53 protein-coding genes and 1 pseudogene (2 of these 54 running past the window's edge) are annotated in these 57106 nt (G+C 72.1%); 34 read left to right on the top strand and 20 right to left on the bottom strand.

Going from position 1 to position 57106, the window contains the following annotated elements; translation table 11 throughout:
• The 8 genes from OHS82_RS12975 to OHS82_RS12940 all read left to right on the top strand — a co-directional run.
• Positions 1-297 carry the 3' portion of a DNA translocase FtsK gene (locus tag OHS82_RS12975; RefSeq protein WP_199863690.1) on the top strand. 2463 nt of this gene lie to the left of the window's left edge, so 297 of the gene's 2760 nt are visible here — the last part of the coding sequence; the start codon falls outside the window, past its left edge; its stop codon occupies positions 295-297.
• 258 nt (positions 298-555) lie between these two features.
• A complete protein-coding gene (locus tag OHS82_RS12970; protein ID WP_057575287.1) occupies positions 556-1395 on the top strand; it encodes a helix-turn-helix domain-containing protein in 840 nt (279 codons plus the stop codon).
• Positions 1396-1495: 100 nt separating this feature from the next.
• Entirely contained in the window at positions 1496-2965 is a 1470-nt protein-coding gene (gene rimO / locus OHS82_RS12965; protein WP_079041004.1) for a 30S ribosomal protein S12 methylthiotransferase RimO, read from the top strand.
• Positions 2962-3765, top strand: a complete 804-nt coding sequence (gene pgsA / locus OHS82_RS12960; protein ID WP_328433895.1) for a CDP-diacylglycerol--glycerol-3-phosphate 3-phosphatidyltransferase — start codon at positions 2962-2964, stop codon at positions 3763-3765. The genes rimO and pgsA overlap by 4 nt, the downstream gene beginning before the upstream one ends.
• The gene (locus OHS82_RS12955) at positions 3762-4307 is read left to right on the top strand and encodes a CinA family protein (RefSeq protein ID WP_328433894.1); all 546 of its coding nucleotides are present in this window, start codon (positions 3762-3764) and stop codon (positions 4305-4307) included. The genes pgsA and OHS82_RS12955 overlap by 4 nt, the downstream gene beginning before the upstream one ends.
• A gap of 109 nt (positions 4308-4416) precedes the next feature.
• Positions 4417-4797 carry a helix-turn-helix domain-containing protein gene (locus OHS82_RS12950; protein ID WP_057575292.1) on the top strand — a complete coding sequence of 127 codons (381 nt, stop codon included), beginning with the start codon at positions 4417-4419 and terminating at the stop codon, positions 4795-4797.
• A 204-nt stretch (positions 4798-5001) separates the two neighbouring features.
• Positions 5002-5472, top strand: coding sequence for a Dps family protein (locus tag OHS82_RS12945; protein ID WP_057575294.1), 471 nt, complete (start codon positions 5002-5004; stop codon positions 5470-5472).
• 538 nt (positions 5473-6010) lie between these two features.
• A complete protein-coding gene (locus OHS82_RS12940) occupies positions 6011-6337 on the top strand; it encodes a hypothetical protein (RefSeq protein ID WP_443061779.1) in 327 nt (108 codons plus the stop codon).
• A gap of 70 nt (positions 6338-6407) precedes the next feature.
• Here OHS82_RS12940 and OHS82_RS12935 read toward each other — a convergent pair whose 3' ends face one another.
• The 3 genes from OHS82_RS12935 to OHS82_RS12925 are packed head-to-tail and all read right to left on the bottom strand — an operon-like array spanning position 6408 to position 13063.
• A complete protein-coding gene (locus tag OHS82_RS12935) occupies positions 6408-7172 on the bottom strand; it encodes an SDR family NAD(P)-dependent oxidoreductase (RefSeq protein ID WP_328433893.1) in 765 nt (254 codons plus the stop codon).
• A gap of 47 nt (positions 7173-7219) precedes the next feature.
• The gene (locus OHS82_RS12930) at positions 7220-8086 is read right to left on the bottom strand and encodes an Fpg/Nei family DNA glycosylase (RefSeq protein ID WP_057575300.1); all 867 of its coding nucleotides are present in this window, start codon (positions 8084-8086) and stop codon (positions 7220-7222) included.
• A 57-nt stretch (positions 8087-8143) separates the two neighbouring features.
• The gene (locus tag OHS82_RS12925) at positions 8144-13063 is read right to left on the bottom strand and encodes an ATP-dependent helicase (protein ID WP_328433892.1); all 4920 of its coding nucleotides are present in this window, start codon (positions 13061-13063) and stop codon (positions 8144-8146) included.
• A 137-nt stretch (positions 13064-13200) separates the two neighbouring features.
• Between OHS82_RS12925 and OHS82_RS12920 the strand changes: the two genes are divergently transcribed.
• From OHS82_RS12920 to OHS82_RS12910, 3 genes are read left to right on the top strand one after another with little or no spacing between them, the layout of a single operon-like run.
• Positions 13201-14169, top strand: coding sequence for an AraC family transcriptional regulator (locus OHS82_RS12920; protein WP_057575304.1), 969 nt, complete (start codon positions 13201-13203; stop codon positions 14167-14169).
• Positions 14070-14813, top strand: a complete 744-nt coding sequence (locus OHS82_RS12915) for an AzlC family ABC transporter permease (protein ID WP_063894208.1) — start codon at positions 14070-14072, stop codon at positions 14811-14813. Before OHS82_RS12920 ends, OHS82_RS12915 begins: the two co-directional genes overlap by 100 nt.
• Positions 14810-15118, top strand: coding sequence for an AzlD domain-containing protein (locus OHS82_RS12910; RefSeq protein WP_057575308.1), 309 nt, complete (start codon positions 14810-14812; stop codon positions 15116-15118). Before OHS82_RS12915 ends, OHS82_RS12910 begins: the two co-directional genes overlap by 4 nt.
• A gap of 186 nt (positions 15119-15304) precedes the next feature.
• Here the strand turns inward: OHS82_RS12910 and OHS82_RS12905 are convergent, their stop codons facing one another.
• The gene (locus OHS82_RS12905) at positions 15305-16249 is read right to left on the bottom strand and encodes a hypothetical protein (RefSeq protein WP_057575311.1); all 945 of its coding nucleotides are present in this window, start codon (positions 16247-16249) and stop codon (positions 15305-15307) included.
• A 79-nt stretch (positions 16250-16328) separates the two neighbouring features.
• Between OHS82_RS12905 and OHS82_RS12900 the strand changes: the two genes are divergently transcribed.
• Together OHS82_RS12900 and OHS82_RS12895 are read left to right on the top strand one after the other, a co-directional pair.
• Positions 16329-16523, top strand: coding sequence for a DUF3046 domain-containing protein (locus OHS82_RS12900; protein ID WP_057575312.1), 195 nt, complete (start codon positions 16329-16331; stop codon positions 16521-16523).
• A gap of 60 nt (positions 16524-16583) precedes the next feature.
• Positions 16584-17843 (top strand): AI-2E family transporter, encoded by a 1260-nt coding sequence (locus OHS82_RS12895; RefSeq protein ID WP_079041006.1) that lies wholly within the window; start codon positions 16584-16586, stop codon positions 17841-17843.
• 60 nt (positions 17844-17903) lie between these two features.
• Here OHS82_RS12895 and OHS82_RS12890 read toward each other — a convergent pair whose 3' ends face one another.
• The gene (locus OHS82_RS12890; RefSeq protein WP_242433001.1) at positions 17904-18794 is read right to left on the bottom strand and encodes a hypothetical protein; all 891 of its coding nucleotides are present in this window, start codon (positions 18792-18794) and stop codon (positions 17904-17906) included.
• A gap of 462 nt (positions 18795-19256) precedes the next feature.
• Between OHS82_RS12890 and recA the strand changes: the two genes are divergently transcribed.
• On the top strand, positions 19257-20384 hold the full coding sequence (gene recA / locus OHS82_RS12885) for a recombinase RecA (protein WP_057575315.1): 1128 nt from the start codon (positions 19257-19259) through the stop codon (positions 20382-20384).
• Positions 20385-20387: 3 nt separating this feature from the next.
• Positions 20388-21131 carry a recombination regulator RecX gene (gene recX / locus OHS82_RS12880; protein WP_057575317.1) on the top strand — a complete coding sequence of 248 codons (744 nt, stop codon included), beginning with the start codon at positions 20388-20390 and terminating at the stop codon, positions 21129-21131.
• Positions 21132-21374: 243 nt separating this feature from the next.
• Here the strand turns inward: recX and OHS82_RS12875 are convergent, their stop codons facing one another.
• From OHS82_RS12875 to OHS82_RS12840, 8 genes are all read right to left on the bottom strand, one after another.
• Complete coding sequence (locus OHS82_RS12875) at positions 21375-21800, bottom strand: rhodanese-like domain-containing protein (RefSeq protein ID WP_328433891.1); 426 nt, start codon at positions 21798-21800, stop codon at positions 21375-21377.
• Positions 21797-22369: a cysteine dioxygenase gene (locus tag OHS82_RS12870; RefSeq protein ID WP_057575319.1), complete on the bottom strand. Its 573-nt coding sequence runs from the start codon at positions 22367-22369 to the stop codon at positions 21797-21799. The genes OHS82_RS12875 and OHS82_RS12870 overlap by 4 nt, the downstream gene beginning before the upstream one ends.
• A 91-nt stretch (positions 22370-22460) precedes the next feature.
• Positions 22461-22532, bottom strand: coding sequence for a putative leader peptide (locus OHS82_RS12865; protein ID WP_309544753.1), 72 nt, complete (start codon positions 22530-22532; stop codon positions 22461-22463).
• A 459-nt stretch (positions 22533-22991) separates the two neighbouring features.
• Entirely contained in the window at positions 22992-24617 is a 1626-nt protein-coding gene (locus OHS82_RS12860; RefSeq protein ID WP_057575321.1) for an FAD-dependent monooxygenase, read from the bottom strand.
• 177 nt (positions 24618-24794) lie between these two features.
• Positions 24795-25727, bottom strand: a complete 933-nt coding sequence (locus OHS82_RS12855) for an amino acid ABC transporter permease (RefSeq protein ID WP_057575323.1) — start codon at positions 25725-25727, stop codon at positions 24795-24797.
• On the bottom strand, positions 25724-26389 hold the full coding sequence (locus OHS82_RS12850) for an amino acid ABC transporter permease (RefSeq protein WP_057575325.1): 666 nt from the start codon (positions 26387-26389) through the stop codon (positions 25724-25726). Before OHS82_RS12850 ends, OHS82_RS12855 begins: the two co-directional genes overlap by 4 nt.
• A gap of 111 nt (positions 26390-26500) precedes the next feature.
• Entirely contained in the window at positions 26501-27367 is an 867-nt protein-coding gene (locus OHS82_RS12845; RefSeq protein ID WP_057575327.1) for a glutamate ABC transporter substrate-binding protein, read from the bottom strand.
• 76 nt (positions 27368-27443) lie between these two features.
• Positions 27444-28220, bottom strand: a complete 777-nt coding sequence (locus OHS82_RS12840; RefSeq protein ID WP_057575329.1) for an amino acid ABC transporter ATP-binding protein — start codon at positions 28218-28220, stop codon at positions 27444-27446.
• A 314-nt stretch (positions 28221-28534) separates the two neighbouring features.
• Here OHS82_RS12840 and OHS82_RS12835 point away from each other — a divergent pair, with 314 nt between their 5' ends.
• Positions 28535-29221 carry a response regulator transcription factor gene (locus tag OHS82_RS12835; protein ID WP_057575331.1) on the top strand — a complete coding sequence of 229 codons (687 nt, stop codon included), beginning with the start codon at positions 28535-28537 and terminating at the stop codon, positions 29219-29221.
• 12 nt (positions 29222-29233) lie between these two features.
• Positions 29234-30643 (top strand): sensor histidine kinase, encoded by a 1410-nt coding sequence (locus OHS82_RS12830; protein ID WP_057575334.1) that lies wholly within the window; start codon positions 29234-29236, stop codon positions 30641-30643.
• Between the two features lie 10 nt (positions 30644-30653).
• On the opposite strand, the gene OHS82_RS12825 is transcribed toward OHS82_RS12830, so the two are convergent.
• Positions 30654-31652, bottom strand: coding sequence for a TAXI family TRAP transporter solute-binding subunit (locus OHS82_RS12825; RefSeq protein WP_057575336.1), 999 nt, complete (start codon positions 31650-31652; stop codon positions 30654-30656).
• 187 nt (positions 31653-31839) lie between these two features.
• Here OHS82_RS12825 and OHS82_RS12820 point away from each other — a divergent pair, with 187 nt between their 5' ends.
• The gene (locus tag OHS82_RS12820; protein WP_057575338.1) at positions 31840-32244 is read left to right on the top strand and encodes a MazG nucleotide pyrophosphohydrolase domain-containing protein; all 405 of its coding nucleotides are present in this window, start codon (positions 31840-31842) and stop codon (positions 32242-32244) included.
• A 127-nt stretch (positions 32245-32371) separates the two neighbouring features.
• Here the strand turns inward: OHS82_RS12820 and OHS82_RS12815 are convergent, their stop codons facing one another.
• Positions 32372-33595 (bottom strand): cation:proton antiporter, encoded by a 1224-nt coding sequence (locus tag OHS82_RS12815; protein WP_057575340.1) that lies wholly within the window; start codon positions 33593-33595, stop codon positions 32372-32374.
• Between the two features lie 4 nt (positions 33596-33599).
• The gene (locus OHS82_RS12810; protein WP_057575342.1) at positions 33600-34085 is read right to left on the bottom strand and encodes a cation:proton antiporter regulatory subunit; all 486 of its coding nucleotides are present in this window, start codon (positions 34083-34085) and stop codon (positions 33600-33602) included.
• 246 nt (positions 34086-34331) lie between these two features.
• On the opposite strand from OHS82_RS12810, the gene OHS82_RS12805 reads away from it, so the two are divergent.
• The 5 genes from OHS82_RS12805 (at position 34332) to OHS82_RS12785 (ending at position 38795) form a co-directional block, all read left to right on the top strand.
• The gene (locus tag OHS82_RS12805; protein WP_277922372.1) at positions 34332-34454 is read left to right on the top strand and encodes a hypothetical protein; all 123 of its coding nucleotides are present in this window, start codon (positions 34332-34334) and stop codon (positions 34452-34454) included.
• 47 nt (positions 34455-34501) lie between these two features.
• Positions 34502-35629: a HAMP domain-containing sensor histidine kinase gene (locus OHS82_RS12800; RefSeq protein ID WP_079041007.1), complete on the top strand. Its 1128-nt coding sequence runs from the start codon at positions 34502-34504 to the stop codon at positions 35627-35629.
• Positions 35626-36336: a response regulator gene (locus OHS82_RS12795; RefSeq protein ID WP_057575345.1), complete on the top strand. Its 711-nt coding sequence runs from the start codon at positions 35626-35628 to the stop codon at positions 36334-36336. Before OHS82_RS12800 ends, OHS82_RS12795 begins: the two co-directional genes overlap by 4 nt.
• A gap of 67 nt (positions 36337-36403) precedes the next feature.
• Positions 36404-37933: a tRNA (N6-isopentenyl adenosine(37)-C2)-methylthiotransferase MiaB gene (gene miaB, locus OHS82_RS12790; RefSeq protein ID WP_328433890.1), complete on the top strand. Its 1530-nt coding sequence runs from the start codon at positions 36404-36406 to the stop codon at positions 37931-37933.
• Positions 37934-38078: 145 nt separating this feature from the next.
• Positions 38079-38795 (top strand): class III extradiol dioxygenase subunit B-like domain-containing protein, encoded by a 717-nt coding sequence (locus OHS82_RS12785; protein WP_328433889.1) that lies wholly within the window; start codon positions 38079-38081, stop codon positions 38793-38795.
• A 96-nt stretch (positions 38796-38891) separates the two neighbouring features.
• Here OHS82_RS12785 and OHS82_RS12780 read toward each other — a convergent pair whose 3' ends face one another.
• Positions 38892-39161: an antitoxin gene (locus OHS82_RS12780; protein WP_057575351.1), complete on the bottom strand. Its 270-nt coding sequence runs from the start codon at positions 39159-39161 to the stop codon at positions 38892-38894.
• Between the two features lie 23 nt (positions 39162-39184).
• Positions 39185-39556, bottom strand: a complete 372-nt coding sequence (locus tag OHS82_RS12775; RefSeq protein ID WP_328433888.1) for a hypothetical protein — start codon at positions 39554-39556, stop codon at positions 39185-39187.
• A gap of 181 nt (positions 39557-39737) precedes the next feature.
• Here OHS82_RS12775 and miaA point away from each other — a divergent pair, with 181 nt between their 5' ends.
• From miaA to hflX, 6 genes are all read left to right on the top strand, one after another.
• A complete protein-coding gene (gene miaA / locus OHS82_RS12770; protein WP_328433887.1) occupies positions 39738-40676 on the top strand; it encodes a tRNA (adenosine(37)-N6)-dimethylallyltransferase MiaA in 939 nt (312 codons plus the stop codon).
• A gap of 108 nt (positions 40677-40784) precedes the next feature.
• On the top strand, positions 40785-41294 hold the full coding sequence (locus tag OHS82_RS12765; protein WP_057575357.1) for a hypothetical protein: 510 nt from the start codon (positions 40785-40787) through the stop codon (positions 41292-41294).
• A gap of 32 nt (positions 41295-41326) precedes the next feature.
• A complete protein-coding gene (dapF, locus tag OHS82_RS12760) occupies positions 41327-42196 on the top strand; it encodes a diaminopimelate epimerase (protein WP_057575359.1) in 870 nt (289 codons plus the stop codon).
• 300 nt (positions 42197-42496) lie between these two features.
• Entirely contained in the window at positions 42497-44677 is a 2181-nt protein-coding gene (locus OHS82_RS12755; RefSeq protein WP_057575360.1) for a RelA/SpoT family protein, read from the top strand.
• A gap of 89 nt (positions 44678-44766) precedes the next feature.
• Positions 44767-46278, top strand: coding sequence for a M1 family metallopeptidase (locus OHS82_RS12750; protein WP_057575362.1), 1512 nt, complete (start codon positions 44767-44769; stop codon positions 46276-46278).
• A 137-nt stretch (positions 46279-46415) separates the two neighbouring features.
• Positions 46416-47909: a GTPase HflX gene (gene hflX, locus OHS82_RS12745; RefSeq protein ID WP_057575364.1), complete on the top strand. Its 1494-nt coding sequence runs from the start codon at positions 46416-46418 to the stop codon at positions 47907-47909.
• A 123-nt stretch (positions 47910-48032) separates the two neighbouring features.
• Here the strand turns inward: hflX and OHS82_RS12740 are convergent, their stop codons facing one another.
• Complete coding sequence (locus OHS82_RS12740) at positions 48033-49256, bottom strand: trypsin-like serine peptidase (RefSeq protein ID WP_057575366.1); 1224 nt, start codon at positions 49254-49256, stop codon at positions 48033-48035.
• Between the two features lie 407 nt (positions 49257-49663).
• On the opposite strand from OHS82_RS12740, the gene OHS82_RS12735 reads away from it, so the two are divergent.
• From OHS82_RS12735 to OHS82_RS12725, 3 genes and pseudogenes are all read left to right on the top strand, one after another.
• Positions 49664-51616 (top strand): IucA/IucC family protein, encoded by a 1953-nt coding sequence (locus OHS82_RS12735; RefSeq protein WP_443061778.1) that lies wholly within the window; start codon positions 49664-49666, stop codon positions 51614-51616.
• 138 nt (positions 51617-51754) lie between these two features.
• Positions 51755-52315, top strand: a pseudogene (locus OHS82_RS12730) (GNAT family N-acetyltransferase); the annotation flags it as partial.
• 258 nt (positions 52316-52573) lie between these two features.
• Positions 52574-54556, top strand: coding sequence for an ATP-dependent DNA helicase (locus OHS82_RS12725; protein WP_057575369.1), 1983 nt, complete (start codon positions 52574-52576; stop codon positions 54554-54556).
• Between the two features lie 137 nt (positions 54557-54693).
• On the opposite strand, the gene lexA is transcribed toward OHS82_RS12725, so the two are convergent.
• Entirely contained in the window at positions 54694-55473 is a 780-nt protein-coding gene (gene lexA / locus OHS82_RS12720) for a transcriptional repressor LexA (RefSeq protein ID WP_057575372.1), read from the bottom strand.
• 689 nt (positions 55474-56162) lie between these two features.
• Here lexA and nrdR point away from each other — a divergent pair.
• Together nrdR and OHS82_RS12710 are read left to right on the top strand one after the other, a co-directional pair.
• A complete protein-coding gene (nrdR, locus tag OHS82_RS12715; RefSeq protein WP_057576192.1) occupies positions 56163-56750 on the top strand; it encodes a transcriptional regulator NrdR in 588 nt (195 codons plus the stop codon).
• Positions 56751-56914: 164 nt separating this feature from the next.
• Positions 56915-57106, top strand: the start of a protein-coding gene (locus OHS82_RS12710) for a vitamin B12-dependent ribonucleotide reductase (RefSeq protein ID WP_057575374.1). Its footprint extends 2709 nt past the window's final position; the window shows 192 of its 2901 coding nt (coding positions 1-192); its start codon is at positions 56915-56917; its stop codon lies beyond the right edge, outside the window.

Below are 57106 nucleotides of genomic sequence, written 5' to 3'. Positions count from 1 at the left end.
CGGGACGACGTCACCGTGGGAACGAAGCAGAAGAAGGAGATCGACGAGGACATCGGCGACGACCTGGACCTGCTGTGCCAGGCGGCCGAGCTGGTCGTCTCCACGCAGTTCGGGTCGACGTCCATGCTCCAGCGCAAGCTGCGGGTCGGCTTCGCCAAGGCCGGCCGGCTGATGGACCTCATGGAGTCGCGGAACATCGTCGGGCCCAGCGAGGGGTCCAAGGCGCGTGACGTTCTGGTGAAGCCGGACGAGTTGGACGGCGTCCTCGCGGTGATCCGAGGGCAGTCTGAGGGGTAGACGTCAGTCGAGGGAACCGGGTGCCGGCCGTGACTCACCCGTTAGAAAACGCTGAGCAACCGTTTCCCTTTGCCGTACGTCCAGTTGAGCGAGAGGCAGGTGCGGTTCCCCGTCCGGGGTCCGTGACCGGCCCGTCATCGATGTGTCCGGGCCATACCGATGGCGTACAAAGTCCCACCGTCCGGTTGCCCCTCCCTTCGGCACCCCCCCTAGACTGAACCTCCAGCACAGGTGGCTACACGCTCGAAAGGCGCCCCCGTGTCCATCGGCAACTCCCCTGAAGACGAGCGTCCGTTCGAAGACCCGTCCGAGGAAGCCCCCTTCTCCATCGGCCGTGCCCTGCAGCAGGCGCGCATCGCGGCCGGGCTGACCGTCGACGACGTCAGCACGGCCACCCGGGTGCGCATCGCCATCGTCCACGCGATCGAGGCGGACGATTTCACCCCCTGCGGCGGGGACGTCTACGCGCGCGGGCACATCCGGACCCTGGCCAGGGCCGTCCGCCTGGATCCCGCCCCCCTGATGGACCGGTACGACGCCACCCACGGCGGCCGCCCCGCGCCGACCCCCGCGGCACCCCTGTTCGAGGCGGAGCGCATCCGCCCCGAGCGCCGCGGACCCAACTGGACCGCCGCCATGGTCGCCGCGATCGTCGCGGTCGTCGGCTTCGTCGGCTTCACCGCCTTCAAGGGCGGCGACGACGGCGGGTCCAAGGACCAGGTCGCCGAGGGCGCCACCCCCACGACCGGCAAGACCGCCTCGCCGACGCCGAAGATCGAGAAGCCGGTCGACGAGAAGCCGGAGCCCTCCGACAGCGCCATCGCCGCGGCGCCGCAGGACAAGGTGACCGTCAAGGTCGTCGCCGCCGACGGGCGCAGCTGGGTCTCCGTCAAGGACCACACCGGCCGCCTGCTCTTCGACGACCTGCTCAAGAAGGGCGCCTCCCAGACCTTCCAGGACAGCGAGAAGATCAACCTGATCCTCGGCGACGCCGGCGCCGTCGATCTCTACGTCAACGGCAAGAAGCTGAACGATGACTTCCAGCCGGGCGCGGTGGAGCGACTGACGTACACGAAGGGCGACCCGCAGGTCGGATGAGCGGGCGTTTCCCGGCGTGACGGGGGCGTACGACGGGGTCGGCGAAGATCGTCAACCCCGTCGACGTCCGGTGTCGGCAGGACAAAGTAGTCTTGAGCCCATGCCTGAACGCCGTACCGTCGCACTCGTCACTCTTGGCTGCGCCCGCAACGAGGTGGACTCGGAGGAGCTCGCAGGCCGTTTGGAGGCGGACGGCTGGCAGCTCGTGGAGGACGCCGAGGACGCGGACGTCGCCGTCGTCAACACCTGCGGCTTCGTCGACGCCGCCAAGAAGGACTCCGTCGACGCCCTCCTGGAAGCCAACGACCTCAAGGGGCACGGCAGAACCCGAGCCGTCGTGGCCGTGGGCTGTATGGCCGAGCGGTACGGCAAGGAGCTCGCAGAGGCCCTTCCCGAAGCCGACGGCGTGCTCGGTTTCGACGACTACACCGACATCTCCGACCGCCTCCAGACCATTCTGAACGGCGGCATCCACGCCTCCCACACCCCGCGTGACCGGCGCAAGCTGCTGCCGATCAGCCCGGCCGAGCGCCAGGCGGCGACCGATGTGGCGCTGCCCGGCCACGGCGCGCCGACCGACCTCCCCGAGGGCCTGGCCCCGCAGTCCGGCCCCCGCGCACCCCTGCGCCGACGGCTGGACGGCGCTCCGGTCGCCTCCGTCAAGCTCGCCTCCGGCTGTGACCGGCGCTGCTCCTTCTGCGCCATCCCGTCGTTCCGCGGCTCCTTCATCTCGCGCCGCCCGAGCGACGTGCTGAACGAGACGCGGTGGCTGGCCGAGCAGGGCGTCAAGGAGGTCATGCTGGTCTCCGAGAACAACACCTCCTACGGCAAGGACCTCGGCGACATCCGCCTGCTGGAGTCGTTGCTGCCCGAGCTCGCCGAGGTCGACGGCCTGGAGCGGGTGCGCGTCAGCTACCTCCAGCCGGCCGAGATGCGCCCCGGTCTGATCGACGTGCTGACCTCGACGCCGAAGATCGCGCCCTATTTCGACCTGTCCTTCCAGCACTCCGCGCCCGGCGTGCTGCGCGCGATGCGCCGCTTCGGCGACACCGACCGCTTCCTGGAGCTCCTGGACACCATCCGTGGCAAGGCGCCCCAGGCGGGCGTGCGCTCCAACTTCATCGTGGGCTTCCCCGGCGAGTCCGAGGCCGACCTGGCGGAGCTGGAGCGGTTCCTGAACGGCGCACGGCTGGACGCGATCGGCGTCTTCGGCTACTCCGACGAGGACGGCACCGAGGCCGCGACGTACGACGGCAAACTCGACGTGGACGTCGTGGCCGAGCGGCTCGCCCGGGTCTCCCGGCTGGCCGAGGAGCTCGTCTCGCAGCGCGCCGATGAACGCCTCGGTGAGACCGTCCACGTGCTCGTGGAGTCGATCGACGACGAGGGCGTGCACGGCCGGGCCGCGCACCAGGCGCCGGAGACGGACGGCCAGGTGCTGCTCACGTCGGGCGAGGGCCTGGGCATCGGTCGTATGGTCGAGGCGAAGGTGATCGGCACGGAAGGCGTCGACCTGGTGGCCGAGCCTCTGCAGGGCTCGTTCGGGTGTAGTGAGGAGGCGGGCAGATGACGGGTGTTCCGGCATCGGCCGCGGGCGGCTCCCCGCCCGCGTCGGCCGCGCAGTCCGCCGCCGCGCAGTCCGCCGCCGCGCGGGCCGCGGAGGGCGAGCAGGCCACGGTGACGGCTCTGGGCCCCACCGCCGCCGACGTCGCCGCGCTCGCCGAGGCGGAGGGCGACTCACGGCCGCCGCGCGGCGCGAAGCTCGCGGCCGCCGCCGTCAACCAGGCCAGCGTGTGGAACATCGCCAATCTTCTGACGATGCTCCGGCTGATCCTGGTGCCCGGCTTCGTCGCGCTGATGCTGGCCGACGGCGGATACGACCCGGCGTGGCGCTCGTTCGCCTGGGCTGCCTTCGCCGTCGCCATGATCACCGATCTGTTCGACGGGCACCTGGCCCGCACGTACGACCTCGTCACCGACTTCGGGAAGATCGCCGACCCCATCGCCGACAAGGCGATCATGGGAGCGGCGCTGATCTGCCTCTCCTCGCTCGGCGACCTGCCGTGGTGGGTGACGATCGTGATCCTCGGCAGGGAACTCGGGATCACCCTCATGCGTTTCGTGGTCATCCGCTACGGCGTCATCCCGGCGAGCCGGGGCGGCAAGCTGAAGACGCTCGTCCAGGGCATCGCCGTCGGGATGTACGTCCTGGCGCTGACGGGATGGCTGGCGACCCTGAGGTGGTGGGTGATGGCCGCGGCGGTCGTCCTGACCGTGGTGACCGGGCTCGACTATGTGAGACAGGCCATCGTGCTGCGCCGGGCGGGAATCGCCGAGCGCGAAGCCGCGGCGGAGGAGACGCAGGCGTGAACTCCACGGCCGCCGACGTGGTGCGACTACTCACAGCGACGGGTGACACGCTCGCCGTGGCCGAGTCGTTGACCGGTGGTCTGGTCGCGGCGGAGATCACGTCGGTCCCCGGAGCGTCCAAGGTCTTCCGCGGTTCGGTGACGGCGTACGCCACCGAGCTCAAGCACCGGCTGCTCGGCGTCGACGTCGGCCTGCTGGCGGCCCGGGGCGCGGTGGACGCGCAGGTCGCGGCCCAGATGGCGGCCGGCGTGCGCAAGGCGCTGGGCGCCGACTGGGGTCTGGCGACCACCGGCGTGGCCGGCCCGGACGCCCAGGACGGCCAGCCCGTGGGCACGGTCTTCGTGGCCGTGGACGGACCGTTCGGCCCCGATCCCGGTTCTGCCGCTGGCGGAAAAGTGGAGGCCCTGCGGTTGAACGGCGACCGGGCGGAAATTCGTAGAGAGAGTGTACGGAGCGTACTCGCACTGCTCCTGACAGAGCTTGCGGGCGAACACACCGGGAATGAGCGGGCACAGGATACGGAACAGAACGGGGGGTTTTGATGTTTGCAGCCCTGAGTGAACACGACATCGCTCCCCGCACGGCCGCAGCGCGAGGCGGTACGGTGGGGCGTGAAGGATGCGGCTACGCGGTCCGAGGAGGGAGCCACCGATGATTCTGCTCCGTCGCCTGCTGGGTGACGTGCTGCGTCGGCAGCGCCAGCGCCAGGGCCGTACTCTGCGCGAAGTCTCCTCGTCCGCCCGAGTCTCACTCGGCTATCTCTCCGAGGTGGAGCGGGGGCAGAAGGAGGCATCCTCCGAGCTGCTCTCCGCCATCTGCGACGCGCTGGACGTACGGATGTCCGAGCTCATGCGGGAAGTGAGCGATGAGCTCGCCCTCGCGGAGCTGGCACAGTCGGCAGCGGCCACCCCCAGCCAGCCTGTGCCCACGTCGGTTCGTCCGATGCTGGGTTCCGTGTCGGTGACCGGTGTGCCTCCGGAGCGGGTGACCATCAAGGCACCCGCCGAGGCGGTGGACGTGGTCGCCGCGTGAGACGCGTGTGCGTCGGCCTCTGAGCCGACGCGGGCACGTGCGCAGGTACGTGCACTGGCAAGTGTGAGGCCCCGGCCGGGGCTTCTCCGGGAAGATCCGGAGAAGGTGCGGTCGGGGTTTTTCGCGTCCCGGGTCCGTTTGCCGGTGTCGGCGGTCGAGGTCATCGTGGAGAGGCACCGCGGGGGCCGACCACCGGAGGTACGGATGTACGTCGTGAAGAGTCCCCTGTCCGATGCAGACCTGAAGATCGTCTCGCAGGCGCTCCAGGGCGCACTCGTCGATCTGGTCGACCTGTCGCTCGTCGCCAAACAGGTCCACTGGAACGTCGTCGGGCCGCGCTTCCGGTCCGTGCACCTCCAGCTCGACGAGGTCGTGGACGTCGCCCGCGCCCACTCCGACACGGTGGCGGAGCGCGCCTCGGCGCTGGGCGTCTCGCCGGACGGGCGCGCGGCCACCGTGGCGTCCGGCAGCGGGATCGACGCGGTGGCTGCGGGCTGGGTCAAGGACTCCGACGCGATCGGGACGCTGGTCGCCGCTCTGGGAGCGGTGATCACCCGTATGCGGGAACGGGTGGCGGCCACCGGCGACGCGGACCCGGTGAGCCAGGACATCTTCATCGGGATCACCGCCGATCTCGAGAAGCATCACTGGATGTTCCAGGCCGAGAACGCGTGAGGCTGCGGCCTTGTCGGGCCGTACGGCGGCGGCCTCGGCCGGCCGAGCGGGTGTGGTGTTCCGGGCCGGTCGGCCGGTTCGGTCGGTGTGTGCCTCTGGGGCGGTCGAGCGGTCGGGCGCTCGGGTGGTCCGGTGGTCCGGTGGCGTGCTGGTCCGGCTGGTCGGCGGGGTGCTGGTCCGGGTCGTCCGGTGGCGTTGCTGCCCAGGGTGCTTCGGCTCGTCCACGGGGTGTGGGTGGCGCGGTGGAGAGTGCGGTGCGCCGATGTGCCATTCGTGCGCCCTGCCGGACTCGGGGACGCGCGCTTAGCGTCGCTGTCGTCCCGGTGCGTGGTCGCGGCGTGGTACCGGCGTGGTCGCGGGCACGGCCCGCTCCTCGCACGGGCTGCGCCGGGTCCGGAGCCCGCGGGACCGGGTGTGGAAGGCCCGGTGGTCATGAGGGGTTTCGCGCGCGGGAGCGCTCCGGGTGAGGCTCGGGCCGACAGGAGGCGACGGGGCTGTGGCGAGGCGAATAGCCGGAGGCGGTCGGGGACGTGTGCGTGTGGCCGCCGTCGGCCTGGGTCTGGGAGCCGGGGCCCTGTGGTGGTGGGCTGTGGTGCGGCTCGCGGTGGCGCCGGACGCCGGTGTGCTGGAGGGCGCGGTCGCGGCCGGCGGCTGGGGTCTGAGCCTGCTTCCGGTGCACTGTGTGGCCAAGGCGCGGGCGGTGGGCGCGGTCGCCGACGGGCGGTGGCGTGATGCCTGGCGGGGGGACGGACGCGGCGGCCCGGCACGCGAGGACCGTGGTGACGGAGGCGTCGGAGGCGTCGGATGCGATGGCGGGGACGGCGGGGACTGTGGAGGGGGCGGCGAGGCACCGGGGAGGGCGTGACGTGAGGAGGGCGTGGTGCGGGCGGGCCGCGGGAGGCGTGGCCCGCGCGGCGGCCGGGAGACGCCGTCGGCTACCAGGGCATGGCCACGCCGCCGTTCGGGCGGAGGATCTGGCCCGTCGTGAACGCCGACGCGTCCGAGGCCAGGTGGAGGACGGCGTGGGCGATGTCCTCCGGTTCGCCGACCCGGCCCAGCGGTGACATCCGCGACATGAGCGCCTCTGTGTGCGCCTGTGCGCCGGTGTCGTGGCGGTCGGTCATCGGGGTGCGGATCCAGCCCGGGGCGACGGCGTTGACACGGATGCCGTGCCGGCCTACCTCCGTCGCCAGGGTCTTCGTCAGCTGGACGACGGCTGCCTTGGCGGCGCCGTAGCACAGCAGACCGGGGCCGCCGGTGTCCACGGCTCCGGACGCCATGGTGACGATGCTGCCCTTCGTACCGCGTGCCAGCATCAGCCGGGCCGCCTCCTGGCACGCGTACAGCACGCCCTTGAAGTTGACGGCCAGGACCCGGTCGAGGTCCTCGTCGCGGGTCTCCAGGACCGGGCTGCGGTGCATGATCCCGGCGACCGCCGCCATGACGTCCAGGCGCTCGCACGACTCCACGGCCTGCCGCACCTGGACCCGGTCGGTGACGTCGAGGTGGTGGGTGTGGGCGGCGCCGCCCTGGGCCTTGATCAGGGTCGCCGTCTCGTGCAGACCCTGGGCGTCCCGGTCCGCGCCGTGGACGGTGGCGCCCGCCTGGGCCAGCAGAACGGCACAGGCGCGGCCGATTCCGCTGGCGGCGCCGGTGACGAATGCGATGCGTCCGGTGAGGTCGTACGCCTTCACGGCCATGACAGGACGGTACGAGCATTTCTGACGGCCCGTCAATCAGTCGGCGTTCACCGCGCGGTGCGGGGACCAGAGCCGGGACGGGTGCCGGGCCGGGCCAGGCGCGTCGGCGGTGAGCCGGGCGCCGGGGCCGGGCCCGTCTGGCAGACAGGGCACCAGTACGTGGGGCGTTCCCGGGAGCCGTCGCCCTGGTCGGCCACCCGGATCGGGGCGCCGCAGCGCAGACAGGGGCGGAAGGCACGGCCGTAGACGAACAGGTCCTGGCCGCGGCGACCGGTCGTGTTGCGGTTCGGACGGTCGCGGTTGGCCTCCAGGAGCTTTTTCGCCAGTGCGGGGAGCTTCGCGGCGCGATCGGCGGGGAGGGTGCCGACCGGGAGCCACGGCGTGGCGCCGAGGAGGAAACAGAGCTCGCTCTTGAAGACGTTCCCGATGCCGGCGAGATTGCGCTGGTCGAGGAGGGCCTCGCCGAGGGCCCGGGCGGGGTCGGCGAGGAGGTTGGCGAGTGCCTGCTCGGGGTCCCAGTCGGGGCCCAGCAGGTCGGGGCCGAGGTGGCCCACGGCCCGCTGCTCCTCGCCGGTGCGCAGCAGTTCGAGAACGGGCAGGCGGTAGCCGACGGCCGTGCGGTCGTGGGTGCCGAGAACGGCCCGGATCTGGTGCTCCGGGCCGCCGGTCCACCGCTGGCCGTTCGCGTACACCTTCCAGGCGCCGTCCATCCGCAGGTGCGAGTGGAGTGTCAGGCCGCCTTCCACCCGGGTGAGGAGGTGCTTGCCGCGCGCGGTGACGTCGAGGACGGCGCGGCCGGTGAGGTCGGAGGTGGCGAACTTGGGGACGCGCAGATCAGAGCGGGTCAGCACCTTGCCCGCGAGGGCGTCGTGCAGTCGCCTCGCGGCCTGGAGGACGGTGTCGCCTTCGGGCATGCGTCAAGGGTGACACGGGGGAGACGGGCGGGCTCGGGGGACGCAGGTCGCTGATCGTCATGCGCGCAGCCGCAGGCCTCGGGGGGTCGCGATGAAGCCCGCTCCTTCCAGCAGGGCGCCGATGGGCGAGGTGAGGGCCGAGCCGCCGTTGACGCGCTCCACCGTGACCGTGCCCAGGGCGCCCGCGCGTGCGGCCTCGGCGAGCGCCTGCGCGGCGGTGTGCAGCCGTGGGTCGTCGGCGGGTGCGCCCTCACCGTCCGGAGCGGAGGGCCAGGCCAGCAGGGACTTGCCGCCGCGCTCCATGTAGAGCGTCAGTTCTCCGTCGACGAGGACCACCAGGGAGCCGGCCTTGCGGCCGGGTTTGTGGCCGGCGCCGTTCGGCGGCTCGGGCCAGCCGAGGGCGGCACCGTACGCGTTCGCGGGGTCGGCGGCGGCGAGGACGACGGCGCGGGAGGCGGCGGACGTGTCGCGGCCGCCGTGGCCGGACCTGCCGGCGAAGTGCGCGCCGTTCGGGAACGCGCCGCCGCCACGAGGTCCGCCCGGGCCGGGGGAGGCGAGATCGCGCGGCGAGACGTACTCGTCCGGGGAGGCCGGGCCGCTTCGCGGGGCGAGCGGGGAGGCGAAGGAGGCGCGGTCACCCGGGATGTTCCACGCGTCGTCGGCCGGGAGGTCGTCGGGGAAGACGAAGTCCTCCTGGGCGTGCGCGGTCGGGTTCGGGCCGGGCAGGGGCTCGCCGCGGTCGCGGGCGTTGGCCACCGCGCGCAGGCGGTCCACGGCGCCGTCCATGGCGAACTGGGCGGCGCCGAGGCCTTCGACGACGTACCCACGGCGGGCCTGACCGCTCTCCTCGAAGACGGACAGGATGCGGTACGTCGCGGAGAAGCCGCCCTCGACGCCCTCGGCGGCGACCGCTCCGCGCGTCACCACGCCGTGCCGGTCGAGGAGCGTACGGGCGAGTGCGTGGGCGCGGACCGTGGGATCGGGCTCGTGGGCGGGGAGGAGGGACCAGCGGCCGGCGACGGTCGGGGGGCCGCCGCGGGAGGCGGGGCGGGCCGCGGCCGTCAGCGAGCCGTAGCGGCCGCGCGGGACCGCGCGCTTGGCGCGGTGGGCCGTGGACCCGGCCGTGCGGCCCGAGCCCAGCAGGGAGCGCATCGGGGTCAGCGTGTCGTTGGTGAGCCGGCCGGACCATGCCAGATCCCAGAGGGCGTCGGCGAGTTGGGGGTCCGTGACGTCGGGGTGGGTGGTGGCGCGGACCTGGTCGGTGATCTGACGGAAGAACAGGCCGTAGCCCGCGGAGAGCGCGTCCAGCACGGACTGGTGCAGCGCCGTCAGCTCCAGCGGGTGCGGTGGGGGGAGCAGCAGGGGCGCGGCGTCCGCCACGTACAGGGAGATCCAGCCGTCCTTTCCGGGGAGGCCGCCCGCGCCGGCCCAGACCACCTCGCCCGTCGCCGTGAGTTCGTCGAGCATCGCGGGGGTGTAGTCGCGCACGCGGGACGGCAGGACGAGCTTCTCCAGGGCCGACGCGGGCACCGACGCACCCTGCAACTGCTCGATGGCGCGCACCAGTCCGTCGACGCCGCGCAGCGAGTGACCCCTGCCGATGTGCTGCCACTGGGGCAGGAACTGGGCGAGCGCCGGCGGTGGCACCGGTTCCAGTTCGTGCCGCAGGGCGGCCAGGGATCGGCGGCGCAGCCGGCGCAGGACCGTCGCGTCGCACCACTCCTGGCCGATGCCCGCCGGGTGGAACTCGCCCTGGACGACGCGCCCTCCCGCCGCGAGCCGCTGGAGGGCGCCCTCGGTGACCGCCGCGCCCAGGCCGAAGCGGGCGGCGGCGCCGGCGGACGTGAAGGGGCCGTGGGTGCGGGCGTGGCGGGCGAGGAGGTCGCCGAGAGGGTCCTTCACGGGTTCCGTGAAGGCTTCCGGCACGCCGACCGGGAGTGCCGTGCCGAGCGCGTCGCGCAGCCGTCCCGCGTCCTCGATCGCGGCCCAGTGGTCGGCTCCGGCGATACGGACCCGGATGGCGCGGCGTGCGGCGGCCAGTTCTTGCGCCCACTGCGGTTCGGCGCCCCGCTCGGACAGCTCGGCGTCGGTGAGCGGGCCGAGGAGGCGCAGCAGGTCTGCCACGCCCTCGGCGTCCTTCGCCCGGCGGTCCTCGGTGAGCCACTGGAGTTCCTGTTCCAGTTCGGCGAGGACGTCGGCGTCGAGCAGTTCGCGCAGTTCCGCCTGGCCGAGCAGTTCGGCCAGCAGGCGTGAGTCCAGGGAGAGGGCGGCGGCGCGGCGCTCGGCGAGCGGGGAGTCCCCCTCGTAGAGGAACTGGGCGACGTAGCCGAAGAGCAGGGAACGGGCGAAGGGGGACGGCTCCGCGGTGGTGACCTCGACCAGGCGCACCTTGCGCGACTCCAGGTCGCCCATCAGCTCCACGAGGCCGGGGACGTCGAACACGTCCTGGAGGCACTCGCGGATCGCTTCCAGCACGATCGGGAAGGAGCCGAACTCGCTCGCCACCTGCAGCAACTGGGCGGCGCGCTGACGCTGCTGCCACAGCGGGGTGCGCCTGCCCGGGTTGCGGCGCGGCAGCAGCAGCGCGCGGGCGGCGCACTCGCGGAAGCGAGCCGCGAACAGGGCCGAGCCGCCGACCTGGTCGGTGACGATCTGATCGACCTCGCCCTTGTCGAAGACGACGTCCGCCGCGCCGACCGGGGCCTGTTCGGCGTCGTACTCCGCGCCGGCCTTCAGCGGTTCCTGGTCGAGGAGGTCCAGGCCCATCAGATCGGCGTCGGGCAGCCGCAGCACGATCCCGTCGTCGGCGTGCATCACCTGGGCGTCCATGCCGTACCGCTCGGAGAGCTTCGCCCCCAGCGCGAGCGCCCAGGGGGCGTGCACCTGGGCGCCGAACGGGGAGTGGACGACGACGCGCCAGTCCCCCAGCTCGTCGCGGAAGCGCTCGACGACGATCGTGCGGTCGTCGGGGATGTGGCCGCAGGCCTGGCGCTGCTCGTCCAGGTAGGAGAGCACGTTGTCGGCCGCCCACGCGTCGAGGCCCGCCGTGAGCAGGCGCAGCCGGGCGTCCTCCTTGGAGAGCGAGCCGACCTCGCGCAGGAACGCGCCCACCGCGCGGCCGAGCTCCAGCGGCCGGCCCAGCTGGTCGCCCTTCCAGAACGGCAGACGACCCGGAACGCCGGGGGCGGGGGAGACCAGGACCCGGTCGCGGGTGATGTCCTCGATGCGCCAGGAGCTGGTGCCGAGGGTGAAGACGTCACCCACGCGGGACTCGTAGACCATCTCCTCGTCGAGTTCACCGACCCGGCCGCCGCCCTTCTTGGGGTCGGAGCCCGCCAGGAAGACGCCGAACAGACCCCGGTCGGGGATCGTGCCCCCGGAGGTGACGGCGAGGCGCTGGGCTCCCGGGCGGCCGGTGACCGTCCCCGCGACCCGGTCCCACACCACGCGCGGGCGCAGCTCGGCGAACGCGTCGGACGGATAGCGGCCGGCCAGCATGTCCAGGACGGCCGTGAACGCGGACTCCGGAAGCGCCGCGAAGGGAGCGGCGCGGCGGACCAGGGCCAGCAGGTCGTCCACCTGCCAGGTGTCGAGGGCCGTCATCGCGACGAGCTGCTGCGCCAGGACGTCCAACGGGTTGGCGGGCACCCGCAGGGACTCGATCGAGCCCGTGCGCATCCGCTCGGTCACCACGGCCGCCTGGACGAGGTCGCCCCGGTACTTCGGGAAGACCACGCCGGTGGACACCGCGCCCACCTGGTGCCCGGCACGCCCGACACGCTGGAGACCGGAGGCCACCGAGGGCGGCGACTCCACCTGCACGACGAGGTCCACCGCCCCCATGTCGATGCCGAGCTCGAGACTGGAGGTCGCCACCACGGCCGGCAGCCGGCCCGCCTTGAGGTCCTCCTCCACCAGGGCCCGCTGCTCCTTGGAGACCGAGCCGTGGTGGGCGCGCGCGATGACGCTCGGGGCTCCCTGGGCGGCGCCGGAGCCGCCCATCAACTGGGCGGGGGAGTGATGCTCGCCCAGCGGCTCGCCGGTGGCGCGCTCGTAGGCGATCTCGTTGAGCCGGTTGCACAGGCGCTCGGCGAGACGGCGCGAGTTGGCGAACACGATGGTCGAGCGGTGGGCCTGGACGAGGTCGGTGATCCGCTCCTCGACGTGCGGCCAGATCGAGGGGCGTTCGGCTCCTTCGGTGCCCTCGGCCACCGGAGAGCCGCCCAGCTCGCCCAGATCCTCCACGGGGACGACGACCGAGAGGTCGAACTCCTTGCCGGACTTCGGCTGGACGATCTCCACCTTGCGGTGCGGGGAGAGATAGCGGGCCACCTCGTCGACCGGACGGACCGTGGCCGACAGGCCGATGCGACGGGCGGGCCTGGGCAGCAGCTCGTCCAACCGCTCCAGGGAGAGGGCGAGGTGCGCGCCGCGCTTGGTCCCCGCCACCGCGTGCACCTCGTCCAGGATCACCGACTCGATGCCGGTCAGCGCGTCGCGGGTGGCCGACGTGAGCATCAGGAACAGCGACTCCGGCGTCGTGATCAGGATGTCCGGCGGGCGGGTGGACAAGGCGCGGCGCTCGGCGGGCGGGGTGTCGCCGGAACGGATGCCGACCTTGATCTCGGGCTCGACCAGGCCCAGACGCACGGACTCCTGACGGATGCCGGTCAGCGGACTGCGCAGGTTGCGCTCCACGTCGACCGCGAGGGCCTTGAGCGGGGAGACGTAGAGGACCCGGCAGCGCTTCTTCGGGTCGGCGGGCGGCGGCGTCGACGCCAGCTGGTCCAGGGCGGCCAGAAAGGCGGCCAGCGTCTTGCCGGAACCGGTCGGGGCCACCACCAGCACGTCGGAGCCCTCGCCGATGGCTCGCCACGCGCCGGCCTGGGCCGCGGTGGGCGCGGAGAACGCCCCCGTGAACCAGGCGCGGGTCGCGGGGGAGAAGCCGTCGAGGGCTCGATGAGCGGAGCTGACCATGCGTCCATCCTGCACCCGTCCACTGACAAAGGCCCTGAGCTGCGAGAACACGCCGGGTGAACGGTCGTGTGGAGCGGCGGCCGCCCCCGTTCCCCGGCACGTCGGCGTTCCGCAGGCGCGTCACGGAGAATGGTCGGGTGGCGAGTTCGGGTTCCGGGGAGCGGGCGCGGCACTGGCAGTACCCGGAGCTGCCCGGTGTCGACCTCCTGCGGGCCCGCTATGTCCGCAAGACGTTCGTGCGGCACACCCACGAGCATTTCGTGATCGCCGCCATCGCCGACGGCGTGGAGGTCTTCCAGCACAGCGGCTCCGATCAGCACGCGGGAGCCGGAACGCTCGCCCTGGTCAACCCCGACACCCCGCACACCGGACGGGCCGGCGTGCCCGAGGGTTGGCGGTACGGGGCGGTGTACCCGTCCCCCGCTCTGGTGGCCGAGATCGCGGCCGAGACGACGACCCTTCGCGGCGCCCCGGGCTTCGTCAGCCCCGTGCTCGACGATCCGTACGCCGTCGGGCTCGTCCACCAGGTGCTCCGGGCCGCCGAGGAGGGCAACGCGCTGGCCGCCGACACACTGCTGCGGGTTGCCGTCACGCGGCTCCTGCGTCTGAACGGCGGGCCGTTGCCGCAACGGGAGATCCGGACCGCCGGGGCGCGGACAGCGGCACGCGCGCGCGGTGTGCTGGAGGAACGGCTGGCGGACCCGCCCACGCTGGAACAGCTGGCCGCGGACCTGGGAACCAGCCCGTTCGCCCTGCTGCGGGCCTTCAGGGACGTGTACGGACTGCCGCCCCACGCCTGGCTCACCGACGCACGCGTGCGTCGGGCGCGACGGCTGCTGGACGCGGGGACGGCGCCGGCCGAGGCGGCCGTCACGGTGGGATTCACCGACCAGCCCCACCTCAACCGCCATTTCGCGCGCATCGTGGGCGTCCCCCCGGGGGCGTACCAGCGCGAGCGCAAGAACGTACAAGACCCGCCCGGACCCCTTCTCGTACCGTCACGGTCGTGGCAGAACAGACAGCTTTCACGGACATACGGGCCGACGACGGAGGAAAGTCCGACGCCGCCGTCGTACGGGACTCCCTCGGGGTCGGCATCGCCGTAGGCCTCTCCGGATTCGCCTTCGGGGTGACCTCGGCGGGCAGCGGACTCTCGGTGTGGCAGACCTGCGCGCTCAGCCTTCTGGTGTTCACCGGCGCATCCCAGTTCGCGCTCGTCGGGGCGCTGGCGGCGGGCGGCAACCCCCTGACCGCAGCCGCGGGCGCCTTCTTCCTGGGGGTGCGCAACGCGTTCTACGGACTGCGCCTGTCGCAGTTGCTGGCCCTCCCGCGCGCGGTGCGCCCGTTCGCCGCCCACTGGGTGATCGACGAGACGACGGCGGTCTCGCTGGCGCAGCCGGGGCGGCGTCCGGCGCGCCTGGGTTTCGCGGTCACCGGGCTGACCCTGTACGTCCTGTGGAACCTCACGACGCTGCTGGGCGCCCTGGGCGCCGAGGCCGTCGGCGACACCGACGCGTGGGGTCTGGACGCGGCCGGCCCGGCCGTCTTCCTGGCGCTGCTCGCGCCCATGCTGCAGACCGCGGCCGAGCGGACCGTCGCCGCGATCGCGGTGCTCCTCGGGCTCGGACTGCTGCCCGTCCTGCCCGCCGGAGTGCCCGTTCTGACGGCCGCGCTCGCCGTGCCGGTCGTCCTGTACCTCGAGGGCCGGCGCGGAGCCGGCCGCGGCGACGCGAAGGAGGAGCAGCGTTGAACACCTGGATCGCGATCGCCGCGACGGCGCTCGGCTGCTACGCCGTCAAACTCGCCGGACTGCTCGTCCCCGCCGGCGCGCTCGAACGACCGCTGGTCAGGCGCTCCGCCGCGCTCCTTCCCGTGGCGCTGCTGGCTGCCCTCACGGCCCAACAGACCTTCGCGGACGGGCATGCGCTCGTGCTGGACGCCAGGGCCGCGGGGCTGGCCGCGGCCGCCGTCGCCCTCGTGCTGCGGGCCCCTTTCCTGCTCGTCGTCGCGGCAGCCGTGGCGGTGACGGCGGGAGTCCGTGCCCTGGGCGGCTGAGGGAGACGGGGCGGACGGACGGGTCGAGAGAGACACGGGGGACACGGGCGGAAGGAGCCGTGGACGGGGACGCGGGCGGATGCAGCCGGGGACGGGCGCGGGCGTGCCGTGCGGCGGGCGCACGGGAGGACGGGGCGAAGGCGTGGCCCTGGCCTCGTGGACGCCGCCGACCGTGGCCGCCTTCGGTCAGCCGATGGCGCGGCCGTGGGCCCGCAGGGTGCGCAGCGCCTCGATCGTCACCATGGGGCGCGCCTCCAGTGCGGTGCCGGGCGCCCAACGGCGCCAGCGGACGGGCCAGCCGCCGTCCTCCTCCTGCGCGCCGGCGAGGTGGTCCAGGGAGCGCGCCATCTCGTCGTCGGTGAACCACGCGCGCGCGAGGGAGTGCGGCGTCCGGGCGAAGTCGTACGGGAAGTGGTGCTCGCCGGGGGCGTAGCCGGAAGGGACCGGGTAGGCGTCGGCGCGGTCCGGCTCCAGCACGACGAGCCGTTGTTCGCGCACCAGGCGGCCCAGACGGTCGGCGGCCCACTCCGCGCGCGGGCGGTCGGGAACGGCGTCCAGGAAGGCCACCGCGGCCTGGATCTCGTACGGATGCGACCGCTCCAGGGAGTCCACCGCCTGCCAACAGAAGTCCGTGGCCCGGAACAGCCAGGCGTGCCACACGTCGTTGCGGTGCAGCAGACCCACCACCGGCCCGGTGGCCAGCAGGTCGCTGGGCGGGTCGTCCACGATCGGGATGAACGGAGCGGCCGGGTAGCCGCGCTGGCTGGGAAGGATCGCCGGCAGCGCGCCGTCACCGGTGGACACGGACGTCAGGTAGTCGCACGTCCGCTCCGCGCGCCTGCCGCCGAGACGCCCGACGGAGTCCAGCACCCGCAGGGCGTGCGCGGTGTGCAGGGGCTGGCTGACGGGACCGCGCAGGTCGGGTTCCAGCGCGTGGCCGTATCCGCCGTCCTCGTTGCGGTAGGCGTCGAGGGCGGTCTCGACGGGGTCGGCGGCGCCGTGCAGGAAGTCGTGCGCGAAGATGCGCTGCTCCAGCACGCGCGCGGTGAGCCAGACGAAGTGCTCGGCGCGGAAGAGCGGGGAGTGCGCCGGGGGCGTCGGGGGGAGTGGGGATGCTCCGGTTTCGGCCATGCGTCAGACCGTAGGGCGGAAAGCGGTCTCGACAGGCGCTCACGCAAGGGGACGCCCCCGAGGGCGGGATACTGATGTCATGCGGTTGACGGTCTTCTGGCAGCGGATGGACGAGCACTTCGGCAGGGGGTACGCCGAGACCTTCGCGCGCGATCACGTGATGACGGAACTCGGCGGACGCACCGTGCACGAGGCGCTGGCGGAGGGCTGGGCGGCCAAGGACGTATGGCGCGTGGTCTGCGCGGTGATGAACGTTCCTCAGGAGATGCGCTGATACATCGAGAAGATCACCGGCGGCGGTCCGATTGTCGGTGGCGTAGGCGAGACTTGGTCCGTGGCACCCACTGACGAGACCGGGCAGACGCCCCGGAACGCGCCCCCGCACGACACGACGCCGCCCACCGGACCTCCCCCGGCCGACGGCGGCGCCGCGCAGGGCGCGCGCATGCCACGCTGGCTGCCGCGCGCCATGGTGCTCGCGCTCGCCCTCGTCGCGGCGTTCCAACTCGGCACGTGGGCGTTCCACCAGCTCATCGGCCTGCTGCTCAACGTGCTCATCGCGTTCTTCCTGGCCCTCGCAGTGGAGCCCGCGGTCAGCCGGATGGCCGCCCGCGGGATGCGCAGGGGCCTCGCCACCTTCCTGGTCTTCTTCGGCCTGCTGATCGTGGTCGCCGGATTCTTCACGCTGCTCGGCTCGATGCTCGCGGGGCAGATCATCAAGATGATCGAGGGCTTCCCCGAGTACCTGGACTCCGTGATCCACTGGATCAACACCACGTTCCACACCGAACTCAGGCGTGTGGACATCCAGGAGGGCCTGCTCCACTCCGACTGGCTGCGCAAGTACGCACAGAACAGCGCCGCCGGCGTCCTGGACGTCTCCACGCAGGTCCTCGGCGGTCTTTTCCAGCTGCTGACGATCGCCCTGTTCTCGTTCTACTTCGCCGCCGACGGACCGCGGCTGCGCCGGGCCCTGTGTTCCGTCCTGCCGCCGGCCAAGCAGGCCGAGGTGCTGCGCGCCTGGGAGATCGCCGTCGACAAGACCGGCGGCTACCTCTACTCCCGTGGGCTGATGGCGCTGATCTCCGGTGTGGCGCACTATGTGCTGCTGCAGGCCCTCGGCATCCCGTACGCGCCCGTGCTCGCCGTCTGGGTGGGCGTGGTCTCGCAGTTCATCCCCACGATCGGCACCTATCTGGCGGGCGCCCTGCCGATGCTGATCGCCTTCACGGTCTCGCCGCTGTACGCGCTGTGGGTGCTGATCTTCGTCGTGGTGTACCAGCAGTTCGAGAACTACATGCTGCAGCCCAAGCTGACCTCGAAGACCGTCGACATCCACCCCGCCGTCGCCTTCGGCTCCGTCATCGCGGGCACCGCCCTGCTGGGCGCGATAGGCGCGCTGATCTCCATCCCGGCGGTGGCCACGCTCCAGGCGTTCCTGGGCGCGTACGTGAAGCGGTACGCCGTGACGGACGACCCCCGGGTGCACGGCCACCGGGGGCGTGGCGAGGGGCCCGGGCCGCTCGCGCGCGTGCAGCAGCTGTGGACCCGGGCACACAACCGCCGGGGCGGCTCACGGGACGGGTCCGGCTGACGCGGGGGCAGCGGGTTCAGCGGGCAGGCCACGTCAGCAGCTCCAACAGCTCCAGCAGTTTCAGTAGGTGAGGACGGCCCACACCCCGGCCGTGATGACCGCAGCCGCGTAGCAGCCCACCGCCGCCGCGGTGACCCGCCACCGCACCCGCTCGCTCCAGGACGTGCGGGACGCCATCAGCCAGGCCAGCGCGGGAAGCACCAGAACGGCGTGCAGGCTGACCCCGTGCAGCGGCTTGAGCGGGGCCGTGGAGTGATACGCCGCCTCCTGGTGGCCGGTGCGGGTGAGCACGACCCCGCGCGCGATCATCGCTGCCCCCGAGACGAGGGCGACCAGCAGGATCGCGAAGCCGGAACGCACCGCGAGAGCCATCCCGGCCGGGCCTGTCGGCCGGTGCCGGAAGGACGATACGGCGAACACGGTGAGCAGCGCGACCAGCACGCCGCCGCCGACCGCGAGCGTCATGGACACGGCCGTGTCGAAGGGCGTCTCCATGTCCAGGTGCGACGGCACCCTCCGCCAGGCCTGGAGGGTGATCCCCCCGACCTCGACGACGCAGTCGGCGGCGAACACCCCGAGCAGTGCGGTGCGCACCCGTGGGCTCATCCGCAGAAACGACGTCACCGCGACGACGGCCCACAGCGTCACGCCGAAGGAGAGCCCGAAGGTCACCGGCTTGCGCCAGGAGACGGGGCCGTTCCAGGGGCCGCCGTCGACGGCGAACACCACCAGGTGCACGAGACCGGAGGCGACCAGGAGCAGCGCGGTCACCCCGTAGACGGCCCCGGCATCGGCCCCCGCCCCGGCGTTTGCCCAGGTCCTGGCCCTGGCCCTGGCTGCCGCACGGGCTCCGGCCCTGCTCCCGCTCTTGGTCCCGGCCTCTGCCCCGAGTTCGGCCTTGGTCAAGGCCCCGGTCCCGTCGCGGCGCGGTGTGGTCCTCTGCTCGTCCATGCGCCGAGCGTCCCGGTTGTGGGTGTACGCCGTCGTCGTCCTGCCGAAGTCACCCGTTGTACGCCCGGGGGAGTAGCAGGTGGCGCAGCCGGTCGAAGGACGGGCGGGAGAGGACGGACGGCCGGGACCCCGGGGGGACCCCGGGCGCAGCCGGGACGCAGGCGGGGCGGAGTCGGGACGCGGCGGGACGTGCTCGCAACGGGCCGCGCCGACGCCGGGTTCGCGGCTCCGGCGGCCTGTGAACGTAGCCTCGGGAGTGCCGCGTGGTGCGCTTGACACGAAAATCGAACATCCATTCTCATGGAGGCTCCGGCGGCTCTCGCGGCGGGGATTGTGTCCCGTTAAGAGCCGATAAGCGCCTGAGTTATCCACAGGCCGGACCGGCGTCGAGGCGCATTGTCAGTGGCAGGCGTTAGCGTCTTTGACGTGAAGCGATCGACTCAAGCAAACCGGGTGGAACCCATGGCAGGAACCGACCGCGAGAAGGCGTTGGACGCCGCACTCGCACAGATTGAACGGCAGTTCGGCAAGGGCGCGGTGATGCGCCTGGGCGAGCGGCCGAACGAGCCCATCGAGGTCATCCCCACCGGGTCGACCGCACTCGACGTCGCCCTCGGTGTCGGCGGGCTGCCGCGTGGCCGCGTGGTGGAGGTGTACGGGCCGGAGTCCTCCGGTAAGACGACGCTGACGCTGCACGCGGTGGCGAACGCGCAGAAGGCCGGCGGCCAGGTCGCGTTCGTGGACGCGGAGCACGCCCTCGACCCCGAGTACGCGAAGAAGCTCGGCGTCGACATCGACAACCTGATCCTCTCGCAGCCGGACAACGGCGAGCAGGCTCTGGAGATCGTGGACATGCTGGTCCGCTCCGGCGCCCTCGACCTGATCGTCATCGACTCCGTCGCCGCGCTCGTCCCGCGCGCGGAGATCGAGGGCGAGATGGGCGACAGCCACGTGGGTCTGCAGGCCCGTCTGATGAGCCAGGCGCTGCGGAAGATCACCAGCGCGCTCAACCAGTCCAAGACCACCGCGATCTTCATCAACCAGCTCCGCGAGAAGATCGGCGTCATGTTCGGCTCCCCCGAGACCACGACCGGTGGCCGGGCGCTGAAGTTCTACGCCTCGGTGCGACTCGACATCCGTCGTATCGAGACGCTGAAGGACGGCACGGACGCGGTGGGCAACCGCACCCGTGTCAAGGTCGTCAAGAACAAGGTCGCCCCGCCCTTCAAGCAGGCCGAGTTCGACATCCTCTACGGGCAGGGCATCAGCCGCGAGGGCGGCCTGATCGACATGGGCGTGGAGCACGGCTTCGTCCGCAAGGCGGGCGCCTGGTACACGTACGAGGGCGACCAGCTCGGCCAGGGCAAGGAGAACGCGCGCAACTTCCTGAAGGACAACCCCGATCTGGCCAACGAGATCGAGAGGAAGATCAAGGAGAAGCTGGGCGTCGGCGTGCGTCCGGACGAGTCCGCCACCGAGGCGGGCACGGACACGGCGGCGGTCGCGGGTGCGTCCGCGGACGACGCCAAGGCGGTCCCGGCTCCCGCAGCCAAGGCCGCCAAGCCCAAGGCCGCGGCTGCCAAGAGCTGATCCGTGACACGACGAACGGACTGGGCCGAGTACGTCCACCCCGACGCCCCCCGGGGGACGGGCAACGGGGTCGACGGCGGCCTGTCCCAGGACGGCGACGACCGGCCGGGCGCCGGCCGGGCCGGGGGCGGTGACGAGCGCAGTCCACGTGGCGGGCGTGGGCGCCGCCGCCGCGGCTCCGGGAAGCCGTCCACCGAGGACGGAGGTGCTTCTTCCTCGTCGAGGGCCGAGAAGGGGCAGCCTTCGGGAGACCCGGCTGAGCGGGCACGGGCGATCTGCCTGCGCCTGCTCACCGGGACCCCGCGCACGCGGAAACAGCTCGCCGACGCCCTGCACAAGCGGGAGATCCCCGACGAGGTGGCGGAGGAGGTGCTTTCGCGGTTCGAGGAGGTCGGGCTGATCAACGACGGCGCCTTCGCGGACGCCTGGGTGGAATCCCGGCACCACGGCAGAGGACTGGCCCGGCGCGCGCTCGCCCAGGAGCTGCGGACCAAGGGCGTCGACGCGGAGCTGATCGAAGAGGCCGTCAGCCGGCTCGACTCCGAACAGGAGGAGGAGACGGCGCGCGAACTCGTCTCCCGCAAGCTGCGTGCTACCCGCGGCCTCGACCGCGACAGACGGCTGCGCCGCCTCGCCGGCATGCTCGCGCGCAAGGGCTACCCCGAGGGCCTGGCCCTGCGGGTGGTGCGGCAGGCGCTGGAGGAAGAGGGCGAGGACACGGAGTCCCTGGGGAACGAGGAGTTCTGAGCGCGGCCGCCACCTGCGTACACCCGGTGGCAGCAGCGACGACGGCCGAGGGGTGACAGCAGTCCTTGCCCTTCGTCCGCCCGTGCCCTGACGTGTGCGGCGACGCCGGCCCTCGCGGAGCGCAGGGGCACCTGTGTCCCCGGAGGGCCGAGCACCTTCACATCCCGTTTCGTCGCACACCCCTCGCGTCCGCACGCCCCGCACACCGCTCGGGAGCGTCCCCTCGGCCCGCTCCGGTGCGGGCTACGACGTGACGGGGAGGCCCGCCGCTTTCCAGGCCTGGAAGCCGCCGACGAGATCGGTCGCCCGGTGCAGTCCCAGCTGGTGCAGGGACGCGGCGGCCAGACTCGACGCGTACCCCTCGTTGCAGATGACGATCGCCCGTACGTCATGGCTCGTGGCTTCGGGGAGTCGATGACTGCCCCGAGGGTCGAGACGCCACTCCAGTTCGTTGCGCTCGACGACCAGTGCGCCGGGGATCAGCCCGTCCCGCTCCCGCAGCGCCGCGTACCGGATGTCGACGAGCAGCGCCTGGCCCGCGCGGGCGGCCTCGAACGCCTCCCGGGCCTCCACGCGCGCGTATCGGGCACGGACGCGCTCGAGCAACTCGTCGATGCCGGTCGGCTGTTCGTCGTCCCGCCGTCGCTGCGGGATGTTCGCGTCGCTCACTGCCAGTCCTCCGGACGCTCGACCTGCTCCAGCCGCAGCACCTGGCCGGTACGGCTGTAGCGGCGGATGCGGGGCAGCGGCGGGTAGTAGGCGTGGACGGAGACGGCGTGTTCCTCGGCGGACTCGTTGAGGACCTCATGGACGTGGTGGCGGCCGAAGGACCGGCCCCGGCCGGCCGGCAGGGCGCGCGACCGGTCCACGTCGTCGGTCAGTTCCAGGGTCCGCCAGCCGTCGGTGGGCAGCCGAGCGGCGAGCGAGTACTCCTTGAGTGTGCCCCGAGCCGTCAGGAACGCGCCCACCGAGTCCGCGTGGTCGTGCCAGCCGGTGCCGGTGCCGGGCGGCCAGCCGATCAGCCAGGCCTCGCTGCCGCCCGGTCCCTCCAGACGCGCCCAGGTGCGGCCCTCCGGATCGAGGGGGAGCGAGGCGATCAGCGCGGAGTCCGCGGCGGTGCGCCGGACGAAGTCGAGGAGCTCCGCCTGCGTCGGCGCGGCGACGGAAGCCGGCGACGAGGGGGCGACGGAGGCGGAGGGAGTGGGGGCCGAAGGAGGGAGGGGTGAAGAGACAGACACGGAAACCGTCCTGGGAACGTTCGCGGGGAGCGCGGGCCGCACACGTGCGGGGGCGCATCGGCGGCGCGCGCCGTGGGGAAGGGGTGCGAGTTCAGCAGGACGGACGACACACGCAGCCCGCATAGCGGACGAGGTCCATATGGACCCTCCGCCACAGGCGCACATCGGTGTCGGTCACGATCCGGAGTACAGCATGCCGGTGCAGCGCGGTCAACTCACCGTCACCCTGTGGACCGCACGGTGACGACAGTGCGGGCGGGGCCGTCACGCCGCCCGGCCTGCCGCAGGGGCACGGGGGTCTGGCGCGCGCCTCGCACCAGCCCGAGCAGTGATGTGCTGCTCCGCGCCACGACCGCCGTCGTCCCGGCCCCGACTCTCCACCAGGGTCCACAGCCGCACGACGCCGCGCCGCCCGGTCCCCTCCGTCACTCGCCCGAGCTCGCCCGCGTGGCCGAGGTCACGCCGCGAAGCTCCGGCTCTCACGCCGCTGGGCCACGGCATGGCGCGAACCGCCGCCGCCGCGTAGCCGCTGTCGTGCCTCTGTCGCGGCGCGGCCGCGCCGCGACAGAGGCACGACGGGGGCGAGTCCGCCGTCATCCTTTCCACGCGCGGAAGCCCGGTGTCACTTCGCCGCGGAGCCTGCCGTCGCTCCCGCCGCTGAGGGTTCCTCGGCGGTCTGCGGCGGACCGCCCACGGCTGCCTCCGCCGCGGCGTACAGGTCGGCCGCGCGCACCCCGTTGAGCGCGGTGACGAGATGCCCGTCCGGACGGATCAGCAGGACCGTATGGGCGGCCGCGCCCGGATAGCTCTCGGCCACCAGCAGTTCGGCGGGGCACGGCAGGGCCGTCACCGCTGCGGCCAGCCGGGGCATGATGCCGGCGCCGACCCAGTGCCGGCGCTCCCACACACCGGTGCCCGGTGCGATCAGCAGCACGAGCAGAGCGCCCCGGCCGAGCCGGTCCCGGAGCCGGACGAACGAGCCGTCCTCCGCGGTCACCCGGACGTCCTCGACGGGCGCCCCCGGGGGTGTGTCCACCGGTGTCTCCGCCTCCAGGTGCCGGGGCGCGAGCGGGGAGCCGGCGTACGATCCCGGCGCGCCCAGCGGGCCGCGTCCCAGGTGGCCGTCGGTGAGCAGCACGTCGTGGCCGCGGGCCGCGCCGGGGACGTACGCCCTGATGCCCCCGCCGCCGCGCAGCAGGGGGAGCGCCTGGTCGGCGGCCCGCAGCCGGGCGGCGACGACCGCGCGGCGCTCGGCCTGGTAACTGTCGAGCAGCGCCTCGTGCGTCCCGTGGTGCCAGGCCAGGGCCAGCTTCCAGGCGAGGTTGTCGGCGTCCCGAAGCCCCTCGTCCAGGCCTTGGGTGCCGAGCGTGCCCAGCAGGTGGGCGGCGTCCCCCGCGAGGAAGACCCGGCCCACGCGCCAGCGGCGGGCCAGCCGGTGGTGCACGGTGTGCACGCCGGTGTCGAGCAGCTCGTAGGGAGGCGTCGAGCCGCCGCTCCAGCCCGCCAGGGTCTCGCGGACACGCGCCACGAGGACCTCGGGCGTGACCAGGTCCTTGCCGGGCGGCAACAGCCAGTCGAGCCGCCAGACGCCGTCCGGCAGCGGGCGGCCCGTGACCTCCGCGGCCGGGGGACCGGAGGCTCGCCACGGCGGGGTTCGATGAAGCAACGCCTCGCCGTCCCAGGGAAGTTCCGCACGCAGTGCGGCCACGGCGTGTCGCTCCACCGCCGTACGGCCCGGGAAGCGGATGTCGAGGAGTTTGCGGACCGTGGAGCGGGGGCCGTCGCAGCCGATCAGATAGCTGCCGCGCCACCAGGTGCCCTGCGGGCCGCGAGTGTGGGCGGTGACCCCGGTGGACTCCTGTTCGATGGTGTCCAGGCGGCTGTCCACCGCGATCTTCGCCAGCCGCTCGCCGGCGAGGGCCGCGCGCAGCGCCCCGGTCAGCACATGCTGGGCGATGTGCAGCGGCGCGGGCTCGGCGTCGTCGTCGAACGCGATCTCCTGCGTCACCTGCTTGCGCCGCATCGACCGCCATCCGGACCAGTGCACCCCGGCGTCGGCGAGGGACACTCCGGTCAGCCGCTCCAGGAGGGCGGCGGTGTCCTCGCGCAGCACCACGGTGCGCGCGAGCCGGTGCTCGTCCTTGCCGGGGCCCTCGTCGAGGACCACGGACGGCACCTGCTGGCGCGCCAGCGCCAGGGCGAGCGTGAGCCCCACCGGCCCCGCTCCGACGATGATCACCGGGTCCACGGCGCGGCGCTCCCTGCCTTCGACGGTGTCCTCGCGGGCTTGAGTGAACAACAGGTTGGAGCAGGGTGCACGATCACAGAACGTATGCAACCCATTGTCGTTGTTTGCGTCAAGCGACGAAAGGCAGTGGCGCGCACGCCACTGCCTTTCGAGCCGTTCACGTTATTTGATTGTTCGTCAGGTGTAGGTCCTGCTGCCGGGGAGGCCGCCGCCTTCGCCCCCGGTCCCGAAGGTGCCGCCCACCGCCGCCGGATTGAGTTCCTCCATGTCCTCCGCGCCGAGCACCGCGCCCGTGCTGCGCTTGCTGCGCCGCAGGTAACGCTCCAGCCAGCTCGCGAAGCTGGTCAGGATGAAGTTCAGCACGATGAACATGATGGCGACGACGATGAAGCTCGGGATCACGTTGGCGTAGTTGGCCGCGAGCGTGCCACGCGAGTTGAGCAGTTCGGGGAAGCTGAGCATCACGCCGCCCAGCGCGGTGTCCTTCACGATGACCACGAGCTGGCTGACGATGGCCGGCAGCATCGCGGTGACCGCCTGCGGAAGCAGGATGCTGCTCATCGTCTGGCCCTTGCGCAGGCCGATGGCGTACGCGGCCTCGGTCTGCCCCCTGGGCAGGGAGAGGATGCCGGCTCGGACGACCTCGGCCAGGACGGCGGCGTTGTAGAGCACCAGACCGGTGACGACGGCGTAGAGGGGGCGGTCCTCGCTGCTGACGTCCGTGTAGCGGGAGTAGAACTCGTTGGCGAACAGCATCAGCAGCAGTACCGGGATCGCCCGGAAGAACTCCACCACGGTGCCGGCCACGCCGCGTACCCAGCGGTGGTCGGAAAGGCGGGCGATGCCGAAGACCGCGCCCAGCGGAAGGGCGATGACCATGGCGAGCGCCGCGGCCTTCAGCGTGTTGGCGAGGCCGGGAAGGAGGTACGTGGTCCAGGCCTCCGACGTGGTGAAGGGCTTCCACAACGCGGAGTCGAGCTGGCCCTTGTCGTCCATCTTCTGCCACATCCACCACAGGAGGAGGGCGAGCAGGACGGCGAACACCACCGAGAAGAGGATGTTGCGCCGCTTGGCGCGGGGGCCGGGAGTGTCGTACAGGACCGAACTCATCGCTTCACCGCCAGTCGCTTGCTGAGCCAGCCCAGGATGAGGCCGGTCGGCAGGGTCAGAACCACGAACCCGAACGCGAAGACCGCGCCGATGAGCAGCACCTGCGCCTCGTTCTCGATCATCGTCTTCATCAGGAGGGCGGCCTCGGCGACGCCGATGGCGGCCGCCACCGTGGTGTTCTTGGTCAGTGCGATCAGGACGTTGGCCAGCGGTCCGATGACCGACCGGAAGGCCTGCGGAAGGACGACGAGCGTCAGGGTCTGACTGAAGCTCAGCCCGATGGCCCGAGCCGCCTCCGCCTGACCGACCGGCACGGTGTTGATGCCGGAGCGGATCGACTCGCAGACGAACGCCGCGGTGTAGCCGGCCAGGCTGAGTACGGCCAGCCGGAAGCCCTGGATGTCGAAGTCGTCGCTTCCCATGGTCATGCCGAAGATGTCGGCGAGCCCGAGCGAGCTGAAAAGGACGATGACCGTCAGGGGGATGTTCCGGACGATGTTGACGTAGACGGTGCCGAACCCGCGCATCAGCGGAACCGGGCTCACCCGCATCGCGGCCAGCAGGGTGCCCCAGACCAGAGCGCCCACGGCGGAGACGGCGGTGAGCTTCACCGTCATCCAGAACGCCCCTAGGACGTCGTAACCATCAAGAAAGTCGAACACGATCTCCCGCGCTTCCGGCTGGGTGGCGTATGGGAAGGGCGCGGTGTGCCGCCGCCGGGATCGCGACGGGCGGCGGCACACCGCGGGAACCCCGCTGTGGCTGAGGTGTGGTTACGAGGCGTTCGGGACGATGACGCCGATCTTCGGGGCCTGCTCGTTCTTGTACTCCGCCGGGCCGAAGTTGTCCTTGACGGCCTTCTCCCACGCGCCGTCGCTGACCATCTGCTCCAGCGCCTTGTTGATCTTGTCAACGGTCGCGGTGTCGCCCTTCTTGACGCCGATGCCGTAGTTCTCGTTGCTGAGCTTCAGGCCCGCGAGCTTGAACTTGCCCTTGTACTGGTCCTGGGACGCGAAGCCCGCGAGGATCGAGTCGTCGGTGGTGACCGCGTCCACGGCGCCGCTCTGCAGGCCGGCGATGCACTCGGAGTAGGAACTGACCTGCTTGAGCTTCGCGTCCGGGGCGATCGTCTTCTTGACGTTCTGCGCCGAGGTCGACCCGGTCACGGAACACAGCTTCTTGCCGTTGAGGTCCGTGCCCTTGGAGATGTCCGAGTCCGACTTGATCAGCAGGTCCTGGTGGGCCAGCAGGTACGGGCCCGCGAAGTCGACCTTCTTCTTGCGCTCGTCGTTGATCGAGTAGGTGGCCGCGATGAACTTCACGTCACCGCGCGCGAGGGCGTTCTCGCGGTCGGCGCTCTTGGTCTCGACGAACTCGATCTGGTCCGGCTGGTAGCCGAGCTGCTTGGCGACGTACGTGGCGACGTCCACGTCGAAGCCGGCGAAGGACCCGTCGGGCTTCTTCAGGCCGAGGCCGGGCTGGTCGTACTTGATGCCGACCTTGATCTTGCCGCCGCCACCGCTGCCCGCACTGGCGCTGCTGCTCGTGTCGTCGTCCTTGCTGTCGCCGCCGCACGCGGTGGCGGTCAGGGCGAGGACGAGGGCTGCGGCCGAGGCGGCGGTGACCTTGCGAAGCTTCATGGTGACTTCCTTTTGAGAAGAGTGGTGAAGTTACTGCGGGCGGTGCGGGCGGTGCGGGGTCCGTCGGTGTGGCGGGTCAGTGGTGCAGGATCTTCGACAGGAAGTCCTTGGCCCGGTCGCTGCGCGGATTGCTGAAGAACTGGTCGGGCGCAGCCTCTTCGACGATGCGTCCGTCCGCCATGAACACCACGCGGTTTGCAGCCGATCGTGCGAAACCCATCTCATGGGTGACGACGATCATGGTCATGCCGTCCCGGGCCAGCTGCTGCATGACTTCGAGGACCTCGTTGATCATCTCGGGGTCGAGGGCCGACGTCGGCTCGTCGAAGAGCATGACCTTCGGGTCCATCGCCAGAGCCCGCGCGATGGCGACGCGCTGCTGCTGGCCGCCCGAGAGCTGCGCGGGGTACTTGTCGGCCTGGGTGCCCACGCCGACCCGGTCGAGCAGGGCGCGGGCCTTCTCCACGGCCTGCGCCTTGTCGGCCTTGCGGACCTTGATCTGGCCCAGCATCACGTTCTCGAGCACCGTCTTGTGCGCGAACAGGTTGAACGACTGGAACACCATGCCGACGTCGGCGCGCAGCCGGGCCAGCGCCTTGCCCTCCTGGGGCAGCGGCTTCCCGTCGATCGTGATCTCGCCGTCGTCGATCGTCTCCAGGCGGTTGATCGTGCGGCACAGCGTCGACTTGCCCGACCCGGAGGGGCCGATGACCACGACGACCTCCCCGCGGGTGATCGTCAGGTCGATGTCCTGGAGAACGTGCAACGCGCCGAAGTGCTTGTTGACGCTCTTCAGGACGACCAGGTCACCGCTCGCGACCGCGTCCTCCTTGGTCACCGATACTTCGGTCATCGCTTCGGGGCTCCGTCCTCCTCGGTTGCGGAGGACAGTAGTGACCCGCCCCGACCAGCGTCATTACATCTGAGGGGAATCTGAGCATCACGATCCGATAGCAATCGGACACATGTCGTAGCACTTGCGACCTGCGCGCGTATCGGCCGAGTAACGGTAGTCGCGCGCAACCGGAACTCGCTTGACTGCGTCCTCGTCCATCGGCGTGACTGCCATGATGCACGCACGCGTGTGCCGCCGTTTTCCGGAGCCGGAGAACCGAACACCCGTCGTAGTGAGTCAGACCGTATGCCCGATGACCGGAGGAGGCCGGGATGAGACTGCTTCTCGTCGAGGACGACAACCATGTCGCCGCCGCCCTGTCCGCGGTCCTCAAGCGGCACGGTTTCGACGTCACCCACGCGCGCAGCGGCGAGGAGGCGCTGCAGGCGCTCGTCCCGGAGGGGCCCGGCTTCGGCGTCGTCCTGCTCGACCTGGGGCTTCCGGACCAGGACGGCTACGAGGTGTGCGGCAAGATCCGCAAGCGCACCGCCACACCGGTGATCATGGTCACCGCCCGCTCCGACGTGCGCTCTCGCATCCACGGCCTCAACCTGGGCGCCGACGACTACGTGGTGAAGCCGTACGACACCGGGGAACTGCTCGCCCGTATCCACGCCGTGAGCCGCCGCACCGTCCCCGAGGACACGGCCGCCGAGGGGGAGAGCGCGTTGCGCCTGGGCCCCGTGCAGATCGAGCTGCCCACCCGGCGCGTCACGGTGGACGGCACGGTCGTCCAGCTGACCCGCAAGGAGTTCGACCTGCTCGCGCTGCTCGCGCAGCGACCCGGCGTGGTCTTCCGGCGGGAGCAGATCATCAGCGAGGTGTGGCGCACCAGCTGGGAGGGCACCGGGCGCACCCTCGAGGTGCACGTGGCCTCGCTGCGCGCCAAGCTGCGCATGCCCGCGCTGATCGAGACGGTGCGCGGGGTCGGCTACCGGCTCGTCGCCCCGGCCGCTTAGCGGGGAACGCTGTTGCGTACGCGTCTGCTGCCGCTCCTCATCGTCCTGATGGCGGCCGTGCTGCTGGCCCTCGGGGTGCCGCTGGCCATCAGCGTGGCGGGCGCCGAGCAGCAGCGGGTGGTCGTCGACCGCATCGACGACACCGCGCGCTTCGCGGCGCTCGCCCAGTTCGTCACCGTCTCCTCGGGCGCGGACGACCCGACGTCGGCGTCCACGAACGAGCGACGCGAGACGCTCAGCCGGGAACTCGCCAGCTACTACGACGTCTACGGCATTCGCGCCGGAGTCTTCTACAGCACCGACACCCCCATGGCTCATGCCCCGCGCGACTGGTACCTCCCCGCATCGGGCGAGGTGCGGGACGCGTTCGAGGAGGCCTCGCTCAGCCGTCGCAGCCACGATCCCCGGCAGGTGTGGCCGTGGCAGCGCAACCGGCTCGTCGTCGCGTCGCCGGTCATCCGGGACGGCGACGTCGTCGCGGTCGTCGTCACCGACTCGCCCACCGGGCCGATGCGGTCGCGGATCCTGCACGGCTGGCTGGTGATCGGAGCCGGAGAGGCCGCAGCGATGCTGCTGGCGATCGGCGCCGCCCTGCGGCTGACCGGCTGGGTGCTGCGGCCGGTGCGCGTCCTGGACGCCACCACGCACGAGATCGCGAGCGGCCGTCTGAAGTCGCGGGTCGCGGTGGCCGGCGGGCCGCCGGAACTCAGGAGGCTGGCCGGCGCGTTCAACGAGATGGCGGACAACGTCGAGGACGTGCTGGAGCAGCAGCGTGCCTTCGTCGCCGACGCCTCACACCAGTTGCGCAACCCGCTGGCCGCCCTGCTGCTGCGCATCGAACTGCTGGGCTACGAGCTCCCGGAGGGCAACGAGGAGATCGCCTCCGTCCAACACGAGGGCAGACGTCTCGCGCAGGTCCTGGACGACCTGCTGGACCTGGCCCTCGCCGAGCACGCCGAGGCCGACCTGCGGGTCACCGACATCGGCGCGCTGGCCGCCGAGCGGGTCGCCGCCTGGGCGCCCACCGCCACGGCCAAGGGCGTCCGGCTGGTGGGCGACTGCCCGCCCACCACGGCCTGGGCCGACCCGGTGACGCTGTCCAGCGCACTCGACGCGGTGATCGACAACGCGGTGAAGTTCACCCCCGAGGGGGAGAGCGTCGAGGTCACGGTCACCGCCGACGGCGAGACCTCCTCGGTCGTCGTCACCGACAACGGGCCGGGGCTGACCGACGAGGAACTCACGCGTGTGGGCGACCGTTTCTGGCGCAGCGGCCGCCACCAGAACGTCAAGGGCTCGGGACTCGGCCTGTCCATCTCCCGCGCCCTGCTCGCCGCGGGCGGCGGCTCCCTGTCGTACGCCCACCACGAGCCGAGCGGACTGACGGCGACAGTGTCGGTACCCCGGTCGCCGACGTCGTAGCGGCGCGCCCCTACGGCTTGACGGAGCGGTAGTAGCGCCGGGCGCCCGTGTGCAGTGTGAGCGGGTCGGTGTAGATGGCCGTGCGCAGGTCGACCAGTTGGGCGGAGTGCACGTGCGCGCCGATGAGGTCACGGCTCCTGATGACGGTACGGGTGACCCACTCGGTGAGCCGGGGGTCGACGTCGGTGCGGGTGATCAGCAGGTTGGACACGGCGATCGTCGCCACGGTGGAGCCGTTCTGGATGGTGGGGTAGGCCGACTCGGGCATGTTCGTCGCCCGGTAGTAGCCCGTGGAGTCGTCCTGGTCGTGCATCTTGGCGACGAGCTCGGGGCTGATCGGCACGAACCGGAAGGTGAACCCGTCGGCCAGCTTCTCCAGTCCGGCCGTCGGCACCCCTCCCGACCAGAAGAACGCGTCGATCTTCCCCTGCTTGAGCTGCTCGGGGCCGGTGTCGATGCCCCGCTCCACCGCCTTGATGTCCTTGGCCGGGTCCAGGCCCGCCGCCTTGAGGACCCGCTCGGCGATCAGCCGTACGCCGGACCGGGGCAGACCCGTCGCCACCGTCCTGCCCCGCAGGTCCGCGATCGACCGGATGTCCGAGTCACGTGCCACCACGAGCTGGACGTAGTCGTCGTACAGCCGGGCCACCCCGCGCAGCCGGGCGGCGGGGCCGGGATGCTGCGTCTCGTACGTCTGTACGGCGTCGGCCGCGGCGATGGCGAAGTCGGCCTCGCCCGCCGCCACGCGCGCGACGTTCTCCGGCGACCCGTTGCTGGTGGACAGGTTCACGTCCAGGTCGGGCATGTCCTTGGCGAGCGCGGTGCGCAGCTGGGTGCCGTACGCGTAGTAGACGCCGCTCGTCGTGCCCGTGTTGAGGGTGATCGAACCGCTCGGCGGCTCCTCGCCCAGTGGCAGCAGCCACCACAGCAGCAGCCCGAGGACGACGACGCCGGCGGCCGTGCCCTGCAAGGCGCGGCGCCTGCCGATGCGGGAGAACGACGGGGACATGAGCGCGATCCTGCCAGCCGGAACGCGGTGCTGGCCAGGCCGGGGCTCACCGGGCAGGCGACGGGCGGGGTGATGCGCGGCAGCGACCCACGGAACCGGCGCGCAGGGTGATGGAAGGAAGTGACGGACGGGGTGACGGGCGGAAGTGACGCACGAGAGTGTCGGTGGCCGTCGATACAGTCGGGGCATGAGTTCCTCGCCCGCCCACCTGGTCCGTGAGTTCCACCGCGCCTTCGGGCTCGACGCCCGGGGCACTCCGACGCGGGTGTCACCCGGGCTGGCCGCCCAGCGCCGGGATCTGCTCGCCGAGGAGGCCGCGGAGGTCGCCGAGGTGTCGGTCGGCGGTCCGCTGGACCGGCTGGCGCACGAGTTGGCCGACGTCGTCTATGTCGCGTACGGCACGGCCCTGGTGCACGGGATCGACCTCGACGCGGTGCTCGCCGAGGTCCACCGGTCCAATATGACCAAGCTGGGTCCCGACGGCAGGATCGACCGCCGCGCCGACGGCAAGGTCCTCAAGGGCGAGCACTACGAGGCCCCGGACGTGTCCGCGGTCCTGCGCCGCCAGGGGTGGACCGACGGCGCGGCGTGAGGCGCCGGGGGCCGGGACCGGGTGGCGGGTCTCCCTGTCCGCCGTCGCGGGCTGACAGGACGTCGTCGGCCGGGCGCGGGCCCGGGGCTCGGAGGGTCGGCGCGCCGCGCGCTGCATACCCGGCCCCTCAGTCACCCACCCGGGTCTGCGGGCGCGGCTCGGGCACGTGCGTCGGCGCGCTGTCCGCGCCGGATCGTCCGCGCCGGGACCAGCGGGTCGCCAGGGGTTCCGTGTAGCGGGCGGTGAGGGGGCCGACGATGACCAGGATCAGCACGTACGCCGTCGCCAGCGGGCCGAGCGACGGCTCGATACCCGCCGTGACCGCAAGACCGGCGATGACGATCGAGAACTCCCCGCGGGCCACCAGCGCACCGCCCGCCCGCCACCGTCCCTTGACCGAGATCCCGGCGCGCCGGGCCGCCCAGTAGCCGGTGGCGATCTTCGTGGCGGCGGTGACGACCGCCAGGGCGAGGGCCGGAGCGAGAACGGGCGGGATGCTCGCCGGGTCGGTGTGCAGGCCGAAGAAGACGAAGAAGACCGCGGCGAACAGGTCGCGCAGCGGGCTGAGCAGGGTGTGCGCGCCCTCGGCGACCTCCCCCGAGAGCGCGATGCCCACCAGGAACGCCCCCACCGCCGCCGACACCTGCAATTGCTGCGCCACCCCGGCGACCAGGATCGTCAGCCCCAGTACCACCAGGAGCAGCTTCTCCGGATCGTCGCTGGACACGAAACGGGAGATGACCCGCCCGTAGCGCACCGCGGCGAAGAGCACGAGGCCGGCGACGCCCAGCGCGATCGCCAGCGTCACACTGCCGGCCGCCAGCCCGACCCCGGCCACCAGGGCGGTGACGATGGGCAGGTAGACGGCCATGGCCAGGTCCTCCAGGACCAGCACGCTGAGGATCACCGGCGTCTCCCGGTTGCCGACCCGGCCCAGGTCGCCGAGCACCTTGGCGATCACTCCGGACGACGATATCCAGGTGACGCCCGCAAGCACCACGGCCGCCACCGGCCCCCAGCCGAGCAGCAGCGCGGCGACCGCGCCCGGCACGGCGTTGAGGGCGCAGTCGACGAGACCGGAGGGATGGTGGGCCTTGAGGTTGGAGACCAGATCGCTCGCCGTGTACTCCAGGCCGAGCATCAGCAGCAACAGGATGACGCCGATCTCGGCGCCGGTGGCGACGAACTCCTCGCTCGCGCCGAGCGGCAGCAGCCCGCCCTCGCCGAAGGCCAGGCCGGCCAGCAGATAGAGCGGGATCGGCGAGAACTGGAAACGGGCCGCGAACCGGCCGAGCAGCCCCAGCCCGAGGATGATGGAACCGAACTCGATCAGCAGGACTGCGGAGTGCACTCGCTCACTCCCGCCCGAGGACGGCCGCGGCCGCGTCCACACCCTCGCGGGTGCCGATGACGATGAGCGTGTCGCCCCCCGCGAGACGGAAGTCGGGCGCCGGGGACGGAATGGCCTCGGCCCGCCGCAGCACCGCCACGATGGAGGCGCCGGTCTCGGTGCGCATCCGGGTGTCGCCCAGCAGCCGCCCGTTCCAGCGTGAGGTCGCCGCCACCTCGACGCGCTCGGCGACCAGCCCCAGATCCGTCGTGTACAGCAGGCTCGCGCTGTGGTGGGACGGCATCAGCGCGTCGATCAGCGAGCCTGCCTCGGAGGTGGTCAGCCGCACGGACTGGGCGCAGGAGTCGGGGTCGTCGGTCCGGTACACGTTGACGGTACGGGCGCCGTCGCGGTGCGCCACGACCGACAGGTGCCGCTGCTCCCGTGTCACGAGGTCGTACTGGACTCCGATGCCTGGCAGCGGAGTCGTCCGGAGGCGTGGAGCAGGCACGTTTCTTCCCCTTGTCGGTCGTTTGCCGGTCGCCGCAGCCACCGCCGGTGCTCGGCGGACGGCGCAGGCCGTCGCCGGTCGTCACCGAGCGCTCGCGTGACGTCCGTGACGTCTCCCACGGGTGCCCGAGCCGCCATGCTGCCATTCCCCCGTACGGTGACGACATGGGTGTCGTGACGGATGGACAGGGCCGTCGCCGCACGGCGAGGCTGGCCACGGCGGCGCCATGGAGAGCCGACCGGGACGGTGACCGAGGCGACCGTCTGCGCGTCGATCGACGTATCGATCCAAGTGACGACCCAAGTGACGACCCAAGTGACGACCGAAGTGACGAACGAAGCGACGACCGAAGTGACGACCGAGGCGTGACCGGCAGCGGCGGCGCCGGCCGGGCGGGCAGAGGAGGAACCGCGCACATGTCCCTGTTCTGGCGGATCTTCGTCCTCAACGCGGTGGCCCTGGTCGTGGCGGCCGCGCTGCTCCTGGGTCCGGTCACCGTTTCCACGCCCATACTCCCGGGCGAGGTCCTCGTCGTGGTCGCGGGTCTGGCCGCCCTGCTGACCGTCAACGCGGTCGTCCTGCGCATCGGCCTGGCCCCGCTCGCCCGGCTCGGCCGTGCCATGGCCGACGCCGACCTGCTGCATCCCGGAGCCCGTGCCGAGGTCGCGGGACCGGTGGAGACGGCCCAGCTGATCACCACGTACAACGCCATGCTTGACCGGCTGGAGGCCGAGCGCGCCGCCAGTGCGGCAGGGGCTCTGTCCGCCCAGGAGCGCGAGCGTCACCGCGTCGCCCGGGAACTGCACGACGAGGTCGGCCAGACCCTGACTGCCGTGCTGCTCCAGCTGAAGCGCGTCGCCGACCGGGCCCCGGCGGAACTGCGCGAGGAACTGGGCCAGGCACAGGAGGCCACCCGAGCCGGTCTCGACGAGATCCGCCGCATCGCCCGCCGACTGCGGCCCGGCGTCCTCGACGAGCTCGGCCTGCTCAGCGCGCTGCGCTCACTCGCCGGCGAGTTCACCGCGCACGGACTGACGGTGCGCCACGATCTGGGCCGCGGCCTCCCCCCACTGACCGAGGAGACGGAACTGGTGCTCTACCGGGTGGCGCAGGAAGCACTCACCAACACCGCGCGGCACTCCGGCGCCGACCGCGCCGATCTCCGCCTGCGCCCGGTCCCGGGCGGCGTCGAGCTCCTGGTGCGGGACAACGGCGCGGGCCTGGGCCCGGCCGCCGGGGAGGGCGCCGGGGTCCGCGGGATGCGGGAACGGGCCCTGCTGATCGGAGCGAGCCTTACCGTCTCGTCGTCGGCGAACGGCGTCTGCGGCGGTGACTCGGGCGGCGCCGGCGGCGGTCGCGCGAACGGCGTGGGCGGCGGGACGGACGTACGGCTGCGGGCGGCGGCGGACACCGGCCGGGGGGAACCCGCCGGCCGCAGGGGATCCGTCGATCCTTCGGTGCTCGTCGACCGGGCGGAGCCGGCACACCCGGCAGCGCCGGTCGGCCGGGCGCAGACCCCGGCCCCTCGTGGAGGCCGCCGATGACGGACGACGCCCCGCCGGCCACCCCGTCGGCCGGACCTGTCGCAGCGGCCTCGCCCACGCGCGTGCTGCTGGCCGACGATCACACTCTCGTGCGCAGGGGAGTACGGCTCATCCTGGACGGTGAGCCCGATCTCACGGTGGTCGCCGAGGCCGGTGACGGGGCGGAGGCGGTCGAGCGGGCCCGCGCGGGGGACGTCGACCTGGCCGTCCTCGATGTGGCCATGCCCCGGATGACCGGTCTGCAGGCGGCCCGCGAACTCTCCCGGCGCCTCCCGGACCTGCCCATCCTCATCCTCACGATGTACGACAACGAGCAGTACTTCTTCGAGGCCCTCAAGGCGGGCGCCGGCGGGTACGTCCTGAAGTCGGTCGCCGACCGGGACCTGGTCGAGGCGTGCCGGGCGGTCGTGCGCGACGAGCCGTTCATCTACCCGGGCGCGGAGCGGGCCCTCGTCCGCTCCTACCTGGACCGGCTGCACCGCGGCGACGACGTGGGCGGCCTGCCCGAGCGGCCCATCACCGAGCGCGAGGAGGAGATCCTCAAGCTCGTCGCGGAGGGCCACACCTCCCGGGAGATCGGCGCCCTGCTGTTCATCAGCGCCAAGACGGTCGAACGGCACCGCGCCAACCTGCTGCAGAAGCTCGGCATGCGCGACCGGCTGGAGCTGACCCGCTACGCGATCCGCGCCGGCCTCATCGACCCCTGAGGCGTCGCCGGTCGTCCCGCGCGTCAGGGGGCGACGGGCGTTCTCCGCGACCGCCTACCCTTGACGCATGACCAGCAGCAGTGACCGGAGCCTCGCCGTGGACGCGCCCGCACCCAAGAGCTACGAAATCCGCACTTACGGGTGCCAGATGAACGTCCATGACTCCGAGCGATTGTCCGGACTGCTCGAGGAGGCCGGGTACGTACGCGCCCCCGAGGGGTCGGACGGCGACGCGGACGTCGTCGTCTTCAACACCTGCGCGGTGCGTGAGAACGCCGACAACCGGCTCTACGGCAACCTCGGCCGGCTGGCGCCGCGCAAGGCGAGCCGGCCCGGGATGCAGATCGCGGTCGGCGGCTGCCTGGCGCAGAAGGACCGCGACACCATCGTCAAGAAGGCGCCCTGGGTGGACGTCGTCTTCGGCACGCACAACATCGGCAAGCTCCCGGTGCTGCTGGAACGCGCACGCGTGCAGGAAGAGGCGCAGGTCGAGATCGCCGAGTCGCTCGAGGCCTTCCCCTCCACGCTCCCCACGCGACGCGAGAGCGCCTACGCGGCCTGGGTGTCCATCTCCGTCGGCTGCAACAACACCTGCACCTTCTGCATCGTCCCGGCGCTGCGCGGCAAGGAGAAGGACCGGCGCACCGGCGACATCCTCGCCGAGATCGAGGCGCTGGTCGGCGAGGGCGTCAGCGAGATCACCCTGCTCGGCCAGAACGTCAACGCCTACGGCTCCGACATCGGCGACCGCGAGGCTTTCAGCAAGCTGTTGCGCGCGTGCGGCGCGATCGAGGGCCTGGAGCGCGTCCGCTTCACCTCCCCGCACCCGCGTGACTTCACCGACGACGTCATCGCCGCCATGGCCGAGACGCCCAACGTGATGCCGCAGCTGCACATGCCGCTGCAGTCCGGCTCGGACACGGTCCTGAAGGCGATGCGCCGCTCCTACCGGCAGGAGCGTTACCTCGGGATCATCGAGAAGGTGCGCGCCTCCATCCCGCACGCCGCGATCACCACCGACATCATCGTGGGCTTCCCCGGCGAGACCGAGGAGGACTTCGAGCAGACGCTGCACGCGGTGCGCGAGGCCCGGTTCGCGCAGGCCTTCACCTTCCAGTACTCCAAGCGCCCCGGCACGCCGGCCGCGACGATGGAGGACCAGATCCCCAAGGAGGTCGTGCAGGCGCGCTACGAGCGCCTCGTGGCCCTCCAGGAGGAGATCTCCTGGGAGGAGAACAAGAAGCAGGTCGGCCGCACCCTGGAGCTGATGGTCGCCGAGGGCGAGGGCCGTAAGGACGGCGCCACCCACCGCCTCTCCGGCCGCGCCCCCGACAACCGTCTGGTGCACTTCACCAAGCCGGAGCAGGAGGTCCGCCCCGGCGACGTCGTGACCGTGGAGGTCACCTACGCGGCCCCGCACCACCTCCTCGCCGAGGGCGCCGTCCTCGGCGTGCGCCGCACGCGCGCGGGAGGCGCCTGGGAGAAGCGCACCGCCGAGAAGGCTGCGAAACCGGCGGGCGTGATGCTGGGTCTGCCGAAGGTCGGCGCCCCGGAGCCGGTGCCGGCGGCTGCGGCGACCGGCTGCGGCTGCGACTGACAGCCCGAACCGGACCGGGCGGCGGCGAGCGCGAGCCGGCCTTCGCTCGCGCGCACGGCCGTCGACCGCATCGACCGCGTCGACCTCGCGGACGGTCTGATCGGGGACCGGCGCCGGGCTGTCCCGCGGGGTTACGCTGCCGATCATGCTTGTCGCTGCCGCAGTCTGCCCCTGCCCGCCGCTCCTCGTGCCCGAGGTCGCCGCGGGCGCCGCGCCCGAACTGGACCCCGTGCGCACCGCCTGCTCCGACGCGCTGGCCGTGCTGGCGGCCGCGCGCGCGGACCGGCTCGTGGTCGTCGGGCCCGCCGGGCAGTCGGGACGCGGCCCGCACCCCGAGGGGGCCCGGGGTTCGTTCCGGGGCTTCGGAGTGGATCTCGCCGTCCGGCTGGGCCGCGGCGGCGCGGACACGCCCGCCGGACGCGAGCTGCCCCCGTCCCTCGCCGTGGCGGCCTGGCTGCTCGAACGGGCCGGCTGGTCGGGCGCCCCCGTGGAGGGTCTCGGCGTGGGCGAGTCGCTCGCGGCCGAGCGGTGCTTCGAGGCCGGCCGGCAGATCGGCGGCGCGGCGGGGCGGGTCGCGCTCCTGGTGATGGGTGACGGCAGTGCGTGCCGGACGCTGAAGGCCCCGGGTTACCTCGACGAGCGCGCCGCGCCGTTCGACGGGGCGGTCGCCCGGGCGCTCGGCACGGCGGACGTCGAGGCCCTCGAGGCGCTGGACGCCGAGCTGGCGTACGAGCTCAAGGCGGCGGGCCGGGCGCCCTGGCAGGTGCTGGCGGGCGCCGCCGGGGGCACGGAACCGGCCGGCGCCCTGCTGTACGACGACGCGCCGTACGGCGTGGGGTACTTCGTCGCGACCTGGTCGTAGCCGCGCGTCCACGGCGCCCGGCACAGACCGGCGGACGGCCGCGGGCGGGTTCGCCACGCGGCCGTCCGCCGTTCGCCGGGTCGGCGCAGGTGCTGCTCAGGAGGTCGGCGGGGGTGTGTTCGGCGGCGTGAAGGTGTCGCCGCCCCCTGCGGACCCGTCCTTGTGCGCGAGCCGGTCCATGGCGCCCTTGGCCTTGCCGGTGCCCGTGTGGATCCTGTCGCTGTACTTGCCCTTGGTCTTCTCGTCGACGACGTGCGCGGCCTTGTCGATGCCGTGCTGGATCTTGTCCCCGTGCTGGAGCGCGAGGTCCGAGACCTTGCCTCTGGCCGGGGTGAGCTTGGCCTTCAAACTGTCCAAAAGACCCATGGGTCACCTTCCTCGCGGGTTCCTCACGTGCGGGCGCCGTCGTCCGCCGCGCTGTCGGCGGCCTCCTCGGCGGACTGCTGCCGGGGGATTCCGACGCCGTCGCCGGCGGCCGGCTCCGTCTCGCTCTCCGGCTCCGTCTCGCTCTCCGGCTCCGGCCCGGTTTTTGACTCGGCCGTCGACCCGTTCTCCGTCCTGGGTTCGGACCCGGCGGCCGTGCCCTCGGCTTCGGCCTCGGCTTCGGTCCCGGCAGGCTCCGATGCCGGGGAGGCTTCGCCCGGCTGCTCCGCCTCGTCGACGGTCGTCGTCTCCGGTGTCGCCTCCTCCGCCGCGGCTTCCTCTGTCGCCGCCTCCTCAGAGGCCTTCGACCTTCCGAAAAGTCGTTCCAAAACGCCCATATCCACTCCATACGGTACTCGTGCGGGCGAAATCCCGCGTCGGGCGGTGCGTCCGTTCGCGTTACCGGAGGCCGCCGCTCCCGCCGGGGCGACGGGAATCCCGCAACGGGGAACGACACCGCTCCGGCCCCGTCACGTAACTCGTTCGAGGGTGGGCGTGGAGGTTTGCGAGACTGGTGCCGTGAGCAGCGCACCCCCCGCCCCCCGCGTCATCGCCGTCGTCGGACCGACCGCGGCCGGAAAGTCCGATCTGGGCGTCTTCCTGGCCCAGCGACTCGGCGGCGAGGTCGTCAACGCCGACTCCATGCAGCTGTACCGAGGGATGGACATCGGCACCGCCAAACTGACGGCCGAGGAGCGCGGCGGCGTCCCGCACCACCTCCTGGACGTCTGGGACGTCACGGTCACCGCCTCCGTCGCCGAGTACCAGCGGCTGGCCCGGGAGCGCATCGACGCCCTGCTCGCCGAGGGCAGGTGGCCGATCCTGGTCGGCGGCTCCGGCCTGTACGTCCGCGGCGCCGTCGACAACCTGGAGTTCCCCGGCACCGACCCCGAGGTCCGTGCCCGGCTGGAGGAGGAACTCACGCTGCGAGGTTCGGGAGCGCTGCACGCCCGGCTGGCCGCGGCCGACCCGGAGGCCGCGCAGGCGATCCTCCCCGGCAACGGCCGCCGTATCGTCCGGGCGCTCGAGGTGATCGAGATCACCGGCAAGCCCTTCACCGCCAACCTGCCCGGACACGACTCGGTCTACGACACCGTCCAGATCGGCGTGGACGTGGCGCGCCCGGAACTCGACGAGCGCATCGCCCGCCGCGTCGACCGGATGTGGGACGCGGGACTCGTGGACGAGGTCCGCGCGCTGGAGGCCCGGGGCCTGCGCGAGGGCCGCACGGCCTCACGCGCGCTCGGCTATCAGCAGGTCCTCACGGCCCTGAGCGGCGAGTGCACGCAGGACGAGGCGCGCGCGGAGACCGTGCGTGCCACCAAGCGCTTCGCGCGCCGTCAGGATTCCTGGTTCAGGCGCGATCCGCGGGTGCACTGGTTGAGTGGGGCTGCGGCCGATCTCACAGAACTTCCGGAGTCCGCACTGGCGTTCGTGGAGCGACCGGTCACAGCCTGATCACGTCATTGCATCGGGACGCCCAGGCCGTCATCCAGGCCTCCTGCGCCGTGCCATCATCGAGCTTCGATCGACCAAGTGGAGTCCGAGTTGGGAGGGCGCGTGGCGATGGAGGCCGGCCCTCGCGACACCGCACACGGCACCGAACACCTCACCACCGAGCGTGGTGAACCGGAGCCGGAGGAAGGCCGTCTGAGCCCGGACGGGCCGGACGACGACGACACCCAGGGCGGCGTGACCGACGACGGCCCCGAGCCCGAGGAGATGTTCACGAGCGGCCCCGAGGTCGAGGTCGAGCTGCGTCCGCAGCGCCGGCTGCGGATCTGGCAGCTCGCGCCCATCGTGGCCCTGGCCGCCATCGGCTCCCTGATGTTCGCCTTCCCGCTCGCCTTCGACTTCGGCGACAGCGGCGCCATGATCGCCATGCTCGGGCTGCTGATCTGCTTCTGCGCGGCCGGATGGGGCATGACGGCCGCCCGCCGGGTCGGTTACACGTGGCCCGGGCTGCCCGCGCGCGGTTCCGGGCGCAGACCCGACTGGCGGGTCGCCCTCTCCTACGTCGTGATGGTCGCGGCGGTCGTGGCGCTGGCCGTCTGGCGGGTCGCCAGGCTGCGCTGAGCCTGCCCGGCGCCACGCCGTACGATCGAGGAATGAGCACCCGGATCGCCTTCCTCAAGGGGCACGGGACCGAGAACGACTTCGTGATCGTCCCGGACCCCGAGAACGCCGTAGACCTCTCCCCGGCCCACGTCGCCGCCCTGTGCGACCGTCGCGCGGGCATCGGGGGCGACGGGGTGCTGCACGTCGTGCGGTCCGCGGCGCACCCCGAGGCCGTGCACATGGCCGCCGAGGCGGAGTGGTTCATGGACTACCGCAACGGCGACGGCTCCGTCGCCGAGATGTGCGGCAACGGCGTCCGCGTGTTCGCGCGCTACCTCCAGTACGCCGGACTCGTCACCGACGGCGATCTCTCGGTCGCCACGCGCGGGGGCGTGAAGCGCGTGCACCTCGCGAAGGACGGCGACGTCACGGTCGGCATGGGCAGGGCCCGCCTTCCCGAGGGCGACGTCACGGTGAGCGTCGGTGAGCGCAGCTGGCCCGCGCGCAACGTGAACATGGGCAACCCGCACGCCGTCGCCTTCGTGGACGACCTCGCGCACGCGGGCGCCCTGCTCTCCCCGCCGCCCTTCAGCCCCGCGGCCGCCTACCCGGACGGGGTCAACGTCGAGTTCGTCGTGGACCGCGGCCCGCGGCACGTCGCACTGCGCGTGCACGAGCGCGGATCCGGCGAGACCCGCTCGTGCGGCACCGGCGCGTGCGCCGTCGCCGTGGCCGCCGCGCGCAGGGACGGCGCCGACCCCGCGGCCACCGGAACCCCCGTCACGTACACGGTCGACCTTCCGGGCGGACGCCTGGTGATCACCGAGCGGCCCGACGGCGAGATCGAGATGACCGGGCCGGCCGTGATCGTCGCCACAGGAGAGCTCGATTCCGAATGGCTGGAAACAGCTGCTCGCTGACACTGTCGAGACTTGGTATCGGAGGCGGGGCGCGCCCTGGGGGCTCGATGGGGCATCCCTGCCCCGACCAAGGGGTTCGAATGCGCCGTCGGATCCAGCTCTGGTGGCTCGAAACGGTAAACCTGGGATTCGTCGCTCGAATGGGTGATCCGTTTCACGCTCGGCGAGAGGCGGTCAGTCGCGCGTGATGGGCTCGGTAGCATCAAGCACCGGCCCGGACGGGGGACCGTTCAACCAGTCCCCTGAGCCGTGTCCGCCCTGGGACACCCCGTCCGCCGGTCCACGCAGCCGGAGGTGCCCATGAGTGCGGAGGCCACGAACCCTGCGACCCCAGGCCCGGTAACCCCGGCCACGCCCCGCAGGCGCAGCCTTCCCCGGATCGACCTGCGCCGTCTGGGCCGGGCCGCGCTGCTCGGCCCCGCCTCCCGCGGCCGGCTGCCCGACGCGATCAGCCACGTCGTCGAGGTCCATCGCGCGCACCACCCCGACGCCGACCTCGAACCCCTGCGCCGCGCCTATGTGCTCGCCGAGTCCTCGCACCGCGGGCAGATGCGCAAGAGCGGCGAGCCCTACATCACCCACCCCCTCGCGGTGACGTTGATCCTCGCCGAACTCGGCGCGGAGACCACCGCCTTGACGGCCTCGCTGCTCCACGACACCGTCGAGGACACCGATGTGACGCTCGATCAGGTCGGCGAGGAGTTCGGCGCCGAGGTGCGTTATCTCGTCGACGGCGTGACGAAGTTGGAGAAGGTCGACTACGGCGCCGCCGCCGAACCCGAGACGTTCCGAAAGATGCTCGTCGCCACCGGCAACGACGTCCGCGTGATGTCGATCAAACTCGCCGACCGGCTGCACAACATGCGCACCCTCGGCGTGATGCGCCCCGAGAAGCAGGCGCGCATCGCCAAGGTGACCCGCGAGGTCCTCATCCCGCTCGCCGAACGCCTGGGTGTCCAGGCCCTCAAGACGGAGCTGGAGGACCTCGTCTTCGCGATCCTGCACCCCGAGGAGTACGCGCACACCCGCGAGCTGATCGCCGGCAACGAGGCGCAGGAGACCGACCCGCTCGCCGAGTTCTCCGACGTGATGCGCGCAGTGCTGCGCGAGGCCGGCATCCAGGCCGAAGTCCTCATCAGGCCTCGGCACTTCGTCTCCGTCCACCGGGTCTCCCGCAAACGGGGCCGGCTGCGGGGCTGCGACTTCGGCCGCCTGCTGGTGCTGGTGAACGAGGACGCCGACTGCTACGCCGTGCTGGGCGAACTGCACACCTGTATGACGCCGGTCGTCTCGGAGTTCAAGGACTTCATCGCGGTTCCCAAGTTCAACCTGTACCAGTCGCTGCACACCGCCGTGGCCCGCGAGGACGGCCAGGTCGCGGAAGTCCTCATCCGCACGCACCAGATGCACAAGGTCGCCGAGGCCGGCGTCATCGCGCTCGGCAACCCCTACACGGCCTCCGCGGAGGAACACACCGGCCCGGGCGCCCCCGCGGACGAGGAGCGCGTCGACCCCACCCGTCCCGGCTGGCTCTCCCGCCTCCTGGACTGGCAGGAGGCGGCGCCCGATCCCGACACCTTCTGGTCGACCCTGCGCGAGGACCTCGCCCAGGACCGCGAGATCACCGTCTACCGGCCCGACGGCGGCGCCCTCGGCCTGCCCGAGGGGGCCACCTGCGTGGACGCCGCCTACGCGCAGTACGGCGAAGACGCCCACGCCTGTATCGGCGCCCGGGTGAACGGCCGCCTGGCGACCCTCAGCACCGTCCTGCGGGACGGCGACACCGTCCAGCTCCTGATGGGCCAGGACCCGGCCTCGGAGCCCTCCCGGGAGTGGCTGGAGCACGCCCACACCCCTGGCGCCCGGATCGCCATCCAGCGCTGGCTGACGACGCACCCCGCGCCCGCCGAGAACGCCGCCGCCGAACCCGCCGCGGGCTCCGTCGCCGAGACCGCGCCGTCCGTCCGGTCCGCGGCCGACGCCGCGCCGGCGGACCCCTCCGCCCCGAGTCCCGGAGCAGCGATCACCGTCGTCGACCGGCCCGACGCGCACGTCCGGCTAGCCGGGTGCTGTACGCCCGTGCCGCTCGACGAGGTCACCGGCTTCGCGGTGCGCGGGGGAGTGGTGACCGTGCACCGCGTCGAGTGCGCCGCGGTGGCGCGCATGGCGGACGCGGGGCGCGAGGAGGTCGCCGTGCGCTGGGGCGACACCACCGGATGCCGGGTCACCCTGGTCGCCGAGTCGTTCGGACGCCCCCACCTGCTCGCCGACCTCACCGAGGCCATGGCGCTCGAGGGCGCCGAGATCGTCTCCGCCACCGTCGAACCGCCGAGCCAGCAGCGGGTCCGCCACACCTACACCGTCCGACTGCCCGACGCGGCCCACCTGCCCGACCTGCTGCGGGCCATGCGCAACGTGCCCGGCGTGTACGACGTGGGGCGCGCGCAGCACCACGCGGCGGCCCCCTCCGGGACGAGGTAGGTCTGCCCACGCGCGCGTGAACCACCCGTTCGGGTGGGCCGGGCGCGCGTCGCCCACGCGGCGCCCCCGCCCGCTGGTAGCGGTGGTGCATGCTGCTCACCCCCCGCGCCCGGCTGAAGTCCGCGCTGCTCGCCTCGGCCGTCTCCGTCTGCCTCGTCGCCGCGAGCGCGCCGGCGGCCCCGCTCGGCGTCGGCGACCGCCTCTTCCCGAACCTGGGCAACCCCGGCTACGACGTCGCGTCGTACGACCTGTCCTTCACCTACTCCGGCGCCAACGACAAGCCGCTCCAGGCCGTCACCGTCATCAACGCCTGGACCACCGCCGCCCTGGACCGGATCAACCTCGACTTCGCGCACGGCAAGGTCGACTCGGTCGAGGTGGACGGCAGGCCGGCCGCCTTCACCGGAGTGGACGACGACCTGGTGATCACTCCGCGGGACACGCTCGTCCCGGGCAGCTGGATGCGCATCACCGTGCGGCACACCAGCGATCCCGTGATGAGCGGCGACCGCGACGGCGGCTGGGTCAGGACCACGGACGGTCTCGCCATGGCCAACCAGGCGGACGCCGCCCACCTCGTCTTCCCGTGCAACGACCACCCCTCCGACAAGGCGATGTTCACCATCCGGGTCACCGCGCCGGACGCCTACACCGCCGTCGCGGGCGGGCTGCCCGCCGGCGTGGAGAAGTCCGGCGGGACGACCACCTGGACGTACCGCACCCAGCACCCCATGGCCACCGAGCTCGCCCAGGTGTCCGTGGGCCGCTCCACCGTCGTGCACCGGGAGGGGCCGCACGCGCTGCCGCTGCGGGACGTCGTGCCCACCAAGGACCGCGCCGTCCTCGAGCCCTGGCTGAAGAAGACCCCCGAACAGATCGCGTGGCTGGAACGCAAGGTCGGCCCCTTCCCCTTCGAGACGTACGGGCTGCTCATGGCCGACGCCTCCACCGGGTTCGAACTCGAGACGCAGACACTGTCCCTCTTCGAGAAGGACCTCTTCACCCAGCCCGCCTACCCCAGGTGGTACGTCGAGTCGATCATGGTCCACGAGCTGGCCCACCAGTGGTTCGGCGACAGCGTCTCGCCGCGCACCTGGTCCGACCTGTGGCTGAACGAGGGGCACGCCACCTGGTACGAGGCGCTGTATGCGGAGGAGAAGTCGGGCCGCACCCTGGAGGCGCGCATGAAGGCGGCCTACGGCGCCTCCGACCGCTGGCGCGCCGCGGGAGGACCGCCCGCCCTGCCCAAGGCGCCGAAGGCCGGCCAGAAGATCAGCATCTTCCGGCCCAACGTGTACGACGGCGCCGCGCTCGTCCTGTACGCGCTGCGCCAGGAGATCGGCCGGGCTGCGTTCGCACACCTGGAGCGCGCCTGGACGCACAATCACCGGGACTCGACGGCGAGCACGGCCGACTTCGCCCGCCTCGCCGAGAACGTCTCCGGACGCGACCTGACCCCGTTCTTCAGGGAGTGGCTCTACGGCGAGAAGACCCCGCCGATGCCGGGCCACCCGGACTGGAAGGCGACGGCCCCGGCCTTGAAGAACCCCGTCGGGAACGCTCCGAAGCCCGCTCCGCAGGCCCCGCCCGCCGCGAAATAAGGCCGTGACGAGACGGGCCGTGCCGTGCGACCATCGTCAGGTCGCCGCGGCACGGGAGGCGGGAATCTCCCGGCCCGCTCGGACGTTGAGCAGCATGTAGGACGGCGACTCGGCATCTCCAACGACGTAAGGACCCAATGACCTCCTCTTCTTCCTTTTCCCAGGACACCCAGCGCATGGCGCACGCCTACCCCGAAGGTCTTCGGGCCGATGCCCTGATGGAAGAGGACGTCGCCTGGAGTCACGAGATCGACGGAGACCGGGACGGCGAACAGTTCGACCGCTCCGAGCGCGCGGCGCTGCGCCGTGTGGCGGGCCTCTCCACCGAGCTCGAGGACGTCACCGAGGTCGAGTACCGCCAGCTCCGCCTGGAGCGGGTCGTGCTCGTGGGCGTCTGGACCACGGGGACCGCGCGGGACGCGGACAACTCCCTCGCGGAGCTGGCCGCCCTCGCGGAGACCGCGGGCGCGCTCGTGCTCGACGGCGTCGTCCAGCGCCGCGACAAGCCCGACGCGGCCACCTACATCGGCTCGGGCAAGGCGAACGAGCTGCGCGACATCGTCCTCGAGACGGGCGCCGACACCGTCATCTGCGACGGTGAGCTCAGCCCGGGCCAGCTCATCCACCTCGAGGACGTCGTCAAGGTCAAGGTCATCGACCGTACGGCCCTGATCCTCGACATCTTCGCCCAGCACGCCAAGTCCCGGGAGGGCAAGGCGCAGGTCGCGCTCGCGCAGATGCAGTACATGCTGCCGAGGCTGCGCGGCTGGGGCCAGTCGCTGTCCCGTCAGATGGGCGGCGGCAAGGGCGGCGGCCTCGCCACCCGCGGTCCCGGTGAGACCAAGATCGAGACGGACCGGCGGCGGATCCGCGAGAAGATGGCGAAGATGCGCCGGGAGATCGCGGAGATGAAGACCGGCCGCGAGATCAAGCGCCAGGAGCGCAAGCGTCACAAGGTGCCGTCCGTCGCCATCGCGGGCTACACCAACGCGGGCAAGTCCTCCCTGCTCAACCGGCTCACGGGCGCGGGCGTCCTGGTCGAGAACGCCCTGTTCGCGACCCTGGACCCGACCGTGCGCCGGGCCGAGACGCCCAGCGGCCGTCTGTACACCCTGGCGGACACCGTCGGTTTCGTCCGGCACCTGCCGCACCACCTGGTCGAGGCGTTCCGCTCCACCATGGAGGAGGTCGGCGAGTCCGACCTGATCCTGCACGTGGTGGACGGCTCGCACCCCGACCCGGAGGAGCAGCTGGCCGCCGTACGCGAGGTGGTCCGCGACGTCGGCGCCACCGGCGTGCCCGAGATCGTCGTCATCAACAAGGCGGACGCGGCCGATCCGCTGACGCTGCAGCGGCTCATGCGGGTCGAGAAGCGCTCCATCGCTGTCTCCGCCCGCACCGGCCAGGGCATCGAAGAGCTGCTCGCACTGATCGACGACGAGCTGCCGAGGCCGTCCGTCGAGATCGAGGCGCTCGTGCCGTACACGCACGGCAAGCTCGTCGCACGTGCCCACGACGAGGGCGAGGTGATCTCCGCGGAGCACACGGCGGAGGGCACCCTGCTCAAGGCGCGGGTCCACGAGGAGCTGGCGGCGGAACTCGCTCCGTACGTGCCGGCGCCGGCCACCTGAGCCGAGCCGGCGTCCTGAACCGCTGAACGCGTGAAGGCCCGCCCCCTGCGGCAAGCAGGGGGCGGGCCTTCACGTGTGCGTGCGGCCCGGCACTCGCCGGACGCCCGCGGCCGTGCGTGCGGGCTACCGGCCGGCGAACTTCTTGCTCACCGAGTCGTACACGCCCTTGGCCACGTCGTTCAGCCGCGGGCCCGCGAGCCAGCCCGCCTTCACCGGACCGATCGACGTGTTCGACACCAGCGCGGGCTTTCCGTCCGAGCCGGTGGCGACCCAGCCGCCGCCCGAGGCGCCGCCGGTCATCGTGCAGCCGATGCGGTACATCGTCGGGTCCGCGGTGCTGAGCGAGAACCGTCCCGGCTTGTCCTTGCACTGGTAGAGCTTCTGCCCGTCGTAGGGCGCCGCCGCCGGGTAACCGGTCGCGGTGATACGGCTCACCTTCGGCACCGCCGGGGCCTTGAAGTCCACCGGGAGCGCCGAACCGACCGTCTCCTCCAGGGACTTGCCCGAACCGCCCTCCTCCGGCGTCACATGGATGACGGCGTAGTCGTAGGAGGCGCCGTCACCGCCGGTCTGGCCGCCCTGGGCGATCCACTGGTCGGAGGTCTGCGCCCAGTCGCCCCACCACACGCCGTAGGGAGCGGCCTCCTCCTTGGTCGCCGACTGCATCTGCGCGGCCGTCTTGCCCGAGTCGTTGTACGACGGGACGAACGCGATGTTCCGGTACCAGCCGCCCTTCTTGCCGGCGTGCACGCAGTGACCAGCCGTCCAGACGAGGTTGGACTTGCCCGGGTGGGCCGGGTCCCGCACGACCGTCGCCGAGCAGACCATCGTCCCCTCGGGGGAGTCGAAGAAGACCTTGCCGGCCTGGGGCGCGTTGGCGTGGTACGTGGGGGACACCGCCTTCGCCTCCACCGCCGCCGGCGTCGGGTCGGTCACCCCCTGGTCGCCCGAGAGGTCGCTGTCGTCGACGCCGCGGTCCGGGTCCTCGGCCTCCCGCATCCGGTCCGGGTCCCACAGCCCCTTGATGATCGGGTTGACGTAGTCCTGCGCCTCGCGCAGCCAGTCGTCCCTGTCCCAGTTCTTCCAGGCGCCGTTCTTCCACTTGTCGAGATCGATCCCGTGCTCTTTGAGCCGGTCCTTGATGTCGTCCGGGATCGTGATCTTTCCGTCGTCCGTGGCCGACGCCGAGGCGCTCGCCTGACCGCTCGCATCGGCGTCGCCCGAGTCGCAGGCGGTCGCGGTGAGCGCGAGCACCGAGGCGAGGGCGAGGGCGCTCAGCACGGGGGAGGTTCTGCGACGCGCGTTCCTCCCCCGGCGAGCGGTGGACGACGGCCGTATGGATCGCATGCTGGTTACTCCCCCTGCTGTCAACGAACGTGAAGCTCCGGCCGTCCCGCAGAGCGAACCCGGCGGAACACGGTCGAACGCGATCAGACGTAGCTGTACTCCGCCGAGCTCGGTTCAACTCGACCTGACACAAACGAACTCGGTCACGCCCCGTCGAACTCATGGTGATCCCACGCCGAGTTCAAGCGGGTCTCACGACCGGGTGCGATGCCACCACACGATATGCGTTCGCTGTGGGGGACTTCCGACGGAACGGCAACTGTTCGGTCACAGCGGGGATCTTGAGGCAACCCGTAACCCGTCGATGCGCCCGCGGTTGTAGCGACAGGGGCTGCCGTGGCGCCCGCCGCCGAACCGCGGGCCGGCAGGGACCGAGACCTTGGCCGAGCCGGTGCCCCGGAGCGTTCGTGAGCGGGCCGTCGGGCCGGGCCGTGGCACCGCCCCATCGCGCACGGCCCCCTTCGTCACCAGGAGCGACCTTGACCACCTCTCCCCAGTCCACCGTCGATCTCCTGGACCATCCCGATCCGCACACCGCGGCCCAGGCCGCCGCCGTGGAGAACCTGCTGCGCTGCTGGGTGCGCGAGGCCGGCCTGCCCGCACCCGCCGACGGCCTCCTCCGGGTGCCGCTGCCCGCCAGCGGAGTCGCCCTGCTGGTCCCCGTCCTCTACTGGTCCTCGACGGGCATGCACCGCTTCGGCCTGCCCCGCCTGGCGGGCGCGCCCGAGCAGACCCCGCCGGTGGACGCCGTCATGGTCGCGGCCCTGCTGGCCCGCGAGGCGAACCCGGGCGACGGCCGGACCGGCCAGCGCGGCGGTGCCCGGCCGGGCACCGCCGACGGCGAAGGCGTCGACCTCGTGGCACGCGTCGCCGACTCCGTCCGCCGTACCGCCGCCTTCATCGGCGAGCGCCGGGAACGTCCCGCCGACGCTCCCGACCTGTTCCTCGCCGCAGAGCAGTCGCTGGTGCTCGGGCATCCGCTGCATCCGACCCCGAAGAGCCGCGAAGGGCTCTCGGACGGTGACGCGCGCCTGTACTCGCCCGAGGCGCGCGGTGCGTTTCCTCTGCACTGGCTCGCCGTCGATCCGTCCGTACTGGCCACGGACTCCGCCTGGACCGAGGGCGGCCGCCCGGTCCCCGCCGCCGTGCTGACGGCCAGACTCGCCGGCCGCGGCCTGCCGCTGCCCGAGGGCTTCGCGGCGCTCCCGATGCACCCCTGGCAGCTGCGCGAGGCGCGGCGCCGGCCGGAGATCCGGGCCCTCCTCGACGACGGACTGCTCCGGGACCTCGGCGCGCACGGCCCGCCCTGGCACCCGACCTCCTCCGTGCGCACCGTCCATCGCTCCGGGGCCGCCGCGATGCTCAAACTGTCGCTGGGGCTGCGCATCACCAACTCACGGCGGGAGAACCTCCGCAAGGAACTCCACCGTGGTGTCGAGGTGCACCGCCTCCTGCGGGCCGGTCTGGCCGGGCGGTGGCGGGCCGCCCACCCCGGCTTCGACATCGTCCGGGACCCGGCCTGGCTCGCCGTCGACGGTCCTGACGGCCTCCCGCTGACAGGTCTCGACGTGATGATCCGGCACAATCCGTTCGCCCCGGCGGACGACGTCACCTGCCTCGCCGGTCTCGTCGCACCACGGCCGAACGGACCGAGCGGACCGAGCGGACCGAGCGGACCGAGCGGACCGAGCGGGCAGAGTACGGTCGCCGGCGCGGCTTCCCCGGACCAGGCCGCCGCCCCACGCTCCCGACTGGCCTCGATCGTCCAGAGCCTCGCCCGACGGACCGGCCGGGCGGCCGGAGCGGTCGCCGCCGAGTGGTTCCTGCGCTACCTGGAACGGGTCGTCCGTCCCGTCCTGTGGCTCGACGGCGAGGCGGGCATCGCCTTGGAGGCGCACCAGCAGAACACCCTTCTCCTGCTGGACGCCGACGGCTGGCCCACGGGCGGCCGCTACCGGGACAACCAGGGCTACTACTTCCGTGAGTCCCGCCGCGCGGATCTCGCCGCCCGGCTGCCCGGGATCGGCGAGGCCAGCGACACCTTCGTGGCCGACGAGGTCACCGACGAGCGCTTCTGCTACTACCTGGGCATCAACAACGTCCTCGGTCTCGTCGGCGCGTTCGGCTCGCAGCGGCTCGCCGACGAACGACTGCTGCTCGCCGCCTTCCGGCGCTTCCTCGCGGACGCCGCCCACGGCCCGGGTCGGCTGCGCAGTTCGCTGCCGGCGCGGCTGCTCGACTCGCCCGTCCTGCGCTGCAAGGCCAATCTGCTGACACGGCTGCACGGCCTCGACGAACTCGTCGGACCGGTGGACACCCAGTCCGTCTACGTCACCCTCCCCAATCCGCTGCGTCCCTGAGCGGGGCCTGCCGTCCGCGCGCCGCCACTGCCGTCCGCCCGCGGCCGCCACTGCCGTGCGTCCGCCTGAGAGGAGACCGCCGTGCGGTCGGTCGAGACCGGAACCGGAGCCCGCCCCGTCCCCGCCGCCGTCCCCGCGCTCGGTGTCGGTGACTGGGGGGTCGCCCGGACGCCCGTGGGTGCGTTCCGCCTCGTCCCGGTGCGCCTCGAGCGGGACCTGTCCCTCGTCGGCTGGTGGATGAACGACCCCGCCGTCGCGGCGTTCTGGGAACTGGCGGGGCCCCACCGCGTCACCGCGCGACACCTGCGGGAACAACTCGCCGACGGCGGGCGCAGCGTCCCGTGCCTCGGTGTGCTGGAGGGGCGGCCCATGAGCTACTGGGAGATCTACCGGGCCGATCTCGATCCGCTGGCCGGCCACTACCCGGCCCGGCCGTACGACACCGGTATCCATCTGCTCATCGGCGGTGCCGCCGACCGGGGCCGTGGTCTCGGGAGCCTGCTGCTGCGCGCCGTCGCCGATCTCGTCCTGGCCGGCTCGCCTGCCTGTGCCCGGGTGGTCGCCGAGCCCGACCTGCGCAACGATCCGTCCGTCGCCGCGTTCCTGAGCGCCGGTTTCCGGTTCTGCACCGAGCTCGACCTTCCCGCCAAACGGGCCGCCCTCATGGTCCGGGACCGGAGCCTGCGTGATCTGCTGTGAGCCCCCTCACCGCTCTTCGCTCGCCCTCACCGTCCCGCACCTGTCCTCACCGGCCCGCACCTGTCCCCATCGGTCTTCGATGCTCTTCGGCGGTCGGGTGCGGTCGCCTGTTGATCGTCGGCCGGTCGTTTCCCGTCCCGACCCGCTCACCTTCGTCCGCCTCACCTCCCCGCAGCGAGAGGCCACCGTCTTGATCCCTTCCCTCCCGTCCGCCTCGACCGCCCGATTGTCAGTGCCGCGCCGTAGGGTGGTCGCGCTATGACGAAGCCCTCACTCCCCGAACTCCTGCATGCCGCCGTCGCCGCCGTGGGCGGCACGGAGCGCCCCGGCCAGGTGACCATGGCCGAAGCCGTCGCCGAGGCGATCGACGACGGCTCCCATCTGCTGGTCCAGGCCGGCACCGGCACCGGCAAGTCGCTCGGCTACCTCGTGCCCGCGCTCGCCCACGGGGAGCGCGTCGTGGTGGCGACCGCCACGCTGGCCCTGCAGCGCCAGCTCGTGGAGCGGGACCTGCCGCGCACGGTCGAGGCGCTGCACCCCCTGCTGCGCCGCCGCCCGGAGTTCGCGATGCTCAAGGGCAGATCGAACTACCTGTGTCTGCACCGACTCCACGAAGGCGTCCCGCAGGACGAGGAGGAAGGCCTCTTCGACCAGTTCGAGGCCGCCGCGCCCACCAGCAAACTGGGCCAGGACCTGCTGCGACTGCGGGACTGGTCGGACGAGACCGAGTCCGGTGACCGCGACGATCTGACGCCGGGTGTGTCCGACCGGGCCTGGGCGCAGATCTCGGTCTCCTCCCGGGAGTGCCTGGGGGCGACGAAATGCGCGTACGGCGCCGAGTGCTTCGCCGAGATGGCCCGCGAGCGCGCCAAACTGGCCGAGGTCGTCGTCACGAACCACGCCCTGCTCGCCATCGACGCCATCGAGGGCGCCCCCGTCCTCCCGCAGCACGAGGTGCTGATCGTCGACGAGGCGCATGAACTGGTCTCCCGGGTCACCGGCGTCGCGACCGGTGAGCTCACCCCCGGCCAGGTCAACCGGGCCGTACGCCGGGCGGCGAAACTGGTCGACGAGAAGGCCGCCGACCAGCTGCAGACGGCCGCCGAGGGCTTCGAGCGGCTGATGGAGCTGGCGTTGCCCGGCCGTCTGGAGGAGATCCCGGAGGATCTCGGCTACGCGCTCATGGCGCTGCGCGACGCCGCGCGGACCGTCATCTCCGCCATCGGATCGACCCGCGACAAGTCCGTCCAGGACGAGGACGCGGTCCGCAAACAGGCGCTGGCCTCGGTCGAGTCGGTGCACGACGTGGCGGAGCGGATCACCAACGGATCCGAGTGGGACGTCGTCTGGTACGAGCGGCACGACCGCTTCGGCGCGTCCCTGCGCGTCGCCCCGATGTCGGTGTCGGGCCTGCTGCGGGAGAAGCTCTTCACGGACCGCTCCGTCACCCTCGCCTCGGCGACGTTGAAGCTGGGCGGCGACTTCAACGGCGTGGGCGCTTCGATGGGGCTGGCCCCGGAGGGCACGCAGGGGGAGGACGTCCCGCAGTGGAGGGGCATCGACGTCGGCTCGCCCTTCGACTATCGCAAACAGGGCATTCTGTACGTCGCCAAACACCTCGCGCGCCCGGCGCGGGACGGCGACCGCGCCGACATGCTCGACGAGCTGACCGAACTGATCCAGGCGGCCGGCGGCCGCACTCTCGGCCTCTTCTCCTCCATGCGTGCGGCGCAGCTCGCCGCCGAGGAACTGCGCGTGCGCATCCCCGAGTTCCCGATCCTCCTCCAGGGCGAGGAGACGCTCGGCGAGCTGATCAAGAACTTCTCGGCGGATCCGCAGACCTGTCTCTTCGGCACGCTGTCGCTCTGGCAGGGCGTCGACGTCCCCGGCCCCAGCTGCCAGCTCGTCGTCATGGACAAGATCCCCTTCCCGCGCCCCGACGACCCCCTCATGAGCGCACGCCAGAAGGCGGTGGAGGAAGCCGGAGGCAACGGCTTCATGGCCGTGGCGGCCACGCACGCGGCACTGCTCATGGCGCAGGGGGCGGGCCGCCTCGTCCGGGCGTCGGGGGACCGCGGCGTCGTCGCCGTGCTGGACCAGCGGCTGGCGACGGCCCGTTACGGCAGCTATCTCAAGGCGTCCCTGCCCGACTTCTGGTACACCACGGATCCCCAGCAGGTCCGCAGGTCGCTGACGGCGATCGACGCGAAGGCGAAGCAGGCGGAGGCAGAGACGGAATAGAGCCCGGGCGGTGAAGGCCCGGGCCCGTCGAGGACCCGGGCCCGCGACGGGCCCGGGCGCAGCACAGGGCCCCGGAACCGGCGCAGGGATCCCGGGGCCCAGTCAGGGGGACGGGGAAGGCCCGTCCGTCGCCGTGCTCAGACGCGGCGGAGTACGGCCACCACCTTGCCGAGGATCGTCGCGTCGTCGCCGGGGATCGGCTCGTAGGCGGCGTTGTGGGGGAGCAGCCACACATGGCCGTCCTCGCGCTTGAAGCGCTTCACGGTGGCCTCGCCGTCCAGCATCGCGGCCACGATGTCGCCGTTCTCCGCGACGGGCTGGCGGCGCACGGTGACCCAGTCGCCGTCGCAGATAGCGGCCTCGATCATCGAGTCGCCGACGACCTTCAGCACGAACAGCTCGCCGTCGCCGACCAGCTGCCTCGGGAGCGGGAAGACGTCCTCCACCGACTCCTCGGCGAGGATCGGACCGCCGGCGGCGATACGCCCGACGAGCGGGACGTACGACGCGGCGGGCTTGCCCGCGGTGTCCGTGGGCTGCACGGAGGCCGCCTGGTCGGAGCCCCGCACCTCGTACGCGCGCGGGCGGTGCGGGTCACGGCGCAGGAAGCCCTTGCGCTCCAGTGCCATCAGCTGGTGTGCGACCGAGGAGGTGCTGGACAAGCCGACCGCCTGGCCGATCTCCCGCATCGACGGCGGGTAGCCGCGCCGTTGGACGGAATCCCTGATGACCTCGATCACCCGTCGCTGCCGGTCCGTGAGTCCCGAACTGTCCGCGCGGATGCCTGGAGGTCGGCCCGGCAGGGAACGCTTGTGTCCCTCGGGATTCATGGCTTCGTTCATCGCATGCACCGGCTCGAGTCGGCCCTGGGAGCGGTCCTGGGCGGTGATGGTGGCACTGTCTGCGGTGGTGGTCACGTCGGCCCCTCTCGGTTGTCTCCCTGCTGGACAACGGTAGTGGCTTTCGAAAGGTTGCGCCAAACACACGTTCGAGTGAAAAAGCGCGTATCGCCTGACTTGATCACGTGTCGGGGTGTATGGCTGACCCGGCTTCCCGGCGGAGGGCCGAGGCGGCCGACGAACCCGTTGTTGTACTCTTCACCGCCGGAGTCGATGACCTTGTGAGGCGTGGCCCCAGTCTGCCATCCGGCCCCCCGTGGATCAGGAACGGGCCCCGCTCTGCGCGAGAGTCCCACCGCTCCTCCTTGCCGCGCTCACGGTATCGCCGTACGCACCCCGGCGATACGGCCGCACGCGCGTGCGTGCGTCGGGCGCGCGCGACGTCACGTGTGCGGCGGCCGTGAGTGCCGTGGGCGCGTGTGGGCGTGCGTCCGGCGGGCATGCGGACGACAGGCGCTGCGTGGGCGTTCCCGGGTGCTCGGCGTGACCGTCGGAACGCGTGCGGTGAGATCGTCGACGCGACACGCGATACGGCCTGGTTGTATGAGCCAATCCCTACATCTAGTGGTTGGATGACGGCAGCGGCCCAGAAGTTGTGGTCCCCGGTGTCTTCGGATGCTCATGGATCCCCTATGCTTGGGGCTGCTTCGAGGGGCCCGTGAGGCCTGGCGAGGCCATGGAGTCTGCTGTGAGGAGGGTTGGAGTTCATGCACTGCCCCTTCTGCAGGCACCCCGACAGCCGTGTCGTCGACAGTCGGACCACGGACGACGGCACGTCGATCCGTCGGCGCCGTCAGTGCCCTGACTGCTCCCGTCGGTTCACGACCGTGGAGACGTGCTCGCTGATGGTGGTCAAGCGGTCCGGGGTCACCGAACCGTTCAGCCGCACGAAGGTCATCAACGGCGTGCGCAAGGCATGCCAGGGGCGGCCGGTCACCGAGGACGCTCTCGCTCAGCTCGGCCAGCGGGTCGAGGAAGCGGTGCGGGCCACCGGAAGCGCCGAGTTGACCACCCATGACGTGGGGCTGGCCATACTCGGTCCGCTGCAGGAACTCGATCTCGTCGCCTATCTGCGGTTCGCCTCCGTCTACCGGGCGTTCGACTCGCTCGAGGACTTCGAGGCCGCCGTCGCAGAACTCAGGCGCGGGCCGGGAGGGTTCGACGCGGACGACGACGACCGCGCGGACGACGCCCGGGCCGAGGACGACACAGGAGCCGTCGCGGGGAGCCAGGAAGACGGCGGCGGGCCGGCGGGGGCCGTACAGGTCCCCGAGCCCGCCCACGCCACCGACTGACCGACGGGCCGGAACCGGACTCGCGAGTCCGGGCGGCCGGTGCGGCGGCGGACGAAGACCTGCTGTGGGCGGTGGCGCGTGGACGCCCGCAGCACCAGACAGAACAACGTGTCACGGGAACAACGTGGCATTTCAGGGCGTTTTCGCCCGCAGAGGGAGGCGGCATGACAGAGACGGCGAGCGGTCCGGCGCGAGGTTCCCGAGCCAAGGGCTCCAAGACCACCAAGGGCCTGCGTATCGAGCGTGTCCACACCACCCCCGGAGTTCATCCGTACGACGAGGTGGTCTGGGAACGCCGTGACGTCGTCATGACCAACTGGCGCGACGGCTCGGTCAACTTCGAGCAGCGTGGCGTC

This window comes from Streptomyces sp. NBC_00425, assembly GCF_036030735.1.
Classification (GTDB): domain Bacteria; phylum Actinomycetota; class Actinomycetes; order Streptomycetales; family Streptomycetaceae; genus Streptomyces.
This window is presented reverse-complemented; position numbering and strand designations above follow the sequence as displayed.

Bases quoted from the DNA above. Each gene is read 5' to 3' on its own strand.
- rimO (WP_079041004.1), top strand. From the start codon at position 1,496: ATGCCTGAACGCCGTACCGTCGCACTCGTCACTCTTGGCTGCGCCCGC.
- pgsA (WP_328433895.1), top strand. From the start codon at position 2,962: ATGACGGGTGTTCCGGCATCGGCCGCGGGCGGCTCCCCGCCCGCGTCG.
- OHS82_RS12950 (WP_057575292.1), top strand. From the start codon at position 4,417: ATGATTCTGCTCCGTCGCCTGCTGGGTGACGTGCTGCGTCGGCAGCGC.
- OHS82_RS12945 (WP_057575294.1), top strand. From the start codon at position 5,002: ATGTACGTCGTGAAGAGTCCCCTGTCCGATGCAGACCTGAAGATCGTC.
- OHS82_RS12935 (WP_328433893.1), bottom strand. From the start codon at position 7,172: ATGGCCGTGAAGGCGTACGACCTCACCGGACGCATCGCATTCGTCACC.
- OHS82_RS12930 (WP_057575300.1), bottom strand. From the start codon at position 8,086: ATGCCCGAAGGCGACACCGTCCTCCAGGCCGCGAGGCGACTGCACGAC.
- OHS82_RS12925 (WP_328433892.1), bottom strand. From the start codon at position 13,063: ATGGTCAGCTCCGCTCATCGAGCCCTCGACGGCTTCTCCCCCGCGACC.
- OHS82_RS12905 (WP_057575311.1), bottom strand. From the start codon at position 16,249: ATGGCCGAAACCGGAGCATCCCCACTCCCCCCGACGCCCCCGGCGCAC.
- OHS82_RS12900 (WP_057575312.1), top strand. From the start codon at position 16,329: ATGCGGTTGACGGTCTTCTGGCAGCGGATGGACGAGCACTTCGGCAGG.
- OHS82_RS12890 (WP_242433001.1), bottom strand. From the start codon at position 18,794: ATGGACGAGCAGAGGACCACACCGCGCCGCGACGGGACCGGGGCCTTG.
- recA (WP_057575315.1), top strand. From the start codon at position 19,257: ATGGCAGGAACCGACCGCGAGAAGGCGTTGGACGCCGCACTCGCACAG.
- OHS82_RS12855 (WP_057575323.1), bottom strand. From the start codon at position 25,727: ATGAGTTCGGTCCTGTACGACACTCCCGGCCCCCGCGCCAAGCGGCGC.
- OHS82_RS12845 (WP_057575327.1), bottom strand. From the start codon at position 27,367: ATGAAGCTTCGCAAGGTCACCGCCGCCTCGGCCGCAGCCCTCGTCCTC.
- OHS82_RS12840 (WP_057575329.1), bottom strand. From the start codon at position 28,220: ATGACCGAAGTATCGGTGACCAAGGAGGACGCGGTCGCGAGCGGTGAC.
- OHS82_RS12835 (WP_057575331.1), top strand. From the start codon at position 28,535: ATGAGACTGCTTCTCGTCGAGGACGACAACCATGTCGCCGCCGCCCTG.
- OHS82_RS12825 (WP_057575336.1), bottom strand. From the start codon at position 31,652: ATGTCCCCGTCGTTCTCCCGCATCGGCAGGCGCCGCGCCTTGCAGGGC.
- OHS82_RS12820 (WP_057575338.1), top strand. From the start codon at position 31,840: ATGAGTTCCTCGCCCGCCCACCTGGTCCGTGAGTTCCACCGCGCCTTC.
- OHS82_RS12800 (WP_079041007.1), top strand. From the start codon at position 34,502: ATGTCCCTGTTCTGGCGGATCTTCGTCCTCAACGCGGTGGCCCTGGTC.
- OHS82_RS12795 (WP_057575345.1), top strand. From the start codon at position 35,626: ATGACGGACGACGCCCCGCCGGCCACCCCGTCGGCCGGACCTGTCGCA.
- miaB (WP_328433890.1), top strand. From the start codon at position 36,404: ATGACCAGCAGCAGTGACCGGAGCCTCGCCGTGGACGCGCCCGCACCC.
- OHS82_RS12785 (WP_328433889.1), top strand. From the start codon at position 38,079: ATGCTTGTCGCTGCCGCAGTCTGCCCCTGCCCGCCGCTCCTCGTGCCC.
- OHS82_RS12780 (WP_057575351.1), bottom strand. From the start codon at position 39,161: ATGGGTCTTTTGGACAGTTTGAAGGCCAAGCTCACCCCGGCCAGAGGC.
- OHS82_RS12775 (WP_328433888.1), bottom strand. From the start codon at position 39,556: ATGGGCGTTTTGGAACGACTTTTCGGAAGGTCGAAGGCCTCTGAGGAG.
- OHS82_RS12765 (WP_057575357.1), top strand. From the start codon at position 40,785: ATGGAGGCCGGCCCTCGCGACACCGCACACGGCACCGAACACCTCACC.
- dapF (WP_057575359.1), top strand. From the start codon at position 41,327: ATGAGCACCCGGATCGCCTTCCTCAAGGGGCACGGGACCGAGAACGAC.
- OHS82_RS12755 (WP_057575360.1), top strand. From the start codon at position 42,497: ATGAGTGCGGAGGCCACGAACCCTGCGACCCCAGGCCCGGTAACCCCG.
- OHS82_RS12750 (WP_057575362.1), top strand. From the start codon at position 44,767: ATGCTGCTCACCCCCCGCGCCCGGCTGAAGTCCGCGCTGCTCGCCTCG.
- hflX (WP_057575364.1), top strand. From the start codon at position 46,416: ATGACCTCCTCTTCTTCCTTTTCCCAGGACACCCAGCGCATGGCGCAC.
- OHS82_RS12740 (WP_057575366.1), bottom strand. From the start codon at position 49,256: ATGCGATCCATACGGCCGTCGTCCACCGCTCGCCGGGGGAGGAACGCG.
- OHS82_RS12725 (WP_057575369.1), top strand. From the start codon at position 52,574: ATGACGAAGCCCTCACTCCCCGAACTCCTGCATGCCGCCGTCGCCGCC.
- nrdR (WP_057576192.1), top strand. From the start codon at position 56,163: ATGCACTGCCCCTTCTGCAGGCACCCCGACAGCCGTGTCGTCGACAGT.